The sequence below is a fragment of the Rhizobium sp. TRM95796 genome, from assembly GCF_025779995.1.
GTDB lineage: Bacteria > Pseudomonadota > Alphaproteobacteria > Rhizobiales > Rhizobiaceae > Rhizobium_E.
The window spans coordinates 56,534-103,346 of record NZ_JAOXHE010000013.1 but is presented as its reverse complement, the minus strand read 5'-3'; the positions used below and the strand labels follow the sequence as shown (position 1 = coordinate 103,346).

Annotated in this window: 44 protein-coding genes, 7 tRNA genes and 1 pseudogene (1 of these 52 only partly in view); 27 read left to right on the top strand and 25 right to left on the bottom strand. The window is 62.4% G+C overall.

Annotated elements, in window-relative coordinates:
• Window positions 1-2: 2 nt before the first annotated feature.
• The 3 genes from OCK01_RS23610 to OCK01_RS23600 all read right to left on the bottom strand — a co-directional run bounded on the left by OCK01_RS23610 (window position 3) and on the right by OCK01_RS23600 (window position 1,219).
• Window positions 3-77, bottom strand: a tRNA-Glu gene (locus OCK01_RS23610).
• A gap of 258 nt (window positions 78-335) precedes the next feature.
• Window positions 336-410, bottom strand: a tRNA-Glu gene (locus tag OCK01_RS23605).
• Between the two features lie 122 nt (window positions 411-532).
• A complete protein-coding gene (locus tag OCK01_RS23600) occupies window positions 533-1,219 on the bottom strand; it encodes a DUF1045 domain-containing protein (RefSeq protein WP_263826083.1) in 687 nt (228 codons plus the stop codon).
• 172 nt (window positions 1,220-1,391) lie between these two features.
• On the opposite strand from OCK01_RS23600, the gene OCK01_RS23595 reads away from it, so the two are divergent.
• From OCK01_RS23595 to OCK01_RS23585, 3 genes are all read left to right on the top strand, one after another.
• Window positions 1,392-2,540 carry a CaiB/BaiF CoA transferase family protein gene (locus OCK01_RS23595; protein WP_263826082.1) on the top strand — a complete coding sequence of 383 codons (1,149 nt, stop codon included), beginning with the start codon at window positions 1,392-1,394 and terminating at the stop codon, window positions 2,538-2,540.
• 159 nt (window positions 2,541-2,699) lie between these two features.
• Window positions 2,700-2,776 (top strand) — tRNA-Asp (locus OCK01_RS23590).
• A 209-nt stretch (window positions 2,777-2,985) separates the two neighbouring features.
• Window positions 2,986-3,062 (top strand) — tRNA-Asp (locus OCK01_RS23585).
• A 41-nt stretch (window positions 3,063-3,103) separates the two neighbouring features.
• Here OCK01_RS23585 and OCK01_RS23580 read toward each other — a convergent pair.
• Window positions 3,104-3,307 (bottom strand): KTSC domain-containing protein, encoded by a 204-nt coding sequence (locus OCK01_RS23580; RefSeq protein WP_263826081.1) that lies wholly within the window; start codon window positions 3,305-3,307, stop codon window positions 3,104-3,106.
• A 206-nt stretch (window positions 3,308-3,513) separates the two neighbouring features.
• Here OCK01_RS23580 and OCK01_RS23575 point away from each other — a divergent pair, with 206 nt between their 5' ends.
• Window positions 3,514-3,966, top strand: coding sequence for a type II toxin-antitoxin system RatA family toxin (locus OCK01_RS23575; protein ID WP_263826080.1), 453 nt, complete (start codon window positions 3,514-3,516; stop codon window positions 3,964-3,966).
• A gap of 14 nt (window positions 3,967-3,980) precedes the next feature.
• On the opposite strand, the gene OCK01_RS23570 is transcribed toward OCK01_RS23575, so the two are convergent.
• Both OCK01_RS23570 and OCK01_RS23565 read right to left on the bottom strand, forming a co-directional pair.
• Window positions 3,981-4,478, bottom strand: coding sequence for a CinA family protein (locus OCK01_RS23570; RefSeq protein ID WP_263826079.1), 498 nt, complete (start codon window positions 4,476-4,478; stop codon window positions 3,981-3,983).
• The gene (locus OCK01_RS23565) at window positions 4,478-5,683 is read right to left on the bottom strand and encodes a bifunctional 2-C-methyl-D-erythritol 4-phosphate cytidylyltransferase/2-C-methyl-D-erythritol 2,4-cyclodiphosphate synthase (protein ID WP_263826078.1); all 1,206 of its coding nucleotides are present in this window, start codon (window positions 5,681-5,683) and stop codon (window positions 4,478-4,480) included. Before OCK01_RS23565 ends, OCK01_RS23570 begins: the two co-directional genes overlap by 1 nt.
• A gap of 183 nt (window positions 5,684-5,866) precedes the next feature.
• Between OCK01_RS23565 and dusB the strand changes: the two genes are divergently transcribed.
• From dusB to OCK01_RS23520, 9 genes are all read left to right on the top strand, one after another.
• Window positions 5,867-6,868 carry a tRNA dihydrouridine synthase DusB gene (gene dusB / locus OCK01_RS23560; protein WP_263826077.1) on the top strand — a complete coding sequence of 334 codons (1,002 nt, stop codon included), beginning with the start codon at window positions 5,867-5,869 and terminating at the stop codon, window positions 6,866-6,868.
• Window positions 6,868-8,013, top strand: coding sequence for a two-component system sensor histidine kinase NtrB (locus tag OCK01_RS23555; protein WP_263826076.1), 1,146 nt, complete (start codon window positions 6,868-6,870; stop codon window positions 8,011-8,013). The genes dusB and OCK01_RS23555 overlap by 1 nt, the downstream gene beginning before the upstream one ends.
• Before the next feature lies 1 nt (window position 8,014).
• Window positions 8,015-9,469, top strand: a complete 1,455-nt coding sequence (gene ntrC / locus OCK01_RS23550; protein WP_182826415.1) for a nitrogen regulation protein NR(I) — start codon at window positions 8,015-8,017, stop codon at window positions 9,467-9,469.
• A gap of 117 nt (window positions 9,470-9,586) precedes the next feature.
• Window positions 9,587-11,833: a PAS domain-containing sensor histidine kinase gene (locus OCK01_RS23545; RefSeq protein WP_318530256.1), complete on the top strand. Its 2,247-nt coding sequence runs from the start codon at window positions 9,587-9,589 to the stop codon at window positions 11,831-11,833.
• Window positions 11,823-13,187 carry a sigma-54-dependent transcriptional regulator gene (locus OCK01_RS23540; RefSeq protein ID WP_182826414.1) on the top strand — a complete coding sequence of 455 codons (1,365 nt, stop codon included), beginning with the start codon at window positions 11,823-11,825 and terminating at the stop codon, window positions 13,185-13,187. The genes OCK01_RS23545 and OCK01_RS23540 overlap by 11 nt, the downstream gene beginning before the upstream one ends.
• A gap of 20 nt (window positions 13,188-13,207) precedes the next feature.
• Window positions 13,208-14,071, top strand: coding sequence for a D-amino-acid transaminase (locus OCK01_RS23535; protein WP_263826075.1), 864 nt, complete (start codon window positions 13,208-13,210; stop codon window positions 14,069-14,071).
• A gap of 101 nt (window positions 14,072-14,172) precedes the next feature.
• On the top strand, window positions 14,173-14,415 hold the full coding sequence (hfq, locus tag OCK01_RS23530; protein WP_137156161.1) for an RNA chaperone Hfq: 243 nt from the start codon (window positions 14,173-14,175) through the stop codon (window positions 14,413-14,415).
• A 150-nt stretch (window positions 14,416-14,565) separates the two neighbouring features.
• On the top strand, window positions 14,566-15,876 hold the full coding sequence (hflX, locus tag OCK01_RS23525; protein ID WP_263826085.1) for a GTPase HflX: 1,311 nt from the start codon (window positions 14,566-14,568) through the stop codon (window positions 15,874-15,876).
• Window positions 15,877-15,987: 111 nt separating this feature from the next.
• Window positions 15,988-17,244, top strand: coding sequence for a sensor domain-containing diguanylate cyclase (locus tag OCK01_RS23520; RefSeq protein WP_182826412.1), 1,257 nt, complete (start codon window positions 15,988-15,990; stop codon window positions 17,242-17,244).
• Here OCK01_RS23520 and mazG read toward each other — a convergent pair whose 3' ends face one another.
• The 6 genes and pseudogenes from mazG to OCK01_RS23490 form a co-directional block, all read right to left on the bottom strand.
• On the bottom strand, window positions 17,245-18,078 hold the full coding sequence (gene mazG, locus OCK01_RS23515; RefSeq protein ID WP_263826074.1) for a nucleoside triphosphate pyrophosphohydrolase: 834 nt from the start codon (window positions 18,076-18,078) through the stop codon (window positions 17,245-17,247). It abuts the gene before it with no gap.
• Between the two features lie 147 nt (window positions 18,079-18,225).
• Window positions 18,226-18,679: pseudogene (locus OCK01_RS23510) on the bottom strand (deaminase); the annotation flags it as partial.
• Between the two features lie 81 nt (window positions 18,680-18,760).
• Window positions 18,761-19,048 (bottom strand): type II toxin-antitoxin system RelE/ParE family toxin, encoded by a 288-nt coding sequence (locus tag OCK01_RS23505; RefSeq protein WP_263826072.1) that lies wholly within the window; start codon window positions 19,046-19,048, stop codon window positions 18,761-18,763.
• Window positions 19,045-19,242 (bottom strand): hypothetical protein, encoded by a 198-nt coding sequence (locus OCK01_RS23500; protein WP_263826071.1) that lies wholly within the window; start codon window positions 19,240-19,242, stop codon window positions 19,045-19,047. Before OCK01_RS23500 ends, OCK01_RS23505 begins: the two co-directional genes overlap by 4 nt.
• 127 nt (window positions 19,243-19,369) lie before the next feature.
• Window positions 19,370-19,657 (bottom strand): type II toxin-antitoxin system RelE/ParE family toxin, encoded by a 288-nt coding sequence (locus OCK01_RS23495; RefSeq protein WP_263826070.1) that lies wholly within the window; start codon window positions 19,655-19,657, stop codon window positions 19,370-19,372.
• Entirely contained in the window at window positions 19,657-19,860 is a 204-nt protein-coding gene (locus OCK01_RS23490) for a hypothetical protein (protein WP_263826069.1), read from the bottom strand. The genes OCK01_RS23495 and OCK01_RS23490 overlap by 1 nt, the downstream gene beginning before the upstream one ends.
• A 192-nt stretch (window positions 19,861-20,052) precedes the next feature.
• On the opposite strand from OCK01_RS23490, the gene cysG reads away from it, so the two are divergent.
• The 4 genes from cysG to OCK01_RS23470 are packed head-to-tail and all read left to right on the top strand — an operon-like array spanning window position 20,053 to window position 23,981.
• On the top strand, window positions 20,053-21,489 hold the full coding sequence (gene cysG, locus OCK01_RS23485) for a siroheme synthase CysG (RefSeq protein WP_263826068.1): 1,437 nt from the start codon (window positions 20,053-20,055) through the stop codon (window positions 21,487-21,489).
• A gap of 1 nt (window position 21,490) precedes the next feature.
• A complete protein-coding gene (locus tag OCK01_RS23480) occupies window positions 21,491-21,769 on the top strand; it encodes a DUF2849 domain-containing protein (protein WP_137156154.1) in 279 nt (92 codons plus the stop codon).
• A 36-nt stretch (window positions 21,770-21,805) separates the two neighbouring features.
• Entirely contained in the window at window positions 21,806-23,476 is a 1,671-nt protein-coding gene (locus OCK01_RS23475; RefSeq protein ID WP_263826067.1) for a nitrite/sulfite reductase, read from the top strand.
• Window positions 23,477-23,486: 10 nt separating this feature from the next.
• Window positions 23,487-23,981, top strand: coding sequence for a DUF934 domain-containing protein (locus tag OCK01_RS23470; RefSeq protein WP_263826066.1), 495 nt, complete (start codon window positions 23,487-23,489; stop codon window positions 23,979-23,981).
• Between the two features lie 238 nt (window positions 23,982-24,219).
• Here OCK01_RS23470 and OCK01_RS23465 read toward each other — a convergent pair whose 3' ends face one another.
• A complete protein-coding gene (locus OCK01_RS23465) occupies window positions 24,220-24,681 on the bottom strand; it encodes an Lrp/AsnC family transcriptional regulator (RefSeq protein ID WP_263826065.1) in 462 nt (153 codons plus the stop codon).
• A gap of 155 nt (window positions 24,682-24,836) precedes the next feature.
• Here OCK01_RS23465 and ald point away from each other — a divergent pair, with 155 nt between their 5' ends.
• A complete protein-coding gene (gene ald / locus OCK01_RS23460; protein ID WP_182826404.1) occupies window positions 24,837-25,952 on the top strand; it encodes an alanine dehydrogenase in 1,116 nt (371 codons plus the stop codon).
• Between the two features lie 92 nt (window positions 25,953-26,044).
• Here ald and OCK01_RS23455 read toward each other — a convergent pair whose 3' ends face one another.
• From OCK01_RS23455 to OCK01_RS23415, 9 genes are all read right to left on the bottom strand, one after another.
• On the bottom strand, window positions 26,045-26,539 hold the full coding sequence (locus OCK01_RS23455) for a hypothetical protein (protein WP_263826064.1): 495 nt from the start codon (window positions 26,537-26,539) through the stop codon (window positions 26,045-26,047).
• Window positions 26,515-27,081, bottom strand: a complete 567-nt coding sequence (locus tag OCK01_RS23450; RefSeq protein ID WP_263826063.1) for a GNAT family N-acetyltransferase — start codon at window positions 27,079-27,081, stop codon at window positions 26,515-26,517. The genes OCK01_RS23455 and OCK01_RS23450 overlap by 25 nt, the downstream gene beginning before the upstream one ends.
• Before the next feature lie 3 nt (window positions 27,082-27,084).
• A complete protein-coding gene (gene sseA / locus OCK01_RS23445; RefSeq protein WP_263826062.1) occupies window positions 27,085-27,939 on the bottom strand; it encodes a 3-mercaptopyruvate sulfurtransferase in 855 nt (284 codons plus the stop codon).
• Window positions 27,940-27,965: 26 nt separating this feature from the next.
• Window positions 27,966-28,697, bottom strand: a complete 732-nt coding sequence (locus tag OCK01_RS23440) for an alanyl-tRNA editing protein (RefSeq protein WP_263826061.1) — start codon at window positions 28,695-28,697, stop codon at window positions 27,966-27,968.
• An 8-nt stretch (window positions 28,698-28,705) separates the two neighbouring features.
• Window positions 28,706-29,746, bottom strand: a complete 1,041-nt coding sequence (locus OCK01_RS23435) for a cysteine synthase A (RefSeq protein ID WP_263826060.1) — start codon at window positions 29,744-29,746, stop codon at window positions 28,706-28,708.
• 117 nt (window positions 29,747-29,863) lie between these two features.
• Complete coding sequence (locus tag OCK01_RS23430; RefSeq protein ID WP_263826059.1) at window positions 29,864-31,117, bottom strand: SAM-dependent methyltransferase; 1,254 nt, start codon at window positions 31,115-31,117, stop codon at window positions 29,864-29,866.
• Between the two features lie 86 nt (window positions 31,118-31,203).
• Window positions 31,204-32,676, bottom strand: coding sequence for a cryptochrome/photolyase family protein (locus OCK01_RS23425; protein WP_263826058.1), 1,473 nt, complete (start codon window positions 32,674-32,676; stop codon window positions 31,204-31,206).
• A gap of 122 nt (window positions 32,677-32,798) precedes the next feature.
• Window positions 32,799-33,272 (bottom strand): BA14K family protein, encoded by a 474-nt coding sequence (locus tag OCK01_RS23420; RefSeq protein ID WP_182826400.1) that lies wholly within the window; start codon window positions 33,270-33,272, stop codon window positions 32,799-32,801.
• A gap of 284 nt (window positions 33,273-33,556) precedes the next feature.
• Window positions 33,557-33,856 (bottom strand): hypothetical protein, encoded by a 300-nt coding sequence (locus tag OCK01_RS23415; RefSeq protein ID WP_263826057.1) that lies wholly within the window; start codon window positions 33,854-33,856, stop codon window positions 33,557-33,559.
• Between the two features lie 149 nt (window positions 33,857-34,005).
• Here OCK01_RS23415 and OCK01_RS23410 point away from each other — a divergent pair, with 149 nt between their 5' ends.
• Window positions 34,006-34,302 (top strand): hypothetical protein, encoded by a 297-nt coding sequence (locus OCK01_RS23410; RefSeq protein WP_263826056.1) that lies wholly within the window; start codon window positions 34,006-34,008, stop codon window positions 34,300-34,302.
• 26 nt (window positions 34,303-34,328) lie between these two features.
• On the opposite strand, the gene OCK01_RS23405 is transcribed toward OCK01_RS23410, so the two are convergent.
• Window positions 34,329-34,402: transfer RNA gene (locus tag OCK01_RS23405), tRNA-Cys, on the bottom strand.
• A 294-nt stretch (window positions 34,403-34,696) separates the two neighbouring features.
• Here OCK01_RS23405 and OCK01_RS23400 point away from each other — a divergent pair.
• From OCK01_RS23400 to ilvD, 8 genes are all read left to right on the top strand, one after another.
• Window positions 34,697-34,771, top strand: a tRNA-Asn gene (locus OCK01_RS23400).
• A gap of 44 nt (window positions 34,772-34,815) precedes the next feature.
• A tRNA-Asn gene (locus OCK01_RS23395) sits at window positions 34,816-34,890 on the top strand.
• A 175-nt stretch (window positions 34,891-35,065) separates the two neighbouring features.
• Window positions 35,066-35,710: a protein-L-isoaspartate O-methyltransferase family protein gene (locus OCK01_RS23390; protein ID WP_263826055.1), complete on the top strand. Its 645-nt coding sequence runs from the start codon at window positions 35,066-35,068 to the stop codon at window positions 35,708-35,710.
• A 307-nt stretch (window positions 35,711-36,017) separates the two neighbouring features.
• Complete coding sequence (locus OCK01_RS23385) at window positions 36,018-37,346, top strand: TolC family outer membrane protein (RefSeq protein ID WP_182829249.1); 1,329 nt, start codon at window positions 36,018-36,020, stop codon at window positions 37,344-37,346.
• Between the two features lie 166 nt (window positions 37,347-37,512).
• Window positions 37,513-38,313, top strand: a complete 801-nt coding sequence (locus OCK01_RS23380) for a PopZ family protein (protein WP_263826054.1) — start codon at window positions 37,513-37,515, stop codon at window positions 38,311-38,313.
• Between the two features lie 122 nt (window positions 38,314-38,435).
• Window positions 38,436-41,264 (top strand): valine--tRNA ligase, encoded by a 2,829-nt coding sequence (locus OCK01_RS23375; RefSeq protein WP_263826053.1) that lies wholly within the window; start codon window positions 38,436-38,438, stop codon window positions 41,262-41,264.
• A 363-nt stretch (window positions 41,265-41,627) separates the two neighbouring features.
• A complete protein-coding gene (gene exoR, locus OCK01_RS23370; protein ID WP_182826396.1) occupies window positions 41,628-42,422 on the top strand; it encodes an exopolysaccharide production regulator ExoR in 795 nt (264 codons plus the stop codon).
• Between the two features lie 154 nt (window positions 42,423-42,576).
• A complete protein-coding gene (ilvD, locus tag OCK01_RS23365) occupies window positions 42,577-44,418 on the top strand; it encodes a dihydroxy-acid dehydratase (RefSeq protein ID WP_182826395.1) in 1,842 nt (613 codons plus the stop codon).
• A 60-nt stretch (window positions 44,419-44,478) separates the two neighbouring features.
• Here ilvD and OCK01_RS23360 read toward each other — a convergent pair whose 3' ends face one another.
• Both OCK01_RS23360 and OCK01_RS23355 read right to left on the bottom strand, forming a co-directional pair.
• Window positions 44,479-46,023: a M10 family metallopeptidase gene (locus tag OCK01_RS23360; RefSeq protein WP_263826052.1), complete on the bottom strand. Its 1,545-nt coding sequence runs from the start codon at window positions 46,021-46,023 to the stop codon at window positions 44,479-44,481.
• 195 nt (window positions 46,024-46,218) lie between these two features.
• Window positions 46,219-46,813, bottom strand: partial view of an amino acid ABC transporter ATP-binding protein gene (locus OCK01_RS23355; protein ID WP_182826393.1) — the 3' portion only. The gene runs 179 nt beyond the window's last position; the window shows 595 of its 774 coding nt (coding positions 180-774); the start codon falls outside the window, past its right edge; the stop codon is at window positions 46,219-46,221.

Here is a 46,813-nt window from a genome sequence, read left to right as displayed (position 1 = left end):
AGTGGCACGCCCTAGGGGAGTCGAACCCCTCTTCCCAGAATGAAAATCTGGTGTCCTAACCGATAGACGAAGGGCGCGCATCGCTTGCGAGCGGGCTTATAGGCAGAGGACGGATTTCGCGCAAGAGGTTTTTTGCGGGTGTGGATAAGAAAAATGAGGGAATGTCCAGGGTGGCGTTACCCCCCTCTGTCCTGCCGGACATCTCCCCCTCAAGGGGGGAGATTGGCGGGAGGCAGACTCTTGCCTCAAACTCTTCTCTGTGCGGATGTTATGTCAGTGCGGCTGACTACAAGGCACAAAAAAACCGCCCGAAGGCGGCTTTCTTGAAGAGCAAGTGGCACGCCCTAGGGGAGTCGAACCCCTCTTCCCAGAATGAAAATCTGGTGTCCTAACCGATAGACGAAGGGCGCACTGCGCTTGCGAGGCGGTATATAGACGGAGGCTTTTGGCTTCGCAAGCCCCTTCGCCGGATTTTGTCACAAAAATGCGAAATTGCCGGATCCGATGGCAATATGCGTTCGAGAACAGAGGCTTAGCGGGGGAGCGGCGCGATGCGGAGCACGGTGAAGGGCGCGCCGCGTTCGGTTTCGATGAAGAGCGCCAGGTGATCGATCGCGAGCGGGCGATCGAGGATTTCGGCGAAATGGCCGTCGATCGCGGTCTTCAGCACATCGCGCTGCGCGTCCAATGTGGGGCCGGTCAGCGTCATGTGGAATCGGAAATCCTCGAAGACATAAGGATAGCCCCAGGTCTCCAGATGATGGCGCTCGCTGGGGCTGAGTTTTTCCGGCTTGCGGCGGAGAATGTCGGCTTCGCTCAAGGGCGCGCGGAAAGGCTCGAAGGCGCGGACGCAATCGGCAGCGAGGGAATCGAGCTGTTCAGACGTCTCGGCCGGAATCAGCGCAAAGAAGGGGCCGAGTTGGCCGAGCGTGATGCGGGGCAGGGTGAAGGCCTGTCGTTCCGAGACGAAAGTCTCGAAAGCGTCGATCAGATGATACTCGGCGGTCCCATCCTTGAGTTCGAATGGCGCTTTCAGCGTGGCGTGAAAGCCGTAGCGGCGAGGATCTGCTGTCAGCGCGGCGAAATCCTCGGCGTCGAGCCCATCCACGGCGACTTGCGGCAGCTCCTCGCCGGTGGCCGCGTCGCGACCGAGCCAGGCATTGGCCAGCCGGGTCAGCTCATGGTCCAGCGCGGGGGCGAAATAGATGGCGTAACGCATGGCTCAATTCCTCATTCTGGGACGCGGGCGGGAAACCTGCCCTAGAACCGGGGGATGACACAAGCGTGACGCCGCTATTGAAAAAACTGATGGCCTGCGGAGAAAGAATCGGTGGCGGCTTCGCGCGCGTGGGGAGATGATGGGGAAAACTGCAGACAGACAGGATGCTCGCATGACCGCTAACAGCCCGCTTCACGGCGTCAAGGTGCTCGAACTCGCACGAATCCTCGCCGGCCCCTGGTGCGGCCAGACGCTCGCCGATCTCGGCGCCGAGGTGGTGAAGGTGGAAAGCCCCGAAGGCGACGACACAAGGCGCTGGGGCCCGCCCTATATCGAGAAGGACGGCGAGAAGGCGGCGGCCTATTTCCACGCCGCCAATCGCGGCAAGCAATCGGTGACGGCGGATTTCACCACCGAGGAAGGTCGCGATTTCGTGGTCGCGCTCGCCAAGGACGCCGATGTGCTGATCGAGAATTTCAAGCTCGGCGGGCTCAAAAAATATGGTCTGGACTATGAGGGCCTCAAGGCCATCAATCCGAAGCTCATCTATTGCTCGATCACCGGCTTCGGGCAGGACGGGCCCTATGCGCCGCGCGCCGGCTATGATTTCATGATTCAGGGCATGGGCGGCATCATGGACCTGACCGGCGCCCCCGATGGCGAGCCGCAGAAGATCGGCGTCGCCTTCGCCGATATCTTCACCGGGCTTTATTCGGTGGTGGCGATCCAGGCGGCGCTGATCGAGCGGCAGCGCACCGGCGAGGGCCAGCATATCGATATGGCGCTGTTCGACTGCATGACCGGGGTGCTCGCGAATCAGGCGATGAATTTTCTCGCCTCCGGCGTCTCGCCGCGCCGGATGGGCAATGCGCATCCGAATATCGCGCCTTACCAGACATTTCCCGTGGCGGATGGGCATCTGATCGTCGCCTGCGGCAATGATTCCCAGTTCGGGCGGCTGGCGGCGGTTCTGGGATTGGCGGAGCTGGCGGGCGATTCCCGCTTCGCCACCAATTCCGCCCGCGTCGGCAACCGCATCGAGCTCAGCCGGATCATGGAGGAGAAAACGCTGACCTTCCGCCGCGACGATCTGCTGGCGCTGCTGGAGAAAGAGGGCGTGCCGGCAGGTCCCATCAACAGCGTCGCCGACGTGTTCTCCGATCCGCAATTCATCCATCGCGGCATGAAGATCGATCCCGAAGGCGCGCCGGGCATCCGGACGCCGATCCGCTTTTCACGCTCCGAACTGGCGTTGGAAAAAGGCGCGCCGCGACTCGGCGCCGATACGGATTCGGTGAAATCGCGGTTAGGCGAGCGCTGAGCGAAGCGGGGCGGGCAGACGTCTACGAAGGCCGCGCCGGGAGATTCAGGCGGTCCGGCGGCTGCCGTCATTTTGTCACAAAAGCTGCTTGACACTGGACGCGCCTCGCCTTAGACACCGCCTCACGAACGGCGGACAACACGCCGAACGGAACAAAGCGCGGGTGTAGCTCAGTCGGTTAGAGTGCCGGCCTGTCACGCCGGAGGTCGCGGGTTCGAGCCCCGTCACTCGCGCCATTTTCCTTCCAGAAAATGAATTCAGTAACTTTGAGAGATGCCCTCGCGGCGTCTTTTGTCGTTTTGGAATCAGCGTCTTGGCGGGTTTTTCTCAAGCAGTTTGGAAAAATGCCGGATCGAGCAAAAAACTTCGCAACCTCGCTTGACACTTTGATGCGGGGGCCTTAGACACCCCCTCACGAACGGCGCACAGCCGAACGGAACAAAGCGCGGGTGTAGCTCAGTCGGTTAGAGTGCCGGCCTGTCACGCCGGAGGTCGCGGGTTCGAGCCCCGTCACTCGCGCCATTCTTCTCTTGAATTTCAGCTGTTTGTCGTTTTCTCTATCGTCAGCGCGCGCTGGCGTGTTCGGAAATATATGTCGCGTAATAGAAGCCGGGCGACTCGGCGGTCAGCAAATTCTCGAACATATGCTTGGGAATGTTGGGGAAGACCTTCTCGGTCCGACCCTGGAAGCGGATGTGCAGTTCATTCCCCGCTTCGTCATAAGCGATCTCGGAAATCAGCTTCGAGCGCACCTTAATCCATTTCATGGTCATCGTCCTGAAAATGGCGCATTAAGTCTTCGCATCATCTATTTTGCGCTGCACTATGTCAACAACGCAACTGCGGCAAGATTCGGTCCATGCCAGGCGCCATATTTCGCTGGCCTCAGCCCCTTGTGCCGCGGCGGCCATGGGCCTAAATCGGGGGCAGGGCATATGATCAAGTCCGCCCGACAGAACAACGCGCAGACGACATGCCCCAATTCGAAACCACCCGCACCGTCAATCACACCGCCCAGCAGATGTTCGATCTCGTCTCCGATGTCGAAACCTATCCGCAATTTCTGCCGCTCTGCGAGGCGTTGACCGTGCGCAGCCGCAAGGAGCGCGACGGCAAGGCGCTGCTCGTGGCGGATATGACGGTAGGCTACAAGGCGATCCGCGAGACCTTCACCACTCAGGTGCTGCTGAAGCCCGAAGAGCTGGCGATCGAGGTGAAATATATCGATGGACCTTTCAAATATCTCGACAATGTCTGGCGCTTCGTCGATCTCGACGGCGGCCGCTGCGAGGTGAAGTTCTTCATCGATTATGAGTTCAAGAGCCGGATTCTCGGCGCGCTGATGGGGTCGATGTTCGACCGCGCCTTCCGCATGTTCGCGGAAGCCTTCGAGAAGCGCGCGGACCAGATCTATCCGCGCGCCTGAGTCTCTTGCGTCGCTCAGCCGAGTTTGGCGAGCTCGACGATCATTTCCAGAGCGACTTCGACGGACGCCATGCGGATCGCATCGCGGCCGATGTCGCCAAAGCGCATTTCGCGATGGATCATCTTGCCCTTGTAGTGACGGCCGCCGAAATGCACGAGCCCGACCGGCTTGCCGGTCGAGCCGCCGTCGGGGCCGGCGATGCCGGTCGTCGAGATCGCGATGCCGCCCTCCGAACGCGACATGGCCCCGTGGGCCATTTCCAGCGCCACATCCTTGGACACCGCGCCATATTGACGAAGCGTGATCGGCATGACGCCGAGCATTTCGCATTTGGCCTTGTCGGAATAGGTGACGAAGCCGCGCTCCATGACCTGCGACGAGCCGGGAATCGCCGTGATCGCGGCGGCCACCAGACCGCCGGTGCAGGATTCGGCGGTGGACACCATCACATTCTTTTCGGTGCAGAGCTCGACGACATCGCGGGCCAGCGCCAGAATTTCCTTTTCGAACATTATCGTCTCCCGAAAGCCACGGTGGCCGTGGCGATGGCCGCGATGCCTTCGCCACGGCCGATAAACCCGATTTTTTCATTGGTGGTCGCCTTGACCGAGCAGCGCTCCAGCTCGATGCCGAGACAGTCCGACAGGAATTGTCGCATGGCTTGCCTGTGCGGACCTATCTTGGGCGCTTCGGCGATCAGCGAAATATCGGCGTTCATGATGGTCCCGCCATGCTCGCGGACGATGTTCGCGGCGTGTTCGAGGAAGATCCGCGAAGCCGCGCCGCGCCATTGCGGATCGGAGGGCGGGAAATGGTCGCCGATGTCGCCGGCGCCGCATGTGGCGAGCAGCGCATCGGTCAGCGCATGCAGCGCGACGTCGGCGTCGGAATGGCCTTTCAGCGTGAAATCGTGCGGGATGGTGATCCCGCACAGCGTCACGCCGTCGCCCGGAATGAGTTGGTGGACATCGTAACCGTTGCCGGTGCGTATGTCGGGAAGCGAGGTCTGCGCGAGCATTCTGTCCGCCATGGCTATATCCGCTTTCAGCGTGAGTTTCACATTGCCGCGATCGCCTTCGACCAGCCGCACCGGCGCGCCGGCCCATTCGGCGATCGCCGCGTCGTCGGTCAGCGTGGTCACGCCGGCCTGAGAGGCGCGGCGGTGGGCGTCGAGGATGAAGTCGTAGTCGAAGCTCTGCGGCGTCTGGGCGGCGTAGAGCCCGTCCCGCGAGACGGTGTCGGCCACGAAACCGTCGGCGCTGCCGCGCTTGAGCGTATCGGCGACCTGCGTGGCGGGCAGGACGGCGCGGCTGCCGGCCACGAGCGCGGCGGCGATCCGGTCGAGCAGGCCATGGCCGACGAAGGGGCGAACGCCGTCCTGAATCATCACATGGCCGACGCCGAGTTCGGACATGGCTTCGAGGCCCGCCAGCACCGATGTCTGCCGCGTCGCGGCGCCGAAAGTCCGATGCAAACGGGCGGGATCTGCAGTCGTTCTCGCGACGGCCTCATAGAGATCGATATCGTCGGGATGGATGACCACCATCACCGGACCGCAACCCGGCCAGGACAGGAAGGCGTCGATCGTATGGGCGAGGATAGGGCGGCCGCCGATCGGGCGATATTGCTTGGGCCCTTCGCCCGCTCCGCCAGCCCGTTCGCCGCGGCCCGCCGCCACGATCAGCACGCCTAAAGTCATCGATTGCGTCTGCCTCATATTGTTTCAGCTGATGTAATTGGATAGTCGCATTGCGCGGTGTATAGGCGCTCGCGCGCTCGTCACATAGACCCCTTGCGCAACCGGCGCATAATTTTTGGGCGCGAGTCGATTTCTCTTGGCAAGTTGCCGCAATATGGCTAAAAATCAAGCAAACAATGGCCATGCCCGAAAGATAATCATTTGACGAAAGACGTGATCTCCACGCCTCTTCAGATCGGCCCCGTTGCCTTTCGAAATCGAATTGCGCTGGCGCCGATGTCTGGCGTCACCGATCTGCCGTTCCGCCAGCTCGCCCATGAATTCGGCGCCGGCTTCGTGGTGACAGAGATGGTGGCGAGCCGGGAACTGGTGCACAACGCCGCCGAATCCTGGTCGCGGCTCAAGAATTCCGGCATCTCACCGCATATCGTGCAGCTCGCGGGCCGCGATCCGCATTTCATGGCGGAAGGCGCGCGGATCGCCGAGGCGCACGGCGCCGACATGATCGACATCAACATGGGCTGCCCGGCCAAGAAGGTGATCGGCGGCCTGTCCGGTTCGGCGCTGATGCGCGAGCCGGCTCTGGCGCTCGCCATCATCGAGGCGGTGGTGGAGGCGGTTGAGGTGCCGGTCAGCGTCAAGATGCGGCTCGGTTGGGACGAACAGTCGCTGAATGCGCCGGACCTGGCGCGGGAAGCCCAGGAGCTCGGCGTCCGCATGATCACCGTGCATGGCCGTACGCGCATGCAGTTTTACGAAGGTCGCGCCGATTGGGGCAAGATCGCCCGCGTCCGCGAGGCTATCTCGATTCCGCTGGTCGCCAATGGCGATGTTCGCTCGCGCGAAGACATCGCCGGCATTCTCGCGGCGTCCGGTGCGGATGCGGTGATGGTCGGCCGCGGCGCGCAGGGACGGCTTTGGCTGCCGGGCGTGCTGGCCGGCGCGCGCGCCGAGCCCGACATCGCCGAGATTAAGACGATCTTCGCGCGGCATTACGCGATGATGCTCGATTTTTATGGCAGCGAGCCTGGCCTGCGCCATGCGCGCAAGCATCTGGGCTGGTATCTCGACGGCGCCGCGCCGCACACGCCGGCGGCGCTGCGGCAGCAAATCCTCACCTCCCGGTCTCCCGAAGAGGCGGCGGCGCTGATGGACGCCGCCTTCGATGGCGATTGGTCCATGCAAACCCCGGAGGCGGCGTGATGACGGGCGACGGCAAGAAAAAGAGCGTGACGCCTGCGAACGAAATCGCCATGGCGGTGCTCAACGCGATCCAGAACGCCGTGATCCTGGTCGATGAGGACGGCTATATCCGCTTCGCCAATTGGGAGGCCGAAGCGTTTTTCGGAGCCAGCGCCTCCTATCTGGCCCGACACACGATCTACGCCTATATCCCTTTCGGCAGTCCGCTTTTGGCGCTGATCGAGCAGGTGCGCGAGCGGCGCGCGCCGGTCAACGAATATCGCGTCGACCTGAGTTCACCCCGGCTCGGCTCCGACAAGCTCGTGGACATCTATGTCGCCCCGGTTCTGACCGAGGCCGGCTCCGTGGTGATCGTGTTCCAGGAGCGCACCATGGCCGACAAGATCGACCGCCAGCTGACCCATCGCGCCGCCGCGCGCTCCGTGACGGGGCTGGCGTCGATGCTGGCGCATGAGATCAAGAATCCGCTGTCGGGCATTCGCGGCGCCGCCCAGCTTCTCGAGACTTCGGTGACCGACGAGGACCGGGCGCTGACCCAGTTGATCTGCGAGGAAACCGACCGAATCGTCTCGCTGGTCGACCGCATGGAAGTGTTCTCCGACGAACGTCCGGTCGATCGCGCGCCGGTCAACATCCATTCGATTCTCGATCATGTGAAGGCGGTCGCCAAGGCCGGCTTCGCGCGGAACGTCAAGATCAGCGAGAATTACGATCCGTCGCTGCCGCCGGTGCACGCCAATCGCGACCAGTTGATCCAGGTGTTCCTCAACCTGATCAAGAACGCCACCGAGGCGGTGGGCGAGCGACCCGACGCGGAGATCACGCTGACCACCGCCTATCGGCCGGGCATCCGCATGTCGGTGGCCGGCACGCGCGAAAAGATCTCGCTGCCGCTGGAATTCTGCGTCGTCGACAATGGGCCGGGCGTGCCCGAAGACCTCGTGCCGCATCTCTTCGATCCGTTCATCACCACCAAGACAAACGGCTCCGGCCTGGGGCTGGCGCTGGTCGCCAAGATCATCGGCGGTCACGGCGGCATCGTCGAATGCGACCGCCAGAACAACAAGACGATATTCAGGGTGCTCCTGCCGGCGTCGCGCGGAAACGCGGGCGAACCGACGGACGCCAAGACGCAGGGAAACTGACATGAGCAATGCCACGATTCTTGTCGCCGACGACGACGCCGCGATCAGGACGGTGCTCAACCAGGCGCTCAGCCGCGCCGGCTACGATGTGCGCATCACCTCCAACGCCGCCACCCTCTGGCGCTGGATTTCGGCGGGCGACGGCGATCTCGTCATCACCGACGTGGTGATGCCGGATGAGAACGCATTCGATCTCTTGCCGCGCATCAAGCGCATCCGCCCGGATCTTCCGGTGCTGGTGATGAGCGCGCAAAACACCTTCATGACGGCGATCAAGGCGTCGGAGAAGGGCGCCTATGACTATCTGCCCAAGCCCTTCGACCTGACCGAACTGATCGCCATCGTCGGGCGCGCGCTGGCCGAGCCGAAGCGCAAGCCGCAGCGCATCGACGACGACAGCCAGGACGGCATGCCGCTGGTCGGCCGCTCGCCGGCGATGCAGGAAATCTATCGGGTGCTGGCGCGCCTAATGCAGACCGACCTGACGCTGATGATCACCGGCGAATCGGGGACCGGCAAGGAACTGGTGGCGCGGGCGCTGCACGATTACGGCAAGCGCCGCAACGGACCCTTCGTCGCCATCAACATGGCGGCGATCCCGCGCGACCTGATCGAGTCGGAACTGTTCGGCCATGAGAAAGGCGCCTTCACCGGCGCGCAGGCGCGGTCGACCGGCCGCTTCGAGCAGGCCGAGGGCGGCACGCTGTTCCTCGACGAAATCGGCGACATGCCGATGGACGCCCAGACGCGGCTGTTGCGCGTGCTGCAGCAGGGCGAATATACGACGGTGGGCGGCCGCACGCCGATCCGCACCGACGTCCGCATCGTCGCCGCCACCAACAAGGATCTTAAACAGGCGATCAATCAGGGCCTGTTCCGCGAAGACCTCTATTACCGTCTCAATGTCGTGCCGCTCAGATTGCCGCCGTTGCGCGAACGTTCGGAGGACATCGCCGATCTCGTGCGCCATTTCGTACAGCTGACGGAGAAGGAGGGCATGGCGCCCAAGCGCTTCGATAATGAGGCGCTGGACGTGATGAAGGCCTATCCCTGGCCCGGCAATGTGCGCGAGCTCGAAAATTTCGTCCGCCGTCTCACGGCGCTCTATCCGCAGGACGTCATCACCCGCGAGATCGCCGACAGCGAGCTCAAGCCCGACATCGCCTCGGGACCGGCTGAAAAGCCCGGCTCCGCCTCCGGCGTCGTGTCCATCGCGCAAGCGGTGGAAGAGAATATGCGCTCTTACTTCGCCGAATTCGGCGACCAGCTGCCGCCGCCGGGCCTCTACGACCGGGTGCTGGCGGAGATGGAATATCCGCTGATTCTCGCGGCGCTGACCGCCACGCGCGGCAATCAGATCAAGGCGGCGGACCTGCTCGGACTGAACCGCAACACGCTCCGCAAGAAGATCCGCGAGCTCGGCGTCACCGTCTATCGCAGCGCGCGATCGGCGTAAGCGGCGTCATTTTTCCGTTGCATTTCCGCCACAATGCGTTGCTTTAACGCAACGCATTGCGAGAGTGGGAAGACGATTCGATCGGATCAGATCCGGGCGAGGCGAACGGGGGACCGGATGGCGATCAGCCAGGAGCAGACGACGGCGGTGGGTATTGATCCGCGCCGTATTTCTACGACCACGGGCGTCGCCGTCGCTGGCGGGTCGCTCCTAGCGGCCCTGATCACGCTGGCCATCCTGCTCGGCGTCACGCCTATCCAGCCGGAACCGAGAGTGGTCATCGCCTCGGTGGTGGTCAATGTTCTGTTTGTGCTGGGTTTGTTGACGCTGGTCGGCTATGAGCTTTACCGGCTGTTCAAGGCGCGCGCGCGGGGCCGCGCCGCGGCCAGGCTGCATATCCGCATCGTCTCCCTGTTTTCCGGCGTCGCGATCGCTCCGGCCATCCTCGTGGCCGTCATCGCCTCGCTGACGCTGAATGTCGGCCTCGACCGCTGGTTTTCCGTGCGCACCAAGGAAATCGTCTATTCGGCGATGAACGTGGCGCAGGCCTATCTCAACGACAACGCCAGCTATCTTTTGGGCCAGACCGTGTCGATGGGCAACGACCTGGAACGCAACCGCCAGCTCTTCGTGCTGGATCGCTCGGGTTTCGAGCAGTTGCTGACCCGCCAGACCAAGGGAAGGGGGCTGCTGGCGTCCTTCCTGATGAACAGCGACGGGTCCGTGATCGCCAAATCCGAGGTGGACAGCGACAAGCCGCTGCCGGCTTTGCCGGCGGAGGCGATGAAATCGGCGGTGTCGGGCAAGCCGGTGCTGATCCCGCCGGGAAAGACCAATCTCGTCGGCGCGATCATCAATCTCGACCAGCTCGACGCCTATCTCTACACGATCCGCGCCGTCGATCCGCGCGTCCTCTCCGCCGCCAATCTGATGGAGGCCAACGCCACCGAATATCGTGTGATGGACGAAGGCAAGGTTACGACGCAGATCGCTTATGGCGTGATCTTTCTAGGCTTCGCGCTGGTCGTGCTGCTCGCCGCCATCTGGGCGGCGATTGCGGTCGCCGACCGGATCGTCCGGCCGATTCGCCTGCTGATCAACGCCGCCGACAATGTCGCGGGCGGCAATCTCAATGTGATCGTGCCCGTCCGCGCCATCGACGGCGACGTCGGCAGTCTGTCGCGCACCTTCAACAAGATGATCTCGGAATTGCGCAGCCAGCGTGACGAGCTGATCGTCGCCCGCGACGAAGTCGACGATCGCCGGCGCTTTATCGAGGCGGTGCTGTCGGGCGTGACGGCGGCGGTGATCGGGGTCGAGGAAGACCGCACCATCACCATCGCCAATCCGTCCGCCGGCCTGTTGCTGGGGCAGGATCAGGACACGCTGCCGGGCCGGCAGTTGAGCGAAGTGGCGCCGGAAATCGATGGGCTGCTGTCGGAAGCCGCCAGCCGGTCGCGCAAGGATTTTCGCGGCGAGATCGCCATGATCCAGGGCGGCAAGGAGCGAAACCTCAATGTGCAGATCACCCGCGAGGAATCGCATGCGGGCAAGGAATCCTTCGTCATCACCATGGACGACATTACCGATCTGATGATCGCACAGCGCTCGACCGCCTGGTCGGATGTCGCCCGTCGCATCGCGCATGAAATCAAGAATCCGCTGACTCCGATCCAGCTGTCGGCCGAGCGGCTGAAGCGCCGCTATGGACGCCAAATCGCCGAGGACGACCGGGCAGTGTTCGACCAGTGCACGGACACGATCGTGCGCCAGGTGGAGGACATCGGCCGGATGGTCGACGAATTCTCGTCTTTCGCGCGCATGCCGAAACCTTCGAAGGAAACCAGCGACTTGAGGATGATCCTCAAGGACGCTGTGTTCCTCCGCGAGATGGGCAATAATCATGTGCGCTTCATCCGCGACTGGGGCGAGGAGCCGCTGACCGGCGCCTTCGATTCGCGCATGCTGGGCCAGGCCTTCTCGAACCTCATCAAGAATGCGGTCGAGGCGATCGAGGCTGTTCCCTCCGACCAGACGCGCGAGGAATACAAGATCATGGTGCGGGCCAAGCCCGATCCGCGCGGCGATCGGCTGGTTGTGGAAATCATCGACAATGGCAAGGGCCTGCCACAGGAAAACCGTCATCGCATCCTCGAGCCTTACATGACCATGCGCGACAAGGGCACCGGCCTCGGTCTGCCCATCGTCAAGAAGATCATCGAGGAGCATGGCGGGCATCTGGAAATTCATGACGCGCCGCCGGATTTCGATCACGGCTTCGGCGCGATGTTCAGAGTGATATTGCCGTTGGCCGATCAGGCGACGGACAGGTTGGACGAGAAGGTGAGTGCACATGGCGTCTGATATTTTGGTGGTCGACGACGAACAGGACATCCGCGAGATCGTCTCCGGCATCCTGTCGGACGAGGGACATGAAACGCGCACGGCGCACGACGCCGACAGCGCGCTCGCCGCCATTTCGGACCGTGTCCCCCGGCTCGTCTTCCTCGACGTCTGGATGCAGGGCAGCCGCCTTGACGGGCTTGCGCTGCTGGATGAAATCAAGACTCGTTATCCCGAGATCCCGGTGGTGATGATCTCCGGCCACGGCAATATCGAAATGGCCGTCAACGCCATCAGGCGCGGCGCTTATGACTTCATCGAAAAGCCGTTCAAGGCGGACCGGCTGATTCTGATCGCGGAACGGGCGCTGGAAACCTCCAAGCTCAAGCGCGAAGTGCGCGACCTCAAGAAGCGGTCCGGCGACACGGCGGAGCTGATCGGCACCTCGGTGGCGGTGTCGCAGCTCCGGCAGAATATCGAGAAGATCGCCCCCACCAACAGCCGCATCATGATCATGGGCCCCTCGGGCTCGGGCAAGGAATTGGTGGCGCGCATCATCCACCGCAAATCCTCGCGCGCCGAAGGCCCGTTCGTGGCGTTGAACGCCGCCGCGATCACGCCGGAGAAGATGGAGATCGCGCTGTTCGGCACCGAGGGCACGCCCGGCCAGCCGCGCAAGACCGGCGCGCTCGAAGAGGCCCATCGGGGCGTGCTCTATCTCGACGAAATCGGCGAAATGCCGCGCGAAACGCAGAACAAGATTCTCCGCGTTCTCGTCGACCAGCAGTTCGAACGCGTCGGCGGCTCCAAGCGCGTGAAGGTCGATGTGCGGATCATCTCCTCGACGGCCTATGATCTCGAACAGATGATCGGCCAGGGCCGCTTCCGCGAAGACCTCTACCACCGTCTGTCGGTGGTGCCGGTCAAGGTGCCGCCGCTGTCGGATCGGCGCGAGGACATTCCCTTCCTCGTCGATCTCTTCATGCGCCAGATCTGCGAACATGCCGGCATCCGTCCGCGCAAGATCGGCGACGACGCGCTGGCCATCCTGCAGGCGCATGATTGGCCCGGCAACCTGCGTCAATTGCGCAACAATATCGAGCGCCTGCTGATTCTCGCCCGCAGCGACGGACCGGATACGCCCGTCACGGCGGACATGTTGCCGGCAGACGTGCTCGACGCCATGCCGAAGGTCTCGTCGACCGGCGACCAGCACATCATGACGCTGCCGCTCCGCGAGGCGCGGGAAATGTTCGAGCGCGATTATCTGATCGCCCAGATCAATCGTTTCGGCGGCAATATTTCCAGAACGGCGGAATTCGTGGGGATGGAACGCTCCGCGCTGCACCGCAAATTGAAGACGCTCGGCGTCTGATTTCGACCACAGGACAAGCCATGTCGAGAATTGCCTATGTGAACGGCGCCTATGTTCCGCATTCGGACGCGATGGTGCATGTGGAGGACCGCGGCTACCAGTTCGCCGACGGGGTCTATGAGGTTTGCGAGATCCGCCATGGCGTGATCGTGGATCTTACCCGCCATCTCGATCGTCTCGGTCGCTCGCTCGGCGAATTGCGCATCGACTGGCCGATGAGCCGGGCGGCGTTGACCCAGGTGATCCGACGCGTGGCGCGTTTGAACCGTGTGACCAACGGCATGTTCTATCTGCAGGTGACCCGCGGCGTCGCCAAGCGCGACCATGTGTTTCCCAAGGCGGGCACGCGGCCCTCGATCGTCGTGACCGCCAAGAGCACCGATCCGAAGATCATCGCCGCCAAGAACGCCAAGGGTCTCAAGGCGATCACCGTTGCCGAAAATCGCTGGGAGCGGGTCGATATCAAGAGCGTCGGCCTGTTGCCGAACGCCATGGCGCGGCAGGCGGCCAAGGAGAAGGGCGCCCAGGAAGCCATCTATGTCGATCGCGACGGCAATGTGACCGAGGGCGCGGCCACCAATGTCTGGATGGTGGACGCGGACGGCGCGCTCGTCACCCGACCGGCGGAAACAGGCATTTTGCGTGGGATCACCCGCACAACCTTGCAGGATGTCGCGGCGCGGCTGGGCATCGAAATCCGCGAGCGCAAATTCAGCGCCGAAGAGATGAAGGCCTCTCGCGAAGTGTTCATCACGGCGGCGACGAGCATCTGTTTTCCGATCGTGGAAATCGACGGGCAGGCCGTCGGCAATGGCCATCCAGGCTCGATGTCGCAAAAAATTCGCGAAGCTTTTTTCGACATTGCGGAAAAGACATCGATTTGATAGCTGTCTATGCAAGGTTGGGGCGATGGGAGTCCCGCCGGGAGGCATGAACAATAATTCCGGCGAAGTCGCTGGCAAAAACCGAAGAAACGGCGGGCGCAATGGCTGAACGTTCTCAAAATCTGCAGGATTTGTTTCTCAATACGGTCCGCAAGCAGAAAATTTCCCTGACAATCTTTTTGATCAATGGCGTCAAGCTGACGGGTGTGGTGACGTCTTTCGACAATTTCTGTGTGTTGCTGCGTCGTGACGGTCATTCCCAGCTCGTCTACAAGCATGCGATCTCGACGATCATGCCGGGCTCTCCCGTGCAGATGTTCGAAGGCGAAGAACACGCCGGCTGACGAAGGCCGCATTATCCGCGACAAGGAGCCGGGTTGGAACCTGCGCTCCTTCTTGTCGTTTCAGACAGAATTTCCGGAGATACCGACATCAACGAGCGCGAAGTGAATCACGAATCCCTGGGGCCGGAGCTGGAAAAGCGCCGCGACCAGATGCGATGCGTCGTGGTGGTCCCGGTGCTGAAGTCCACGGAGCGCGACAGCGCGATCGTGCGCACCGGCGAGGGTCGTCTCGAAGAAGCGATGGGTCTCGCCCGCGCGATCGATCTGACGATCGCCGGCTCGGCTGTGGTCACCGTGTCGCAGCCGCGGCCGGCGACGCTGATCGGCTCCGGCAAGATCGAGGAAATCGGAACGCTTCTGGATGATGGCAATGCAGGCTTGGTGATCGTCGATCATCCGCTGACGCCCGTGCAGCAGCGCAATCTCGAAAAGGAATGGAACGCCAAGGTCATCGACCGCACAGGGCTCATTCTGGAAATCTTCGGCCGCCGCGCCTCCACCAAGGAAGGCTCGCTGCAGGTCGAACTCGCCCATCTCAACTATCAGAAGGGCCGGCTGGTGCGCAGCTGGACCCACCTCGAACGCCAGCGCGGCGGCGCGGGCTTTCTCGGCGGTCCCGGCGAAACCCAGATCGAAGCCGACCGCCGCATCCTGCAGGACAAGATCGTCAAGCTGGAGCGCGAACTGGAGCAGGTTCGCCGGACGCGGCAATTGCACCGCGCCAAGCGCAAGAAGGTTCCGCATCCGATCGTGGCGCTGGCAGGCTACACCAATGCAGGTAAATCGACACTGTTCAACCGGCTGACCGGCGCGGGCGTGCTGGCCGAGGATATGCTGTTCGCGACCCTCGATCCGACGCTTCGGCGCATTCGGTTGCCGCAGGGACGCATGATAATCATGTCCGACACCGTCGGCTTCATTTCCGATTTGCCGACCCATTTGGTGGCGGCGTTCCGGGCGACGCTCGAGGAAGTGCTCGAAGCCGATCTCATCCTGCATGTGCGCGACATGTCCGACCCCGACAACGGCGCGCAGGCAACCGATGTTTTGCGGATCCTGACCGATCTCGGCATCGAGGAAAGCGAACAGGAAAAGCGCATCATCGAGGTCTGGAACAAGATCGACAGGCTCGATCCCGAGACCCATGACGCTTTGAGATCCAAGGCCGACAGCACGCGGAATGTCCACGCCGTATCGGCCGTCACCGGCGAGGGTGTGGACGCCCTGCTGGCGACGATTTCCGAGCGCCTGTCCGGCGTGCTGACCGAAGTCACCGTCGTGCTGCCTGTCGACAAATTGTCTCTCCTGCCCTGGCTCTATCAGAACGCCATCGTCGATGGTCGCGAAGACAATGAGGACGGCACGGTCAGCCTCGATGTTCGGCTGTCTGAAAACGAGGCCGCGTTGCTCGATCGGCAGCTGGGGCTGTTCCAGAAGCGCCTCGACGACGAAAATTACTAAAATTTGACTGTTTCACATTTAAATTATTTTGCGGCGCATCGATACTGCCGGCAATTGACTGATTCTTTTAGATCGCTGCGGCGAGACAACATGCTTTCGTAGGCCATTTTCATGGACGTCCTGAACCTGCTTATCCTGGTTTTCGAGGCATGCCTCTATTTCGGGCTGCTTGTCTGCCTCCTTCATTGGAGAGCGAGATTGGGGATAGGGGTGCTGATGACCGTGCTCGGCGTCGCGCACTTTCTGGAGACCTATCTCGCCGCCCGATTTTACGTGACGACGCCGTTCGGCATGGCCTCGCCGGGCTCCATCCTGTTTTACAGCGGCAAGCTGGCGATGATTCTGATGATCTATGTCCGCGAGGACGCCGCGACCGTCAGGCAGCTCATCTACGGATTGCTCGGCGGCAATTTCATCTGTCTGCTGTTCGCCTTCATCCTGCGCCTCCATCCCGGGCACGGCCTTGCGCCGGGCGCGATGCCGGACAATGACTTTCTCGATCAGATGGGCGTCCTGATGGTGTGGGGCACGGCGCTGCTCTATATCGAGGCCGTGGGCGTCATCCTTCTCTACGAGGCGCTCGGTCGCTGGATGGGGCGTTCGCCCGCGCCCCGGCTGTGGGTCGCCAGCGTGCTCGCGCTCGCATTCGACCAGATTGGATTTTATGCGGCGCTCCACATCCTTTACGACGCGCCGGCGTCCGTCTTCTGGGCCACCCTGTTCGGAAAGTGCTTTTTCGCAAGTGTTTATGCGGTGTTGGCAGCGGTGTATTTCCGGTTTTTCGCCAGTGGGGTCGCCACGGAGAAACGCTTTCCGTCCGATGTCTTCGCCGATCTCACCTATCGGGAGCGCTACGATGCGCTGCTGGCTCGAAGCGGCGTGGATACACTGACCGGGGTGATGAACCGTGGGCGACTGGAGGAAGTCGGCCCGTCTCTCATTCAGCGCCATCTGCACATGTCGGCGGACCTCTCGCTGCTGATCGCCGACGTCGATCATTTCAAACTGATCAATGACCGCCTGGGTCATCTCGAGGGCGACGCGGTGCTGAAGGCGATTGCGCAAGCCTTGAAGTCCGGATTGCGCAATGATGTCGACCAGCTTTTCCGCTTCGGCGGCGAAGAGTTCCTGATCCTCATGCCCGGTATCGGCGAAGACGCGGCTCTCAATGCGGCAGAGCGCCTCCGGCAGCGCGTCGAGGCGCAGGTCACGGCGGGAGGAGCGCCCGTATCCATCAGCATCGGCGTCGCCTCGGCGCCTGCGGGCGGGGACTCGTTGCGCTCGCTCATCGACACCGCCGACCAGGGCCTGTATCGGGCCAAGGCCAATGGCCGCAACCAGGTCGACGGCGTGCCGCGAACCGCCTGATCAGTCCCCGGCTCTTTCCTGGCGTTTGGCCTCGACCCAGAGCTCTTCCATCCGCTCGAGGCTCGCGTCCTCCAGGCTTTCGGCGGCCTGCTCCAGGCTGGTTTCGATATGGCGGAAGCGGCGACGGAATTTCGTGTTGGTGCCGCGCAACGCCATTTCCGGATCTGCGTCGACATGGCGGCCGATATTGACGACGGCGAAGATCAGGTCGCCGAGTTCATCGGTGATCCTGTCGCGCCTGCCCGCCTTGATCGCCTCGCGGAGTTCGCCGATCTCCTCTTCGATCTTGTCGAGGATCGGCTCGGCGTCGGACCAGTCGAAGCCGACCTTCGCCGCCTGTTTCTGCAGTTTTACGGCTTCGGTGAGCGCCGGCTGGGCGCGGTCGACCTGGCCGAGAAGCCCGGCCTTGAAATCCTCGGCGATGCCGCGGCGTTGCCGCCGGGCGGCCTTTTCGCGCTTTTCCTCGGCCTTGATCTCGTCCCACTGTTTCTTGACCTTCTGGGGATCGTCGGCCTCGGAGACGGCGAAGACATGCGGGTGCCGGCGGATCATCTTGGAGGTGATGGCCTCGACTACATCGCCGAAGGAGAATTCGCCGAGCTCCTCGGCCATGCGGGCGTGAAAGACGACCTGCAGCAGGAGATCGCCGAGTTCATCGCGCAGATCATCGAGATCCTTGCGCTCGATGGCGTCGGCGACCTCATAGGCCTCTTCCAGCGTGTAGGGCTTGATGCTGTCGAAATCCTGTTCGAGATCCCAGGGGCAGCCGGTGACCGGGGTGCGCAGCGCCGCCATGATCTCCAGCAGGCGGGCGATATCCTTGGACGGGGTCATGTCAGTTCAGCGGAATGTCGTTGTCGGCCTTGGAGGCCTGATAGATGTCGGAGAGTTCGGCATAGCTCGCCTTGATCGCGTCGATGCGGGCGAAGAAGCCGGCCTTCTCATCGGGGTTTTCTTCGGCAGCCGCCATTTCCGGCAGGGAGAAGCAATTCCAGAAGGCGTTGGACTTGCGATAGCCGCCCGGCTCAAGGCCGAAGACCTCCTTGAGGATCTTCAGATCATGCGGAATGGCGAAGGCGTCGCGGCTGTCTTCATAGCTGAAGAAATAGGTGAAATTGTCGAAACCCGCCCAGGTGATCGCCGACATGCACATGCTGCAGGGCTCATGGGTGGAGAGGAAGATCAGGTCCTTGGTGTTGGGCCGCTCCGCCATTTCATAGAAGCGCTTCAGCGTGTGGACTTCGCCGTGCCAGAGCGGATTTTCCGTCTCGTTGTTGGTCTCGGCCAGCACCAGCGACAGATCCGACTTGCGCAAAAGCGCAGCGCCAAACACCTTGTTGCCGGCTTCGACGCCGCGCCGCGTCAAGGGTATGATGTCGTTTTCCATCACGGACAACAGGCGAGAGGCGAGGGCGGTGGGATCGTGGCCGAACATGAAGCGCTCCAGAAGGTTTCCCGGCAACTTTAGCGGTTCGCAGATGCAAAAGGGAAGTTGCCCGGAGGCCTCACGAACAGATTATTCCGGCGCCCATTTTTGGGCTGCGTGGAGGAGGCGGAGGATGTGAATCGTGTCGCCGGACGGCGACAGCCGATAGGTGACGATGAAAGGCGTTTGCGGCAAGACGAGTTCGCAAGTATGGCGCAGCCGTCCTATTCGTCCGCTTTCGGGACAAAGGGTGAGCATTCGCACTGCGCGCATCAGGCGGTCGCCGACTTCGGCCGCCGCCTGAGGATTTCGATAGGCAAGATAGGTCATCTGGTTCTGGCGCTCACGACGGGCTTGCGCGAGCCAGATCAGTTTCATTTTGCCCGCTTCGGCTGCTTTAAGGACAGAATTTCCGCCCGCTGGGCCGCCCAATCCCTCTCGACCTCTTCATGCGGTATCCACTCCGCATCAGGGCCGTCGGCGATGTCGATCGCCTCCTGCACCTTACGGCGGAACCAGGCGTCGTAGGTTTCTTCCGCCTCGGCGGTAGGCTCTGTGTTCGGCGTGTCCATGGCTTCATCCTTTCGCCTTAGGATAGGACGGTTTTACGTATTTGCAACCAGTCTGACGATGACCGTTGGCTTGCCTGAACTTCTTCGGCTGATCGCTGCAAAAAACTACGGAGACCACACAAACAGATTATTCCGGCGGCCACTTCTGCGCCGCGTGGAGGAGGCGCAGGATGTGGATCTCGTCGCCGGACGGCGACAGCCGGTAGATGGCGATGAAGGGCGTCTGCGGCACGATGAGTTCGCGGGTGTGGCGCAGCCGCCCTACGCGACCCAACATGGGAAAGGTTGAAAGCCGTTCTGTCGCCTGCTGGATCAGGATATCTTGCGTGACTGCCGCTTGGGCGTTGTGCTGGGCGATAAAATTAATATGGGAATCAAGTTCGTATTCGGCCTGTTCGAGCCAAATGACGCGCATCAGCGGGAAGCGGATTTTTCGATCCGCGCCAGGATTTTTTCACGGCGGATCTCCGCGCGGCGCACCACCTCCTCATGCGGGATCCACACCGCATCCGGGCTGTCGGCAATGTCGAGCGCCTCCTGCACCTTGCGGCGGAACCAGTCGTCGTAGGATTCTTCCGCCTCGGCGGGAGGGGGCGCTTTCGGAGTATCCATATCCATCCGTCCTTTCCGCTCAGGATAGGCTTGTTTTGTCGCTTTGCAACCGGTTCGATCCGGACGTCTGAACGGAAATGCTCAGCCTGTTGGAATTGCGAGGAAAAGAATGTGGCCGATCGGCCTTTGCGGGATTCATGTTCCTTTTCTTTTGCCTGTTTCCAAAGGATAGTGCAGGCTCTTGAGAAAGGCAGGCAGATGAAGGATCGCGACGATCAGCTCGGGGTGTTTCCCGCGTTCTTCCGCGTGGAGGATCGCGATGTGGCCGTGGTCGGCAATGGCGACGAAGCGCTCGCCAAAGTGCGCCTGCTGCTGAATACCCGCGCCCGGATCACGCTGATTGCCGATGCCCCTGACGCCGAACTGGTTGAACTCGTCCGCGCCAATGGCGTTCGGCACATTGCGCAGCCTTTCAATTCTTCATTGATCGAAGGCGCGACGCTGGTGTTCGGGGCGACCGGAAACGCATTCGAAGACCGCGCCATCGTGGCGGCGGCGCGGGCGCTGAAGATCCCGGCCAACGCCGTGGACCAGCCGGATCAATGCGATTTCTATACGCCGGCGCTCGTCAACCGCGCGCCTGTGGCGGTGGCGATCGGCACGGAGGGCGCAGGCCCCGTGCTCGGCCAGATGATCCGCGCCCAGGTCGATCAGATGCTGTCGCCATCACTCGGGCGGTTGGCGCGTCTCGCCATGCTTTATCGTGGCGTGGTGGAGCATGTGCTGCCCAAGGGGTCGCCTCGGCGTATGTTCTGGAAGCGGTTCTTTTCCGGCGATGTGGCCGATGCCATGCAGAATGGCGAAGTCTCACAGGCGAAGCGCGAGGCGAAGCGGCTTCTCAAAAGCATCGACGGCGTCGGCGGCCATGTCTGGCTGGTGGGCGCTGGCCCCGGCGCGGAAGATCTGCTGACGCTGCGCGCCCAGCGAGTGATGATGGAAGCCGATGTGCTGGTCTATGACGCGCTGGTGCCGCAGGCCGTGGTCGATATGGGCCGGCGCGACGCCGAGCGCATTTCGGTGGGCAAGCGCAAGGGCTGTCATTCGAAATCCCAGAACGAGATCAATGATCTGCTGGTAGAACTGGGTCGTGCGGGGAAACGCGTGGTGCGGCTGAAATCCGGCGATCCGCTGGTCTATGGCCGTGCGGGCGAGGAAATGGCGGCGTTGAGAGAAGCGGGCGTGTCCTACGAGATCGTGCCGGGCATCACCTCGGCCTTCGCCGCCGCCGCCGATTTCGAACTGCCGCTGACGCTGCGCGGCGTCGCCTCGTCGCTGATCTTCACCACCGGGCATGATCTGGCTGGCGACGTGCTGCCGGATTGGGCGCGGCTGGCGGTTTCGGGCGCGACGATCGCCGTCTATATGGGCCGCAGCGTCGCGGCCTCCGTTGCGGAGCGGCTGATGGTCGCCGGCATTCCGGCCGAGACGACGGTGGCGGTGATCGAAAACGCCAGCCGCCGCGACCGGCGCCTGATGCATGGCGTGCTGGCCGACCTGCCGTCGCTCGACAGCCGCGACGACCTGACCGGACCGGTGATGGTGATCATCGGCGACGCCGTGGCCGGCGCCAATCTTGACAATTCGACGCCGCTCCTTTCCAGAGAGCGGCATCTGGCCGAACGTGTGGGAGCATGAGATGAGTTTGCAGATTTTGACCGCCAACCGCCTGACCGACGGCGTCGTCGTCTGGTATGATGTCGACGGTCAGTGGAGCCTGACCATAGAGCGCGCCGAGATCGCCCGCGACAAGGAGACCGCCGCCCGGCTCGAAGCCATCGGCAAGCAGGCTTTCGCGGCCAATCTCGTGGTCGACGTCAACTTGATCGACATCGAAGAGGTCGATGGGGCCATTCGTCCGCTTCGCCTGCGCGAACGCATCCGGGCCGAAGGTCCGACCATCGATTACGCCGCCTGATCGGCATTTCCGCATTTTTGAACCAGGGACACACGCATGTACCGTTACGATGAATTCGATCACGCCTTCGTGGCCGATCGCGTCGCGCAGTTCCGCGATCAGGTGGAGCGCCGCCTTTCCGGCCAGCTCGCCGAGGACGCGTTCAAGCCGCTGCGCCTGATGAATGGCGTCTATCTGCAGCTGCACGCCTATATGCTGCGGGTGGCCATTCCCTATGGCACGCTGAATTCCAGGCAGATGCGGATGCTCGCCCATATCGCCCGCAAATATGACCGCGGCTATGGCCATTTCACCACGCGGCAGAACATCCAGTATAACTGGCCGAAGCTGGAAGATTGTCCCGACATTCTCGCCGATCTCGCCAGCGTCGAAATGCACGCCATCCAGACCTCGGGCAACTGCATCCGCAATGTGACCGCCGACCATTTCGCCGGCGCCGCCGCCGACGAGGCCGTCGATCCCCGTCCTTATGCGGAAATCCTTCGCCAGTGGTCGTCGGTGCATCCGGAATTCTCGTTCCTGCCGCGCAAGTTCAAGATCGCCGTGACCGGCGCCGAGCGCGACCGCGCCGCAATCCAGGTGCACGACATTGGCCTGCATATGCGGAAGAACGACAAGGGCGAGATCGGCTTCGACGTCTATGTCGGCGGCGGCCAGGGCCGCACGCCGATGGTGGCCAAGAAGATCCGCGACTTCCTGCCGGAAGAAGATCTTCTCTCCTACACCACCGCAATTCTGCGTGTGTACAATCTCTATGGTCGCCGCGACAACAAGTACAAGGCGCGCATCAAGATCCTGGTGCATGAGACCGGCGTCGAAAAACTGTCGGCCGAGATCGAGCATGAGTTCAACGAGTTGAAGAATGGCGAGCTGAAGCTGCCGGAAGCCGATGTTCAGGCGATCCAGAATTACTTCAAGCTGCCGGACCTCCCGGCCCGCGCCGAAGGTTGGGCCAATCTCGCCGCCTGGAAGAAGGCGGACGCCGATTTCGCCCGCTGGGTGGACCAGAACGTTCAGCCGCACAAGAACCCCGATTACGGCATGGTGACGATCTCGCTGAAGCCGATCGGCGGCATTCCCGGCGACGCCACCGATGCGCAGATGGATCTGGTCGCCGATCTCGCCGAGGAATACGCCTTTGACGAGATCCGCATCAGCCATGAGCAGAACATCATCTTCCCGCATGTGGCGCTCGCCGATCTCGAGCCGCTCTATCGCGCCCTTTCAGGCGCAGGTCTCGCCACCGCCAACAGCAATCTGATCACCGACATCATCGCCTGTCCGGGGCTGGATTATTGCGCGCTCGCCAATGCCCGCTCTATCCCCGTGGCCCAGGAAATCTCGACGCGCTTCGGCTCGCCCGAACGCCAGGCGGAGATCGGCGAACTCAAGATCAAGATTTCCGGCTGCATCAATGCCTGCGGCCACCACCATGTCGGCCATATCGGCCTGTTGGGCGTGGAAAAGAAGGGCGCCGAACTCTACCAGATCACGCTGGGCGGCTCCGCCGACGAAAACACGTCGATCGGCGAAATCATCGGCCGCGGTTTCGAGCCGGAGAAGGTGACGGACGCGATCGAAGTGGTGGTCAACACCTATCTCGGCCTGCGCCTGTCGAAGGAGGAGACCTTCATCGACGCCTATCGCCGCGTCGGCCCGCAGCCCTTCAAGACCGCGCTTTACGGCGCCAGCGCCGAAGCCGCCTGAGGAGAGTTTTATGACCAAGATCTGGAACGAAACCGGCTTTGTCAGCGACGATCCCTGGGTGATCGAGACGGAAGAGACCAAAGCGGGCTCGAACGAGAAGCCGATCCTGCCGCTGGCGGACTTCCTCGAAAAGGCCGAAGCGGGCGAAACCGGCCTCGGCGTGCTGATAGCGCCGGCGGACAATGTGAAGGCGCTTGCGGCGCATTTCGACAAGATCGCACTGATCGCAGTGTCTTTCCCGGCCTATAGCGACGGTCGCGGCTTCAGCCATGCGTCGCTGCTGCGCCGGCTGGGCTATGAGGGCGAGATCCGCGCGGTCGGCGACGTGCTGATCGATCCACTGCCGCTGATGCTGCGCTGTGGCGTCACCAGCTTTGCGGTGACCAATGCGACGGCGATCCAGCGGCTGTCGGAGGGGCGGTTGCCGGGAATCCGCAATCATTACCAGCCGACCGCAAGGCCGGCGGATAAAGAAGGCGGGTATAGCTGGCGGCGGGTGAACTGACGCGCTGAGCCTACGGGCATTTGCTTTACGGAGTTCGCGGCCACCCCCCTCTGCCCTGCCGGGCATCTCCCCCTCAAGGGGGGAGATTGGCAAGAAGCGGGCTTTCCGCCCTGAGTGATTCCTTTGCCTGCCGCAATCTCAGCGTTGGATGTCCGCAAGGCATCGCCGCGGAACAATCTCCCCCCTTGATGGGGAGATGTCCGGCAGGATAGAGGGGGGTAGCCCCGGGCGCGACGTCTCATATCCCCACATTCGGCCGATCGATAATCTCTCTCAGCGCAAAGCTCGAATTGATCTTCACCACATGCGGCAGCGCCGAGAGCCAGTCGCGGTGGACGCGCTCGTAGTCCTCCAGATCCTTGCAGGCGACGCGAAGGATGTAGTCGTATTCTCCCGACATGAGATAGCAGACCAGCACATTGGGGCAGAGCTTCACCGCCGCCTCGAATTCGCTGAGCGTCTTGGCGAACTGTCCGGACAGCGAGATGTGGACGATCACCATCATCTTGTAGTCCAGCGCCTTGTGCGACACCTGGGCGTAATAGCCGCTGATCACCCCCGACTTTTCCAGGATGTCGAGCCGGCGCGAGCAGGCCGACGGCGAGAGCCCGACGCGGTCGGCGAGTTCGGCGTTGGAGATTCGTCCATTGCGCTGCAAAACCCGCAAAATCGAATGATCGGTGCCGTCGAGTTTCTCCATCGGAGATTCCTTCGAAAAATGATCTGTTGAACAGAATATTCTTCGACAGAATTGATTGGCGGGCCACCATTTTGCAAGGACATTTCCCGGATGATCCCGTTAAATCTCGCGCATTCGACAACCGCTCCACGCTTCAAGCAATAAGGGAACTACACATGCGCGTCGGCTGCCCCAAGGAAATCAAGAACCACGAATATCGCGTCGGCCTCACGCCGGCTTCGGTCCGCGAATATGTCGCGCATGGCCACAGCGTGCTGGTGGAAACCAATGCCGGCGCGGGCATCGGCGCAAGCGACGCGGATTATCAGGCCGCCGGCGCGAAGATCGCCGCGACCGCTGCCGACGTGTTCGCCAATTCCGACATGATCGTGAAGGTCAAGGAGCCGCAGCCGTCGGAATGGGCGCAGCTGCGCGAAGGCCAGATCCTCTATACCTATCTGCACCTGGCTCCGGATCCGGAACAGACCAAGGGCCTGATCGCCTCGGGCGTCACGGCTGTGGCCTATGAAACTGTCACCGACGAGCGCGGCGGCCTGCCGCTGCTCGCGCCGATGTCGGAAGTGGCCGGTCGCCTGTCGATCCAGGCCGGCGCCTTCTCGCTGCAGAAGGCCAATGGCGGCCGCGGCGTGCTGCTCGGCGGCGTGCCGGGCGTGCTGCCGGGCAAGGTCGTGGTGATCGGCGGCGGCGTCGTCGGTCTGCATGCCGCCCGCATGGCGGTCGGCCTCGGCGCCGATGTGACCATTCTCGATCGCTCGCTGCCGCGCCTGCGCCAGCTCGACGATATCTTCAACGGCCATGTCCATACCCGCTTCTCCTCGATCGACGCGCTGGAAAGCGAAGTCTTCCAGGCGGATCTGGTGATCGGCGCAGTGCTGATCCCGGGCGCTGCGGCTCCGAAGCTCGTGACCCGCAAGATGCTCGGCGGCATGAAGAAGGGCGCTGTCATCGTCGACGTCGCCATCGACCAGGGCGGCTGCTTCGAAACTTCGCACGCCACGACCCATTCCGACCCGACCTATGAAGTCGATGGCATCATCCATTACTGCGTCGCCAACATGCCGGGCGCCGTGCCGGTGACGTCTGCGCATGCGCTGAACAACGCCACGATCGGCCATGGTCTCGCGCTCGCCGACAAGGGCGTCGCCGCCATCCTCGCCGACAAGCATCTGCGCAACGGCCTCAATGTCCACAAGGGCAAGATCACCAACGCCGCCGTCGCCGAAGCGCTCGGCTACGAGCTGCATGCTCCCGAATCCGCACTCGCGGCGTAAGCCGCATCATAAAATGCGGGGAAACAGAACGCCGGCCCGAGATTTCGGGCCGGCGTTTTGCGTTTGGTATCGAGGTGTGGATCGTGGTGCGGTCAATCCTCTTCAGGTTTCGGCAAGATGACCGTCCAAGGGTTGGATCGAGAGACATATACTTTGATCGTATCGCCCACGGCAAACGGACGCCCTTTTTCGTCGAACTTTCTTGGGATCAGCCCGATATGCGTGCTGTCATCCGCAGGAGAATTATAACGAAACGTGACGAAGGACTGTTTTTGCGGCATTGGCGCCGGTGCGACTGGCTGATCAAAATAGTAGGTGGGCTCTACGGTACAGTCGTTCGCGGGATACCAGTTGTCTGCATAATCGTGCCCATTGTCGCGAACTTTGCAAAGTAGCTCAACCTTTTCGATGCGGACATGCGTTACATCATAAAAGACGAAAAGTTTGACTGGTTCTCCAATATTCAAAACGAGAAAAGCGGTAAGCAAAGATGCGCCTATCCTGACGGAGAAGAAGCGCACGAAGCGAGGCAGTCCGTCCCAAGCGGCAAGGAGTCGCGTGATCACCGCTTGGCCAGTTCCGTCCATTCCTCGTCGCTGAGCGGCCGCACCAGCGCGTCTGCGGTCGAGACCGGGTTGAAGCCGAACATCTGGTAGAGCTGCAAGGCGCGGGGATGGTCGAGATTGTTGGTGGTGACGGTGAGCTTCCGCGGCTCCAGCCCCCAGGCGGTGTGCAGCGCCTGAAGCAGGAACCATTTGCCGACGCCAAGGCCGAGCGCGTGTTCGAATAGGCCGAAATGACAGAGCTCGACCACGTCTTCCGATTCGTGGAACAACTCGTAAAAGCCGGCGGGGGCGCCGTTGACATAGAGCACGGTGATGTGGGTGCGTTTGTCGTGCAGGATTTTAGCAAGCTTGTCATCCGGCATCCTCAAGCGATCGACCCAATTCCAGCGGCGGCCGACCTGGCTGTAGAGGAATCGGTAGAAGGGCAGGGGAATGTTCGGCGCGCGCATCAGCGCCGTATGCAGATTGACCGGCAGCGGCAGGCTCTGGCGCGGCGGCGTGGTCATTTCCAGCCGGGTGATATGGGCTTTGAGCGCGCTCGGCTTTTTCGGGCGGGTGGCCATGGATCAATCCTTGCCGGTGACGACGGGCGTGTCGGACAGGGAGCCCCATTCCGACCAGGAGCCGTCATAGAGCGTATGGTCGGCGTGTCCGAGTGAGGCGAGCGCCAGCGAAATGACAGCCGCCGTCACGCCCGAACCGCAGCTGGTGGTGACGGGCCGGGAGAGATCGATGCCGGCCTTGTCGAACTCGGCGCGTAGCGCCTCCATGCTCTTGAAGCGCCCGCCTTCGGCGAAGACGCCGGCCGGAAGGTTTTTGGCGCCCGGCATATGGCCGCCGCGCAGGCCGGCGCGGGGTTCGGGATCGATGGCCGCGAATCGGCCTGGGCTGCGGGCGTCGGCGATCTGGCGGAGGCCGGCGTCGACGATGCCGCGCATCGAGTCCAGCGAGGTGATCATCCGGCCTTGATAATTGACGGTGAAGACGGCCGGCGCGGGTTCCGGCAGGTCGGTTTCGAGCGGACGGCCCTCGGCCTTCCAGCCGTCCAGACCGCCGTCGAGCACATAGACCTTGTCCGCGCCCATCAGCCGGAACAGCCACCAGACGCGCGGGGCGGAAAAGAAGCCCGGGCCGTCATAGACGACGATTTCGTCCGTGGCTGAAATTCCCATCTTACCGACGGCGTCGGCGAATTGCGCGGGCGAGGGGACAGTGTGGGGAAGACCGGTGGAGTGATCGGCGATGGCGTCCTGATCGAAGAACACGGCGCCGGGAATGTGGCCCGAGGCGTATTCTTCCGCGCCGATGCGGTTCTGCGCCGGGAGATACCAGGAGGCGTCGACGATCCGGAAGGCCGGCGCGCCCAAATTCTTCTCCACCCAATCCGATGTCACCACAAAGGGACTCTTGTCGACGCTCATCGTGATTCTCCCTCGGGAATGCGGGCTCAGGCTTCAGGCGCGCCAAACTTGATGCGGAAGCGCCTGTTTTCCTTGCCCTTCTTTTCGATCTTGGCGATGTGGATCTCGCCGACTTCCTGGGTTTCGGACACATGCGTGCCGCCGCAGGGCTGGCTGTCGATCGCAGCGTTTTCGCCGATGCAGACCAGGCTGACGCGACCGAGCCCCATGGGCGGCCGGACATTCTTGGATTTCACGATGCCGGGATTGGCCGCCAGCTCTTCGTCGGTGATCCATTGCAGGTAGACGGGGTGATTGGCGGCGACGATGTCCATCATCCTCGCCGTCACCTCGTCCTTGTCGATCGTCTCGCTCATGTCGAAATCGACGCGGCTTTCGTCCTCGCCGACGGCGGCGCCGGTGATCGGGAACTGACAGACGACGGAGAGGATGTGGCAGGCGGTGTGCATGCGCATCAGCTTGTAGCGACGCGCCCAGTCGACATGGAGGACGAGCTTTTCGCCGATCTCGGGACGCGGCTGGCCGTCCAGCGGCTTATGCAGGATGATCGACTTGTCGGCCCCGTTGACGGTGACGCCGAGCTCGATGCGGCTGCCGTCGGCGCGTTCGAGAAAGCCGGTGTCGCCGGGCTGGCCGCCCGACGTCGCGTAGAAACAAGTCTGGTCGAGTTCGATCGACCCGTCGTCATGCACCGCCGTGACCACCCCCTCCGCCGTCGAAAGATAGAAATCGTCGCGGAAGAGAGGGGTCACGGGCATGGTTCAGTTCACTCGACAGGTTCAAAGGGCGGCCGGATGCCAGAGGTCTTCGTGAGCCAGGTCGGAAGGGGCAGGCCCTTTTCGGACAGGAAGGCGGGGTTGAAGAGCTTGGACTGGTACCGGTTGCCGTAATCGCAGAGAATGGTCACGATTGTATGGCCCGGCCCCAGATCTTTTGCAAGGCGGATGGCGCCGGCGATGTTGATGCCCGAGGAGCCGCCGAGGCAGAGGCCTTCGTTTTCCACCAGATCGAAGACGATCGGCAGCGCCTCCGAATCGGGGATCTGATACTGAAAGTCGGGGGCGAAGCCTTCGAGATTGGCGGTGATGCGGCCCTGGCCGATTCCCTCGGTGATCGAACCGCCGGTGGATTTGAATTCGCCATGGGCGTAGAAATTGTAGAGCGCCGCGCCTTCGGGATCGGCGAGGCCGATCTTGATGTCCTTGTTGAAGCCTCTCAGGCCCGCCGCCACGCCGGCCAGAGTGCCGCCGGAACCGACGGCGCAGATGAAGCCGTCGACCTTGCCGTCGGTCTGCGCCCAGATTTCAGGCGCGGTCGTCTCGATATGGGCCTGGCGGTTGGCGACATTGTCGAACTGGTTGGCCCAGATCGCGCCGTTGGGCTCCGTCTCGGCCAGTTCCGCGGCCAGACGGCCCGAGAGCTTCACGTAATTGTTGGGGTTCTTGTAGGGAACGGCCGGCACTTCGACGAGTTCGGCGCCGAGCAGCTTCAGCGCGTCCTTCTTCTCCTGGCTTTGCGTTTCGGGAATGACGATAACGGTGCGATAGCCCAGCGCTTTGGCGACCATGGTCAGGCCTATTCCGGTATTGCCCGCGGTGCCCTCGACGATCACGCCCCCGGGCTGCAACAGGCCTTTGCGCTCGGCGTCGCGGATGATGTAGAGGGCAGCGCGATCCTTGACCGACTGGCCGGGATTGAGGAACTCGGCCTTGCCGAGAATGGTGCAGCCGGTTTCCTCGCTGGCGCGCTTGAGCTTGATGAGCGGCGTATTGCCGATGAGATCGAGAACGGTGTGCTGCGCAGCCATGATCCTGTCCGCCTGTTTTTCCTTGAGTTCAGGAGCCGGTGTTTTTCACGCCCGACCCCTGTCGCGCAAGGAATTAAGTTGCGGAGGACAGGCCCGGCGGCGAAAAGGATTTCAACCTCAGGCGTAGACCACCTGCCGAACGTCGATATTGCGCGAGCGGAAGCCGGCCTCGCAATAAAAGAAGTAGAATTCCCAGAGCCGCTTGAACCTGTTGTCGAAGCCGAGCGGCTGCAGCCGCTCCCAGGTGTCCCAGAATTTCACCCGCCATTCGGCCAGCGTCCGGGCGTAATCATGGCCGAAGCCAAAGCTGCTGACCAGCGACAGGCCGGCTTTTGCGCCATGCTCGGCGAGGTGACGCGGGGTCGGCAACATGCCGCCGGGGAAAATATATTTCTGGATGAAATCGGGATTGGCCTTGTAATCGGCATAGGCCTTTTCATCGATGGTGATGACCTGCAGGCCGGCGCGGCCGCCGGGCTTCAGACATTCGCGCAGCTTGCCGAAATAGACCGGCCAATAGCGCTCGCCGACCGCCTCGAACATTTCGATCGAGACGATCTTGTCATAGACGCCTGTCTCGTCGCGGTAATCCTGGAATTTGAGATCGACCTTGTCCGACAGGCCCTGGCGCTGCATGCGCTCGGAGGCGAATTTGAGCTGTTCGCGGGAGATGGTGAGGCCCGTCACCTGGCAGCCGATCTCGCTCGCGGCGAATTCTGCGAAACCGCCCCAGCCGCAGCCGATCTCCAGCACGCGATCGCCGGGCTGAATGCCGGTAGCGTCGGCCAAAGCGCGATATTTGGCGCGCTGGGCGGAGGGGAGGTCGTTGGCGCCGGTGGAGTAAAGCGCCGAGGAATAGGTCATGGTCGGGTCGAGCCAGGCCTTGTAGAACTCGTTGCCGAGATCGTAATGGGCCGAAATGTTGCGCTTCGATCCCGTCTTGGTGTTGGCGTTCATCCAGTGGCGGAAGCGCTCGACAATGCGCAGCAGCCCACGCGCGCCATTTGCGAACCGGCCGCCGACATGCTGATTGACGAGGAAAAGCTCGAGGAACTGGCCGATATCGTCGCTGTCCCAGTCGCCGTCGATATAGGATTCCGCCGCTGCGATCGCGCCGCCCGTGATCGAGCGCGAGAAGAGGTTCCAGTTCCTCAGCGTGATGACGGCGTTCGGTCCGGGCTTTTGCCCTGAAATATGGACGAGCCGTCCCTCAGGCGTGCGGATCGTCAGCGAGCCGATGTCGATGTTGACCAGCCCCTTGAAGATCATCTGCACGGTCAGCGGCAGCCCCTTGTTGAACCGCGCGAGATTGGATGCGTCGAGGGGCTCGGCGATCGCGGTTTCATCGGCGGTAAAGCTCTGTTGTCCCATACTATGTCGATCCCCTCTTGATCCCTGTCCCGCAAGCCCCAGTTCCGCAAAATTTTAGGCGATTGTCGAGCATAAACATCGTTTCGTTACGTCTCGTCCCCCGGGTTTGACCCGGTGATCTCGGAATAGGCGGCGAGCGCCGCCTTGCGCGCCCTGTCATGATCGACCATCGGCTTGGGATAGGTGTCGCCGAGCCGCACGCCGGCCTGCGACAGCACCTCGCGGGGCGCCTCCCACGGCTTGTGGATATAACGATCCGGCAGGCGCGCCAGTTCCGGGCAGTATCGCCTGACATACGTTCCGTCCGGATCGAAAGTTTCGCCCTGCCTGATCGGGTTGAAGATGCGGAAATAGGGTGCGGCGTCGGCGCCGCAACCCGCGACCCATTGCCAGCTGGCGGCGTTGCTGGCGAGATCGACATCCACGAGCGTGTCGCGGAACCAGGCTTCGCCTTCGGTCCAATGCAGCAAAAGGTCCTTGATCAGGAAGGAGGCGACGATCATACGGACGCGATTGTGCATCCAGCCGGTGCGCCACAATTCGCGCATGCCGGCGTCGACGATGGGATAGCCGGTCAGCCCGCGGGTCCAAAGCGACAGACCCTTGCGATCGTCGGCCCAGGGAAAGGCGTCGAATTTCTTGTTGAGATTCTCGCTCGGCAGGTCCGGAACGTGAAAGAGCAGGTGCCAGGAGAATTCCCGCCATGCCAGCTCCTTGCGGAAATGGATGACGTCCTCAACGGGGATCGTATCGCCCAGCCCTTCCGTCGCGCGCCAGACCCGATGAGGCGAGATTTCGCCGAAGGCCAGATGCGGTGACAGACGCGACGTGGTCTTGTGGCCGGGAATGTCGCGATTTTTTTTGTAGCCCTTCACGGCGTCGTCGAGAAACGTTTCCAGCGCCGCGATGGCGCCGTCTTCGCCTGGGGTCCAGGCCTCGCGAAATCCGCCGGCCCAATCCGGCTTGGTCGGCAGGAGCCCCCAGCTCGTCAGGTCCTCGCCGTCGGGCGCCGCTGCGCAGGCGCGGATTTTTTTCGGCGCATCGATGGCGTCGGGCGGCGTGTAACGCGCCTCGAAGGCGCGCCAGAACGGTGAATAGACGGAATAGCGCTTGCCCTGTCCGGTGGTCAGCGCCATGGGATCGTGCAGAAGAAAACCTTCGAAGCTCCTCGCATCGACGCCGCGGGCCTTGAGATCCTGTTTGATTGCGGCATCGGCGTCTCTCGACGCTTTGTCGTAGCGGCGGTTCCAGAATACCGCGCTTGCGCCGGTTTTTTCGATGAGGGTGTCGAGGACATCCTGCGGACGACCCGTCATGAGCACGAGCCGATTGCCGCGAGCGCGCAGCGCCGCATGGAGCTTTTCGAGCGACTCGTTCAGCCACCAGGCCTGCGCCGCGCCATGCGCGCCCGCAAAGGCGTCTTGGGGTTCGCGAATATAGACGCAGACGACGTCTCCGCCAGCGTCGAGGGCGGCGGCAAGGGCCAGATTGTCGTTGATCCTCAAGTCGCGACGAAACCAGACGATGGAGGCGCCGGTTTCTGTTTTCTTCTGTGTCACTCTATCGCATCCCTGTTGTCTTCAAGACAATCTACGCGCCGTTTTCGCTTCGGGATCAACAGGAAAGGCGACGGGGCACGACAGGAAGGGGCGGCGGGTCGCCGCCCCCTTTTCGAAATCTATCAGCCGCCGTAAGGCGAGATGCACTGGCGGCGCGGACCGTTATAGGGCTGGAACGTATTGTCGTAGGACCGGTAGGAACGGTACTGCGCGCGGCACCAGCTCCGGTGCGGATTGGTGGTGCGGACCCGGACGCGCGGGGCTGCGATGGCGCCGCCGATGATCGCGCCGGCCGAGAAGGCGGCCAGGGGATACCAGAAGCCGTCCGAGTGGCGGCGATAGCCGTGGCGGTAGGAGCGATAGCCACGATGACCGCGCCAGCTGTGATGGTTGCGCCAGCCGCGATCGGCGCGCCAGCCGCGATGACGTTCGCGAATGATCCTCCGACCTTGATCTCGGACCTGCACCAGGTCCGTGCCGGCTTCGGCCTGCGGCCGGGGCATCGGCAGGGGCTGGGCGGTCACCGGCGAAATGCCGGTGAAGGCCATGACCGCGCCCAATCCGATTGCGGCGAGTGACGTGGAAAATCGAGCCATGTTGAGCACCTCTTCTTTTGCTGATGCTCATAAAGGCTCGAAATGCGGAAATTGTTCCGTCTCCGCACGGTCGATGCGGCCCTCGTCGCCATGCCGATTGGCAGGGTGAGGCTGCGCCCGGGCGAAACGATGCTCGGGGAACGACGCTCGGACGCCCGCGATTTTCATTGAACTATCACGTTTCCCGATCTCTTCCGTTCCGACGCAAACGCCTTGCCGCCTTCATCCTGTCACCCAATCCGGCAGGGCGCAAAACGTTCCCGGAGATGGAGGCTGCCGGCCGTCTATGTCGTGAGCCTCGTGTGAAGCCGCTCGAGGTCATTGAGGGCTTTCCGCCTCGCCTGCGCGAGCAGCGCCGGCGCCTTCGCGTCGACGGCCTGAGCCGCGGCATGGCTCGCAAGCAGGCAAAGCGCCTTGTCGAGTGCCGCGATGTCGTCGATGAGTTCCGGCGTCTGTTCGCTCTGCTGCCCCAGTTCGCCGAGCAGCGCTTGGGCCGTGGCGAGAAATTTTCGCGCGGAGACCGAATTGACACGGCGGATGCCGAATTCGATCTGGTCGAGCTGGAGTGTGAAGCGACTTTTCAACGGCGTCCTCCTCGACGCGCATCTTCGACGATCGCAGCACCTTTACAAGCGATCGTTAAAATATAGAGAAGCCCGGCGAATTTTCTGTTTCGCTCTGAAGCGCCTTTTCTTTTCTTCCTTCGCGCGCCATGTTGACGGGCGGAGGCGACATGCGGGAAAAACTGATCGCCGTCAGACATCGGACGCTCGGGGCCTTGCGGGACGCGGGGCTGCATCTACACGCCTATTGCAACAATCCCGGCTGTCACTGGAGCTCGAGGCTCGATCTTTCCGCCATGATCGAGCGGCTGGGCGAAGACCAGAGCGCGCTTCCGCCCGACCTCGCGCCGCGCCTCGTCTGCAGCCGCTGCGGCGGCAAGAATGTCGCGGTGGTGCTGTCGGCAGCGGAGGAATTGCCTGATGACGCTGCGGAGTATCTCCGGCGCCAGTCCAAAAAGCGCGATTGACGCCCCGAGAATTCTGGAAGAGATTTTGGAGGCCTCGCCCGGAATTGAACCGGGGTACAAGGATTTGCAGTCCTCTGCGTCACCACTCCGCCACGAGGCCTCTCGTGATGCGACGCCTGATTTTTGAGGTCGGACGCGCATGTATCAGGGATGTTTGTTTCACCATCCCGGCGGTTGGCGGGGCTTCTAACAGGAAGGTTTGCGCTCCGCAAGACGGATTTGAATAAGTTCGGCGAGATTTTGCAGGGATAATAAGGACGGGGCGCACGCCGCCGAGTTCTCCAGCGGGTTGCGGCCGGAGACCAGCGAAAAAGTGGGAAATTCGAAAAAATCGCTTGGCAAAATGGAAAAGCGTTTGTATTACGCCGCCCAACGACGCGGAAGACGCAGTTATTCCCTGGTAGCTCAGCGGTAGAGCATTCGACTGTTAATCGACAGGTCGCCGGTTCGAATCCGGCCCGGGGAGCCACTCTGCAGAAGCAGTGTGAAAGCTGTAAGAAAAAGTCGCGTTGATCCTTGGTAGCTCAGCGGTAGAGCATTCGACTGTTAATCGACAGGTCGCCGGTTCGAATCCGGCCCGAGGAGCCATATTTGGCGGTATCCGCCGCATGAGAGCCGATCGCCCCGCGCGATCGGCTTTTTCGTTTGATCTTTCCGTTCTTTTTTGCGTTGCGGCGCGCCCCGTCTTGAAAGCGCGGCGCAGCCGGACTAAGACCGCTCGCAGGCAAGCGGTTCTTAAAGCTTTACGATGGGGCCTCCGACAATGGATTACGCAGCGCAGCGCGCCAAAATGGTCGACAATCAGATTCGCACGACGGACGTGACGTCCCGGACGGTGCTCGCGGCGTTCCTCGCGATTCCGCGCGAAAAGTTCACGCCTGAGCACCTCAAGGCGCTTTCCTACATCGACACCGATATCAATGTCGGCGACGGCCGCTTCATGATGGAGCCGTCGCCCCTCGCGAAGATGCTGCAGTTGCTCGATCTGCGCGCCGGCGAGCGCGTGCTCGAGATCGGCGGAGCGAGCGGCTATTCCGCAGCGCTGATGGCGCATATGGGCGCCGTCGTCACGACGGTGGAAGAATCGGCCGTCGCCGCCGATCTCGCCAAGAGCGCTCTCGACGGGGTCGAGAACGTTACGCTGGTCAGCGGCAAGCTGTCCGCCGGCTGTCCGTCAAAGGGACCGTATGACGCGATCTTCGTCAACGGCGCGGTCGAGGAATTGCCGCAGGCGCTGTTCGACCAGCTCAGGGAAGGCGGTCGCCTGGTCGCCGTCATCGGCGAAGGCCTGTCCTCGAGCGCCCGCATGTTCGTGCGCGAAGCAGGCGCGGTGTCGGAGCGCTTCGGCTTCAACACCTCGGTCCGCAAACTGCCGGGTTTCGAAAAGGCGCAGGAATTCGTATTCTAAAGTCTTATTGGCCCATGAAAACTTCCAAAGGGCGGCGTTTGTCGCCCTTTTGTTTTTGAGCGGATGCGGAATTGTTGCCGGCCCGCAACGTGTCCACAGATTGAATGTCCTAAATCTTTGTTAATTGGTTGCCGCGGGCGACATCTGTCCGCATAGTGCGGCTTGCGAAGCATGCTTCGCTCGGCGCTCCGGCGGACGACACATGACGTGTCGCGGAAGGCGTCGATAAGAAGGCGACTTGCGCAGGGTGGGTACCGTGTTGAAATTCAGAAAAGCCTTGCTGGCCGCCGTTCTGGCGCCGGCCATCATGGCCATGTCGAGCGCGGCCTGGGCCGAGAGCATTTTCGACGCCATGGCCAAGGCCTATGAAAACAATCCCGACCTCAACGCCGCTCGCGCCGGCCTTCGCGCGACCGACGAAGGCGTGACCATCGCCAAGGCTGGCTGGCGGCCGCAGGTCTCGGGCTTCGCCCAGTGGTCGAAAACCCGATACAGCGTCAAGGAACCCACCACCGCCGATCCGGAATTCATCAGCAAATCCGTCGGCCTGACCGTGACGCAGCAGATCTTCGACGGCTTCCAGACGCTCAATCGCGTGCGCGCCGCCGAATCGAACGTCTATTCGGAGCGCGCGAACCTGAAGGCGTCGGAGATCCAGACGCTGCTGTCGGCGGCGCAATCCTACGCCAACATCGCTCGCGATCAGGAGATCGTGTCGATCCGCAAGCAGAACCTCGCCTTCCTGAGAGAACAGGTGAACGCCGCCGACTCGCGACTGGAGGTGGGCGAGGGCACGAGGACCGACGTCAGTCTCGCCCAGGCCGAACTCGCCCAGGCGGAAGGCGCATTGGCGAATGCGGAATTCCAGCTGAAGCAGAGTCGAGCCGTCTATGTGCAGATCGTCGGCGAAACGCCGAGGGCGATCCGCCAGGCGAAGCCGTTGACCAAGACCATGCCCAAATCCATCGACGATGCGGTGGCGGTCGGCTGGAGAGAGCACCCAGCGGTGATCGCGGCCATGTATGCGATCGATTCCGCCGGCTTCCAGGTCAAAACGGCTGAAGGAGCGCTGTTGCCGGGCGTGGTGGTGCAGGGGCAGGTCGCGGCCAATCGCGGCAATTCGGATTTCTCGTCGCTCAACAATTACGACTCCTCCTCGATCACCGCGCGCCTCAACGTGCCGATTTACCAGGGCGGCGCGGAATATGGCGAAATCCGCCAGGCGAAGGAGCGGCTGGGCCAGCAGCAGATCCAGCTCGACTCGGTGCGTCTGGAGGTGCAGCGCACCATCGTTTCGGCCATCGCCCAGTTCGATGCGGCCAAGGCGATGATCGAGGCCGGCAATGTGCAATTGCAGGCGGCGCAACAGGCGCTGGACGGCGTGCTCGAGGAGCGCAAGGTCGGCCAGGCCACGACGCTCGACGTTCTCGACTATCAGGCCCGCGTGCTCAACGCCCGCGAGGGCCTCGCCAGCGCCAATCGCGACGCGGTGGTGGCGAGCTTCGGCGCGGTGGCGGCGATGGGACATCTGACCATCGATACTGTCGGCCTCAAGGTGGCCCGTTACGAGCCCGAAGAACATTACGGCAAGGTCAAGGACAAGTGGTTCGGCCTGCGGACCGTCGACGGACGCTGAGGCGTCGGAAAATTGCCGGAGTTGAACGGTTTTACCTCCGCAACAAATCTGTGCATGATCATAGTTGTTTGATTCGCGGCGGTTTTTTCGATCGCCGCCATGCCTTAATCTGATCGTCGCCATGCGAGAGCGCGGCGAACATGCGGAAAGACAATCGAGGATCACCATGGCTCAGCCGAATGCAGCGCGCGAACCGTCGATGGACGAAATTCTGGCTTCCATCCGCCGGATCATCGAAAGCAACGAGCCGGCCACCGAAGCGCGGCTCGCGGCGCTCGGCGATCTCGATGGTTTCCAGAGCGAAGCGGCCAACGACGACGTCGAAGACGTGCCGCTGACCGTGGACGGCTCCTTCGACGCCTATGAAGGCTCGGCGCATGTTCATGATTCCGCGCCGGCCGCGATGGCCGCGCCGACCGACTATCGCGCCCCGCAGCTGGTGGCGGCCAACGAAGCGACCCCGGCCAAGCCGCAGGCGCCGGAATCGAAATCTCTATCTCTCGCCGATGTCGCCGCCCGCGTGCGCGCCGCCTCCGAGCGTGGAGCCCCTTTGCGCGAGACCCCGCTCGCCATCCAGCCGCAGCCGGCCCCGGTCGTCGAACCGCCCGTTTACGCCAGCGCCATCGCCGTAACGGCGGCCGAGCCGGAGATCGAGGAAGAACCGGCCGTGACCTCCGAGGTTTCCGACCCGGCGCCCGTCGAACAAAAGGCCGAGGCGGACAGACAAGACGCGCCCTTGGCTGCGATCGCCTCGCTCGTCTCGACCGTCACCGTGGAGAAGGTGGCGCAATCTTTCCAGGATCTTCAATCGGCGTTGGTCGAAGCCGAGCGCCGTTCGCTCGACGAGATCGCCGAGGAAATGCTCAAGCCGATGCTGCAGGAATGGCTCGACGACAATCTGCCGACGCTCGTAGAGCGGTTGGTGCGTGAGGAAATCGAACGGGTCGTGCGCGGTCCGCGTCGCTGATCATTCCTCCCGCGCCAATGCAGGGCCGCTCCAACGGGGCGGCTTTTTGCGTTGTCGCGATTGACTTGCACGCGGCCTTGCCTTTACGGAACACCGACATTCAGACCAGAAACGGTATCATCATGCTCGAAAAAACCTATGATTCGGCGTCCATCGAACCGCGGATCGCCAAGAAGTGGGAAGAGGCCGACGCCTTCGCCGCCGGCGCCAACGCCAAGCCGGGCGAAGACTCCTTCTGCATCGTGATCCCGCCGCCGAACGTGACCGGCTCGCTGCATATGGGCCACGCGCTCAACAATACGCTGCAGGACATCATGATCCGCTTCGAGCGGATGCGCGGCAAGGACGTGCTCTGGCAGCCGGGCATGGACCATGCCGGCATCGCGACCCAGATGGTGGTCGAGCGCCAGCTCGCCGAACGCAAGGAGCCTTCGCGCCGTGACATGGGGCGTGAGGCTTTCATCGACCGCGTCTGGCAGTGGAAAGACGAGTCGGGCGGCATGATCTTCAACCAGTTGAAGCGTCTCGGCGCCTCCTGCGACTGGTCGCGCGAGCGCTTCACCATGGACGAGGGCCTGTCCGAGGCCGTCCTCGAAGTGTTCGTCCGCCTCTACAAGGAAGGCCTGATTTACAAAGACAAGCGCCTGGTCAACTGGGACCCGAAGCTGCTGACCGCGATTTCCGACCTCGAAGTCGAGCCGGTCGAGATCAAGGGCAATCTCTGGCATCTCCGCTATCCGCTCGAAGACGGCCTGACCTATGATCATCCGATCGCCTTCAATGAGGAGGGCGAGCCGACGGAATGGGAGACGCGCAACTATCTCGTCGTCGCCACGACCCGGCCGGAAACCTATCTCGGCGACACCGGCGTCGCCGTTCATCCCTCGGATGTCCGCTATGCCGGCCTGATCGGCAAGAACGTCGTGCTGCCGGGCGTCGGCCGCCGCATCCCGATCGTCGGCGACGAATATCCCGATCCGGAAGCCGGCACCGGCGCGGTCAAGATGACGCCCGCGCACGACTTCAACGATTTCGAAGTCGGCAAGCGCGCCGGCCTGCGCATGATCAACATCATGACAACCGACGGCAAGATCACGTTGGCCGACAATGACGACTTCCTCGAAGACCTGAACCGCACCGACGCTCTGGCGACGCTGATCGCCGAACTCGACGGCGTCGAGCGTTTCGCCGCCCGCAAGAAGATCGTCGGGCTGTTCGAGGCCTGGGAACTGCTCGAGAAGATCGAGCCGCACACCCATATGGTGCCGCATGGCGACCGCGGCGGCGTGCCGATCGAGCCGCGTCTGACCGAACAATGGTATGTCGACGCCGCGACGCTGGCCAAGCCGGCGATCGCCTCGGTGCGCGAAGGCCGCACCAAGTTCGTGCCGAAGAACTGGGAAAAGACCTATTACGAATGGATGGAGAATATCCAGCCCTGGTGCGTGTCGCGCCAGCTGTGGTGGGGTCACCAGATCCCGGCCTGGTATGGACCCGATGGCACCGTCTTCGTCGAGAAGACCGAGGAAGAGGCGCTGCACGCCGCCATCCAGTATTACATCGCCCATGAAGGCCCGTGGAAGGCCTGGGTCGAGGAAAAGCTGGAAGAGATGAAGCCGGGCGAGATCCTCACCCGCGACGAAGACGTGCTCGACACCTGGTTCTCCTCGGCGCTCTGGCCGTTCTCGACGCTCGGCTGGCCCAACAAGACGCCGCAGCTCGACCGCTATTACCAGACCGACGTGCTGGTGACTGGCTTCGACATCATCTTCTTCTGGGTCGCCCGGATGATGATGATGGGCCTGCACTTCATGAAGGACGAGGCGGGAAATCCGATCGAACCCTTCCACACCGTCTATGTGCATGCGCTGGTTCGCGACAAGAACGGCCAGAAGATGTCGAAGTCCAAGGGCAACGTCATCGATCCGCTCAATCTGATTGACGAATATGGCGCCGACGCGCTGCGCTTCACGCTCGCCATCATGGCGGCGCAGGGACGCGACGTGAAGCTCGATCCGGCCCGCATCGCCGGCTATCGCAATTTCGGCACCAAGCTCTGGAACGCCACGCGCTTCGCCGAGATGAACGGCGTCAGCCGCGATCCCGACTTCGCGCCGGAAAAGGCGACGCTGAGCATCAACCGCTGGATCCTGACCGAACTCGCCAAGACGGTGGCCGACGTCACCAGCGGCGTCGAACAGTTCAAGTTCAATGAAGCGGCGGGTTCGCTCTATCGCTTCGTGTGGAATCAGTTCTGCGACTGGTATCTCGAACTGCTGAAGCCGGTGTTTTCCGGTGAAGACGAGGCGGCGAAGAAGGAAGCGCAGGCCTGCGCAGCCTATGTGCTGGAAGAGACCTACAAACTGCTCCATCCCTTCATGCCCTTCATGACCGAGGAGCTCTGGGAACATACTGCGAGCCGCGACAGCCTGCTCTGCCACGCCGCCTGGCCGGCGCCGACCTTCCGCGACGACGCGTCGGCGGAAGAAATCAACTGGCTGGTCGATCTGGTCAGCGGCATCCGTTCGGCGCGTTCGGAAATGAACGTGCCGCCGGGCGCGACCGCGCCGCTGGTGATGGTGGGCGCCAATGCGCTGACCCGCGAACGCGTGGAGCGAAACGAGGCGGCGATCAAGCGGCTCGCCCGCATCGAGACCGTGTCGTTCGCCGATGAAGCGCCGAAAGCCTCGGCGCAGGTGGTCACGGGCGAGGCGATCGCCTGCCTTCCGCTCGGCAGCCTGATCGATCTCGGAGCCGAAAAGGCCCGGCTCGAAAAGGCCCTCGCGAAGACGCAAGGCGAAATCGACCGCATCGTCGCCAAACTGTCGAACGATAAGTTCGTCGCCAACGCCAAACCGGAACTCGTCGAGGCGGAGCGCGAAAAGCAGGCGGAGCTCGAACAGCAGAAGGCGAGCCTGCTCGCGGCGCTGGCGCGGATCTCCGACGGCTGAGCTTCTGAAGCAAAACCAAAGATAATGCGCCGCCCTCGGGAAAGTTCCCGAGGGCGGCGTTTCTTTTTCGACATTCCCGTTTTGTGACGATTTGGCAACACTTTTTTCGTTATTCTTGCCGTCGCCCGGGAGGTCTGGAAAGCTCGTCCATTTCCTGCCACAAAACGGGCGCTACGAATGTGGCCAGAACAGCGCGGATCTGGTCATTCGCGCAATAAGGTTGGAATGAAGACGTACGCAGAGGACATTCAGTCATGGTTGCCGAACACGGCTGGCGAGGGAAATCGCCAAGACTATGACCCGTGTCCGCGTTTTCCCTTCAGCCGGGCCAACGCAGTCCTCGACGGGACGACCGAGTAAGATATGCTACAGTACGCATTTGCAGGCTTAAAGGGTATGATGATCGGAGCGGCGCTGGCGCTGTGTTCCGGCGGCGGCGCTTGGGCGTTGGATCCCAATTCGGCGGTGTCTCCAGAATCGGGACCGTTCGACCTGTTCAAGTTCGGTTTCAAGTCTTACCAGCAGGGCAACAAGCAGGACGCGGTGGAAGCCTATCGCTACGCGGCGGAAAAGGGCCATACCGGATCTCGCTGGGCCCTGGCCACGATGTATGCCGATGGCGACGGCGTCACGAAAAACGATTTCGAAGCCTTCAAGATGTATTCCGAGATCGCGACCCAGGGCGTGGAGCCCGGCTCGAACGACACCGGCTTTTTCGTCAACGCCCTGATGGCGCTGGCCGAATATTACCAGCGCGGCATCCCGAAGAGCCCGGTCCGTCCGGATCTCAGCCAGGCGCGCCAGCTCTACTTCCAGGCGGCCTCGGCCTTCGGCGACACCGAGGCGCAGTTCCGGCTTGCCAAGATGCTGCTGACGGGCGAGGGCGGCGAGCCCAATATCCGTCAGGCCAAGAAGTGGTTGAACCGGGCCCGCAAGGAGGGCCATATCGGCGCCATGGGCGTGTTCGGCAATGTGCTGTTCCAGGAAGGACAGACGGTCCGCGGACTGGCCTATATGACCGCCGCCCTCGACACCTGCAAGCCGAGCGACCGCGACTGGTTGCAGGCGATGCAGGAGCAGGCCTTCTCCCTGGTCAGCGAGAAGGATCGCCGCAAGGCGATCGAAATGTCCGCCAGCATCGGCCGCTCCACCGAATAAGCGGACGATTGCCGATCACGGCAATTTGCCGTCGGGCGTACCGCTTCCGCTTGGATCGGTAGTGACTTGCATTTAGAATTGATCTACCAAACGCGCCTGACGACCGGATCGGCTCGCCTCTCGTCGGCGCGCCGTCGCAATCGAGGATTCTTCCATGCCCGTTTATCGTTCGAGAACCACCACCCATGGCCGCAATATGGCGGGCGCGCGCGGTCTTTGGCGCGCCACCGGCATGAAGGACGGCGATTTCGGCAAGCCGATCATCGCGGTGGTCAACTCCTTTACCCAATTCGTGCCCGGCCATGTGCATCTCAAGGATCTCGGCCAGCTGGTGGCCCGCGAGATCGAAGCCGCCGGCGGCGTCGCCAAGGAATTCAACACGATCGCTGTCGATGACGGCATCGCCATGGGCCATGACGGCATGCTCTATTCGCTGCCGTCGCGCGAACTGATCGCCGACAGCGTCGAATATATGGTCAACGCACATTGCGCCGACGCCATGGTCTGCATCTCCAACTGCGACAAGATCACGCCCGGCATGCTGATGGCGGCGCTACGGCTCAACATTCCGGCCGTCTTCGTGTCCGGCGGCCCGATGGAAGCCGGCAAGGTGGTGCTGCACGGCAAGAAGCATGCGCTCGACCTGGTCGACGCCATGGTGGCGGCCGCCGACGAAAGCATGTCCGACGAGGACGTCAAGGCGATCGAGCAGAACGCCTGCCCGACCTGCGGCTCCTGCTCGGGCATGTTCACCGCCAATTCGATGAACTGTCTGACGGAAGCGCTCGGCCTGTCGCTGCCTGGCAACGGCTCGACGCTCGCCACCCATTCCGACCGCAAGCGGCTGTTCGTCGAGGCCGGCCACCTGGTGGTCGACATAGCGCGCCGCTATTACGAACAGGACGATGAAAGCGTGCTGCCGCGCAACGTCGCCTCCAAGCAGGCCTTCGAGAACGCCATGGCGCTCGATATCGCCATGGGCGGTTCGACCAACACCGTGCTGCACATTCTCGCCGCCGCCCATGAAGGCAATGTCGATTTCACCATGGACGACATCGACCGCCTGTCGCGCAAGGTGCCATGCCTCTCCAAGGTCGCGCCGGCCAAGAACGACGTGCATATGGAAGACGTTCACCGCGCCGGCGGCATCATGTCGATCCTCGGCGAACTCGACAAGGGCGGGCTGATCAACCGCGATTGCCCGACGGTGCATGCCGCCACGATCGGCGATGCGCTCGACCGTTGGGACATCACCCGCACCAACAGCGAGACCGTGCGCGACTTCTTCAAGGCCGCGCCGGGCGGCGTTCCGACCCAGACCGCCTTCAGCCAGTCGGCCCGCTGGGAAGAGCTGGACATGGACCGTGAAAACGGCGTCATCCGCTCGGTCGAGCATCCCTTCTCCAAGGATGGCGGCCTGGCCGTCCTGAAGGGCAACCTGGCGCTCGACGGCTGCATCGTGAAGACGGCGGGCGTCGACGAATCGATCCTGAAATTCTCGGGCCCCGCGAAGGTCTATGAAAGCCAGGATGCGGCTGTGAAGGCGATCCTCTCCAACGAGGTGAAGGCCGGCGACGTCGTGGTCATCCGCTACGAAGGCCCCAAGGGCGGCCCCGGAATGCAGGAAATGCTCTATCCGACCAGCTATCTGAAGTCGAAGGGCCTGGGCAAGGCTTGCGCGCTGATCACCGACGGCCGCTTCTCCGGCGGCACCTCCGGCCTTTCGATCGGCCATGCGTCGCCCGAAGCGGCCAATGGCGGCGCGATCGGTCTGGTGCGCGAAGGCGACATGATCGATATCGACATCCCCAACCGCACGATCGAGCTGCGTGTTTCCGAAGACGTGCTGGCCACGCGCCGCGCGGAACAGGACGCCAAGGGCTGGAAGCCGGAACATCCGCGCAAGCGCAACGTGACCACCGCGCTCAAGGCTTACGCGGCCTTCGCCACCAGCGCCGACAAGGGCGCAGTGCGCGATCTCGGCCAGTTCGGCTGAGACGATTACAATCGACTGCAAAAAGCGCGCGGCGGAAACGTCGCGCGCTTTTTTGTCGGGTCAGGCCACCAGCAGGAAGTCGCTCGCATCGATGACGGCGAGCTTGATGTTGGCGAGCGTGACGGTCTGGTCGGTATCGATGGTCAACACCACGTTGGAGCCGACCTGTTTGGCCAAGGCGACGACCTGGGACGTCGAGCCGTATGAGAAGCCGTCGAGCTCCAGCTTGTCGAAGCCGTTTTGGAAATCGGTGATCCTGTCGAGGCCGTCATTGTCTTCGAAGACGAAAGTGTCGGCATCGGTTCCGCCCGTCAGCGTATCGGCGTCGGCGCCGCCGTCGATCCGGTCCGTTCCGGTTCCGCCATTGACGATATCGATGCCGGCGCCGGAAGAGATCGTATCGTTGCCGGTCCCGCCGACCAGATTGTCCTTGCCGCCGTCGGACGCGATCGTGTCGTTGCCCGCGCCGCCATCGGCGCGATTGGCGCCGTCGCCGAGATAGAGCCGGTCGTCGCCATTGCCGCCGAGAAGCTGGTCGTCGCCGGTCAGGCCGTAGAGCGTGTCGTTGCCGTCATTGCCGGTCAGCACATTCTTGGCTTCGTTGCCATAGATGGTGTCGGCGCCGGATCCGCCGATGGCGTTCTCGATCAGCGACGCGGTGTTGTTGTTGAACATCAGCGCGTTGTAGATGTTGCCGCTGGCGGAATGGCCATTGCCGAGGCTCGCCAGCTGCGACGAATTGAACGTCGAATGACCGCCGGCGCGCAGGTCGATCGACAGACTGGTCGTGTAGGACTTGAGGTCATAGGTATCCGTGCCGCCGCCGTCCCAGATGGTGGCGAAGATCTCCGACCCGCCGGCATCGACCCCAACCTTGCCGTTTACATAGGTGTCGCCGTTTGCAGGCGACCATTTATAGGTCGTGTTGGTCTTGTTGGTCGTATAGTCGGCGCCATACATCTTCTGCAGCGCCGCGATATCCGCCATCATATAGGTCTGCGGCGCCGACCACTGCGAATAGGTGTAGCCGCTCGTATCGCCGCCGATATAGGTGCGGTAGGTCATCACGCTGTATTCGAGCGAATCGTAGTCTGCGGGCAGGGCGGCGAAATTGCCTTCCGACTCATGGCCGTGCTTGAGGCCCAGCGCATGGCCGATCTCGTGCAGCACGGTGTGCCAGGCGTAATTTCCGGCCTGGGCATTGGTGTAGTCGTAATTGCGTCCGAACCACATGTCGCCGGCCTGGGCGTAGTTGCCGGGCATATAGGCGTAGGCGGTCGATGGGGCGTCCGATTGGGCGAAACGCAGCGTGGCCGAGGTGGTCGCCGCCGAAGAGAAGGTCGCGTTGGTGAAGCCTTCGATCGAAAAGCCGTCATTGGCCGCCGTTCCGAAAGACTGTTCGACGGCGAAGAGCGCGGCGTTCTTCTGCTGCGTGGTCGCTGCGGCGAAGTTCCGGCTCGATTCGGTCGTGTAGCTATAGTCGGCCGCCTTAGTGGGAAAGGCGTAGGTGATCGCGCCGCTCCAAGCATAGCCGTAGAGCACGCCGTCGATCATGGAATTGCCCGTCGCGGAAACCGCAGTAATGGTCTTTGCTGTCCCTGTCATCTTGTTATCCCCTTATGACGGCGCTGGCCTGCCGCGATGATTTCGGAGAGTGACACAGGGTATTTGCGATCGCGCTAATGGACGAGGTTAAAGATCCGAGGCTGAAACGGGACGAATCTTATTCATCCGCAATACGGGCTCTACAAACGAAAAGAGCCGGCTGATCGCCGGCTCTCCGAGACTATCGTCGGCTGTTCAGTGCAGGATCTGGCTCAGGAACAGCTTAGTGCGCTCATGCTGCGGATTGTCGAAGAAGGCGCCCGGCTCGTTCTGCTCGACGATCTGGCCCTGGTCCATGAAGATCACCCGGTTGGCGACCTGGCGGGCGAAGCCCATTTCATGGGTGACGCAGAGCATGGTCATGCCCTCTTCGGCGAGGCCGACCATGGTGTCGAGCACTTCCTTGACCATTTCCGGATCGAGCGCCGAGGTCGGCTCGTCGAACAGCATGATCTTGGGCTTCATGCACAGCGCCCGCGCAATGGCGACGCGCTGTTGCTGGCCGCCCGACAGCTGGCCCGGATATTTATGCGCCTGATCGGGAATCTTGACGCGGGTGAGGAAATGCATGGCCACTTCCTCGGCCTGCTTCTTGGGCATCTTGCGCACCCAGATCGGCGCGAGCGTGCAGTTTTCCAGGATCGTCAGATGCGGGAACAGGTTGAAGTGCTGGAACACCATGCCGACTTCGCGGCGCACTTCGTCGATGCGCTTGAGGTCGTTGGTCAGTTCGATGCCGTCGACGACGATGGTGCCCTTCTGGTGTTCCTCCAGACGGTTGATGCAGCGG

Excerpts from the sequence above, each read along its gene's own strand:
- OCK01_RS23470 (WP_263826066.1), top strand. The coding sequence starts at position 23,487 with ATGACCAAGATCTGGAACGAAACCGGCTTTGTCAGCGACGATCCCTGG.
- OCK01_RS23555 (WP_263826076.1), top strand. The coding sequence starts at position 6,868 with ATGACGGGCGACGGCAAGAAAAAGAGCGTGACGCCTGCGAACGAAATC.
- OCK01_RS23440 (WP_263826061.1), bottom strand. The coding sequence starts at position 28,697 with ATGCCCGTGACCCCTCTCTTCCGCGACGATTTCTATCTTTCGACGGCG.
- OCK01_RS23535 (WP_263826075.1), top strand. The coding sequence starts at position 13,208 with ATGTCGAGAATTGCCTATGTGAACGGCGCCTATGTTCCGCATTCGGAC.
- OCK01_RS23575 (WP_263826080.1), top strand. The coding sequence starts at position 3,514 with ATGCCCCAATTCGAAACCACCCGCACCGTCAATCACACCGCCCAGCAG.
- OCK01_RS23455 (WP_263826064.1), bottom strand. The coding sequence starts at position 26,539 with ATGGACGGAACTGGCCAAGCGGTGATCACGCGACTCCTTGCCGCTTGG.
- mazG (WP_263826074.1), bottom strand. The coding sequence starts at position 18,078 with ATGACCCCGTCCAAGGATATCGCCCGCCTGCTGGAGATCATGGCGGCG.
- OCK01_RS23450 (WP_263826063.1), bottom strand. The coding sequence starts at position 27,081 with ATGGCCACCCGCCCGAAAAAGCCGAGCGCGCTCAAAGCCCATATCACC.
- ilvD (WP_182826395.1), top strand. The coding sequence starts at position 42,577 with ATGCCCGTTTATCGTTCGAGAACCACCACCCATGGCCGCAATATGGCG.
- OCK01_RS23435 (WP_263826060.1), bottom strand. The coding sequence starts at position 29,746 with ATGGCTGCGCAGCACACCGTTCTCGATCTCATCGGCAATACGCCGCTC.
- OCK01_RS23595 (WP_263826082.1), top strand. The coding sequence starts at position 1,392 with ATGACCGCTAACAGCCCGCTTCACGGCGTCAAGGTGCTCGAACTCGCA.
- OCK01_RS23475 (WP_263826067.1), top strand. The coding sequence starts at position 21,806 with ATGTACCGTTACGATGAATTCGATCACGCCTTCGTGGCCGATCGCGTC.
- OCK01_RS23420 (WP_182826400.1), bottom strand. The coding sequence starts at position 33,272 with ATGGCTCGATTTTCCACGTCACTCGCCGCAATCGGATTGGGCGCGGTC.
- OCK01_RS23375 (WP_263826053.1), top strand. The coding sequence starts at position 38,436 with ATGCTCGAAAAAACCTATGATTCGGCGTCCATCGAACCGCGGATCGCC.
- OCK01_RS23480 (WP_137156154.1), top strand. The coding sequence starts at position 21,491 with ATGAGTTTGCAGATTTTGACCGCCAACCGCCTGACCGACGGCGTCGTC.
- OCK01_RS23430 (WP_263826059.1), bottom strand. The coding sequence starts at position 31,117 with ATGGGACAACAGAGCTTTACCGCCGATGAAACCGCGATCGCCGAGCCC.
- OCK01_RS23410 (WP_263826056.1), top strand. The coding sequence starts at position 34,006 with ATGCGGGAAAAACTGATCGCCGTCAGACATCGGACGCTCGGGGCCTTG.
- OCK01_RS23465 (WP_263826065.1), bottom strand. The coding sequence starts at position 24,681 with ATGGAGAAACTCGACGGCACCGATCATTCGATTTTGCGGGTTTTGCAG.
- OCK01_RS23600 (WP_263826083.1), bottom strand. The coding sequence starts at position 1,219 with ATGCGTTACGCCATCTATTTCGCCCCCGCGCTGGACCATGAGCTGACC.
- OCK01_RS23495 (WP_263826070.1), bottom strand. The coding sequence starts at position 19,657 with ATGCGCGTCATTTGGCTCGAACAGGCCGAATACGAACTTGATTCCCAT.
- exoR (WP_182826396.1), top strand. The coding sequence starts at position 41,628 with ATGCTACAGTACGCATTTGCAGGCTTAAAGGGTATGATGATCGGAGCG.
- OCK01_RS23490 (WP_263826069.1), bottom strand. The coding sequence starts at position 19,860 with ATGGATATGGATACTCCGAAAGCGCCCCCTCCCGCCGAGGCGGAAGAA.
- OCK01_RS23390 (WP_263826055.1), top strand. The coding sequence starts at position 35,066 with ATGGATTACGCAGCGCAGCGCGCCAAAATGGTCGACAATCAGATTCGC.
- ntrC (WP_182826415.1), top strand. The coding sequence starts at position 8,015 with ATGAGCAATGCCACGATTCTTGTCGCCGACGACGACGCCGCGATCAGG.
- OCK01_RS23540 (WP_182826414.1), top strand. The coding sequence starts at position 11,823 with ATGGCGTCTGATATTTTGGTGGTCGACGACGAACAGGACATCCGCGAG.
- OCK01_RS23380 (WP_263826054.1), top strand. The coding sequence starts at position 37,513 with ATGGCTCAGCCGAATGCAGCGCGCGAACCGTCGATGGACGAAATTCTG.
- hflX (WP_263826085.1), top strand. The coding sequence starts at position 14,566 with ATGCGATGCGTCGTGGTGGTCCCGGTGCTGAAGTCCACGGAGCGCGAC.
- sseA (WP_263826062.1), bottom strand. The coding sequence starts at position 27,939 with ATGAGCGTCGACAAGAGTCCCTTTGTGGTGACATCGGATTGGGTGGAG.
- OCK01_RS23360 (WP_263826052.1), bottom strand. The coding sequence starts at position 46,023 with ATGACAGGGACAGCAAAGACCATTACTGCGGTTTCCGCGACGGGCAAT.
- OCK01_RS23545 (WP_318530256.1), top strand. The coding sequence starts at position 9,587 with ATGGCGATCAGCCAGGAGCAGACGACGGCGGTGGGTATTGATCCGCGC.
- OCK01_RS23500 (WP_263826071.1), bottom strand. The coding sequence starts at position 19,242 with ATGGACACGCCGAACACAGAGCCTACCGCCGAGGCGGAAGAAACCTAC.
- OCK01_RS23505 (WP_263826072.1), bottom strand. The coding sequence starts at position 19,048 with ATGAAACTGATCTGGCTCGCGCAAGCCCGTCGTGAGCGCCAGAACCAG.
- OCK01_RS23570 (WP_263826079.1), bottom strand. The coding sequence starts at position 4,478 with ATGTTCGAAAAGGAAATTCTGGCGCTGGCCCGCGATGTCGTCGAGCTC.
- OCK01_RS23580 (WP_263826081.1), bottom strand. The coding sequence starts at position 3,307 with ATGAAATGGATTAAGGTGCGCTCGAAGCTGATTTCCGAGATCGCTTAT.
- OCK01_RS23565 (WP_263826078.1), bottom strand. The coding sequence starts at position 5,683 with ATGAGGCAGACGCAATCGATGACTTTAGGCGTGCTGATCGTGGCGGCG.
- OCK01_RS23520 (WP_182826412.1), top strand. The coding sequence starts at position 15,988 with ATGGACGTCCTGAACCTGCTTATCCTGGTTTTCGAGGCATGCCTCTAT.
- cysG (WP_263826068.1), top strand. The coding sequence starts at position 20,053 with ATGAAGGATCGCGACGATCAGCTCGGGGTGTTTCCCGCGTTCTTCCGC.
- hfq (WP_137156161.1), top strand. The coding sequence starts at position 14,173 with ATGGCTGAACGTTCTCAAAATCTGCAGGATTTGTTTCTCAATACGGTC.
- OCK01_RS23385 (WP_182829249.1), top strand. The coding sequence starts at position 36,018 with ATGGCCATGTCGAGCGCGGCCTGGGCCGAGAGCATTTTCGACGCCATG.
- ald (WP_182826404.1), top strand. The coding sequence starts at position 24,837 with ATGCGCGTCGGCTGCCCCAAGGAAATCAAGAACCACGAATATCGCGTC.